Source organism: Rhizobium altiplani, from assembly GCF_001542405.1.
GTDB classification, from domain to species: Bacteria; Pseudomonadota; Alphaproteobacteria; order Rhizobiales; family Rhizobiaceae; genus Rhizobium; species Rhizobium altiplani.
This window is the reverse complement of record NZ_LNCD01000139.1, coordinates 1-57,671: the sequence shown is the minus strand read 5'-3', so window position 1 is coordinate 57,671 and position 57,671 is coordinate 1. Positions and strand designations below refer to the sequence as shown.

53 protein-coding genes and 1 pseudogene (1 of these 54 running past the window's edge) are annotated in these 57,671 nt (G+C 59.8%); 11 read left to right on the top strand and 43 right to left on the bottom strand.

The genetic code is table 11. From position 1 onward, the window contains the following. The 3 genes in view from AS026_RS34830 to cysG are tightly spaced (at most 8 nt apart) and all read right to left on the bottom strand, a layout consistent with a single transcriptional unit that may run on beyond the window. Positions 1–1,345: the 5' portion of a nitrite/sulfite reductase gene (locus AS026_RS34830; protein WP_025659006.1), read on the bottom strand. 326 nt of this gene lie to the left of the window's left edge; only the first 1,345 of its 1,671 coding nucleotides appear in the window; it begins with the start codon at positions 1,343–1,345; its stop codon lies off the left edge, out of view. Between the two features lie 8 nt (positions 1,346–1,353). After that, complete coding sequence (locus tag AS026_RS34825) at positions 1,354–1,668, bottom strand: DUF2849 domain-containing protein (RefSeq protein WP_062375424.1); 315 nt, start codon at positions 1,666–1,668, stop codon at positions 1,354–1,356. A gap of 2 nt (positions 1,669–1,670) precedes the next feature. Then, positions 1,671–3,107, bottom strand: coding sequence for a siroheme synthase CysG (gene cysG, locus AS026_RS34820; protein ID WP_062375492.1), 1,437 nt, complete (start codon positions 3,105–3,107; stop codon positions 1,671–1,673). Positions 3,108–3,369: 262 nt separating this feature from the next. On the opposite strand from cysG, the gene AS026_RS34815 reads away from it, so the two are divergent. Together AS026_RS34815 and mazG are read left to right on the top strand one after the other, a co-directional pair. Continuing rightward, on the top strand, positions 3,370–3,957 hold the full coding sequence (locus tag AS026_RS34815; RefSeq protein WP_025659008.1) for a nucleoside deaminase: 588 nt from the start codon (positions 3,370–3,372) through the stop codon (positions 3,955–3,957). 6 nt (positions 3,958–3,963) lie between these two features. Next, positions 3,964–4,797: a nucleoside triphosphate pyrophosphohydrolase gene (gene mazG / locus AS026_RS34810; protein ID WP_062375421.1), complete on the top strand. Its 834-nt coding sequence runs from the start codon at positions 3,964–3,966 to the stop codon at positions 4,795–4,797. Between the two features lie 64 nt (positions 4,798–4,861). Here the strand turns inward: mazG and hflX are convergent, their stop codons facing one another. The 8 genes from hflX to dusB form a co-directional block, all read right to left on the bottom strand. Beyond that, positions 4,862–6,196: a GTPase HflX gene (gene hflX / locus AS026_RS34805; protein ID WP_025659010.1), complete on the bottom strand. Its 1,335-nt coding sequence runs from the start codon at positions 6,194–6,196 to the stop codon at positions 4,862–4,864. Between the two features lie 77 nt (positions 6,197–6,273). Further along, positions 6,274–6,516 (bottom strand): RNA chaperone Hfq, encoded by a 243-nt coding sequence (gene hfq, locus AS026_RS34800; RefSeq protein ID WP_003539403.1) that lies wholly within the window; start codon positions 6,514–6,516, stop codon positions 6,274–6,276. A 110-nt stretch (positions 6,517–6,626) separates the two neighbouring features. Further along, positions 6,627–7,490: a D-amino-acid transaminase gene (locus tag AS026_RS34795; protein WP_062375419.1), complete on the bottom strand. Its 864-nt coding sequence runs from the start codon at positions 7,488–7,490 to the stop codon at positions 6,627–6,629. Positions 7,491–7,553: 63 nt separating this feature from the next. Beyond that, positions 7,554–8,918: a nitrogen assimilation response regulator NtrX gene (ntrX, locus tag AS026_RS34790; protein ID WP_062375417.1), complete on the bottom strand. Its 1,365-nt coding sequence runs from the start codon at positions 8,916–8,918 to the stop codon at positions 7,554–7,556. Then, on the bottom strand, positions 8,908–11,178 hold the full coding sequence (locus AS026_RS34785; protein ID WP_062375415.1) for a sensor histidine kinase NtrY-like: 2,271 nt from the start codon (positions 11,176–11,178) through the stop codon (positions 8,908–8,910). Before AS026_RS34785 ends, ntrX begins: the two co-directional genes overlap by 11 nt. A gap of 190 nt (positions 11,179–11,368) precedes the next feature. Continuing rightward, positions 11,369–12,820, bottom strand: coding sequence for a nitrogen regulation protein NR(I) (gene ntrC / locus AS026_RS34780; protein ID WP_025659013.1), 1,452 nt, complete (start codon positions 12,818–12,820; stop codon positions 11,369–11,371). Beyond that, positions 12,817–13,971: a two-component system sensor histidine kinase NtrB gene (locus AS026_RS34775; RefSeq protein WP_062375412.1), complete on the bottom strand. Its 1,155-nt coding sequence runs from the start codon at positions 13,969–13,971 to the stop codon at positions 12,817–12,819. The genes ntrC and AS026_RS34775 overlap by 4 nt, the downstream gene beginning before the upstream one ends. Continuing rightward, positions 13,968–14,894, bottom strand: coding sequence for a tRNA dihydrouridine synthase DusB (dusB, locus tag AS026_RS34770; protein WP_245307737.1), 927 nt, complete (start codon positions 14,892–14,894; stop codon positions 13,968–13,970). Before dusB ends, AS026_RS34775 begins: the two co-directional genes overlap by 4 nt. 235 nt (positions 14,895–15,129) lie before the next feature. Between dusB and AS026_RS34765 the strand changes: the two genes are divergently transcribed. After that, positions 15,130–16,341, top strand: a complete 1,212-nt coding sequence (locus AS026_RS34765) for a bifunctional 2-C-methyl-D-erythritol 4-phosphate cytidylyltransferase/2-C-methyl-D-erythritol 2,4-cyclodiphosphate synthase (RefSeq protein ID WP_062375407.1) — start codon at positions 15,130–15,132, stop codon at positions 16,339–16,341. A 1-nt stretch (position 16,342) separates the two neighbouring features. Continuing rightward, positions 16,343–16,843 (top strand): CinA family protein, encoded by a 501-nt coding sequence (locus tag AS026_RS34760; RefSeq protein WP_025659016.1) that lies wholly within the window; start codon positions 16,343–16,345, stop codon positions 16,841–16,843. Here the strand turns inward: AS026_RS34760 and AS026_RS34755 are convergent. From AS026_RS34755 to eno, 12 genes are all read right to left on the bottom strand, one after another. Continuing rightward, complete coding sequence (locus tag AS026_RS34755; RefSeq protein ID WP_025659017.1) at positions 16,834–17,277, bottom strand: type II toxin-antitoxin system RatA family toxin; 444 nt, start codon at positions 17,275–17,277, stop codon at positions 16,834–16,836. The two genes, AS026_RS34760 and AS026_RS34755, sit on opposite strands and share 10 nt — an antisense overlap. 9 nt (positions 17,278–17,286) lie before the next feature. Further along, a complete protein-coding gene (locus AS026_RS34750; protein WP_062375405.1) occupies positions 17,287–17,859 on the bottom strand; it encodes a P-loop NTPase family protein in 573 nt (190 codons plus the stop codon). A 72-nt stretch (positions 17,860–17,931) separates the two neighbouring features. After that, the gene (lipA, locus tag AS026_RS34745; protein WP_025659019.1) at positions 17,932–18,903 is read right to left on the bottom strand and encodes a lipoyl synthase; all 972 of its coding nucleotides are present in this window, start codon (positions 18,901–18,903) and stop codon (positions 17,932–17,934) included. 42 nt (positions 18,904–18,945) lie between these two features. After that, positions 18,946–19,194: a GlsB/YeaQ/YmgE family stress response membrane protein gene (locus AS026_RS34740; protein WP_025659020.1), complete on the bottom strand. Its 249-nt coding sequence runs from the start codon at positions 19,192–19,194 to the stop codon at positions 18,946–18,948. 121 nt (positions 19,195–19,315) lie between these two features. Continuing rightward, the gene (gene lpdA, locus AS026_RS34735; RefSeq protein ID WP_062375402.1) at positions 19,316–20,761 is read right to left on the bottom strand and encodes a dihydrolipoyl dehydrogenase; all 1,446 of its coding nucleotides are present in this window, start codon (positions 20,759–20,761) and stop codon (positions 19,316–19,318) included. Between the two features lie 15 nt (positions 20,762–20,776). Beyond that, positions 20,777–21,358: a GNAT family N-acetyltransferase gene (locus AS026_RS34730; RefSeq protein ID WP_018858803.1), complete on the bottom strand. Its 582-nt coding sequence runs from the start codon at positions 21,356–21,358 to the stop codon at positions 20,777–20,779. 2 nt (positions 21,359–21,360) lie between these two features. Next, entirely contained in the window at positions 21,361–22,002 is a 642-nt protein-coding gene (locus AS026_RS34725; protein ID WP_025659022.1) for an SGNH/GDSL hydrolase family protein, read from the bottom strand. Positions 22,003–22,021: 19 nt separating this feature from the next. Beyond that, a complete protein-coding gene (locus AS026_RS34720; protein WP_025659023.1) occupies positions 22,022–23,350 on the bottom strand; it encodes a pyruvate dehydrogenase complex dihydrolipoamide acetyltransferase in 1,329 nt (442 codons plus the stop codon). Positions 23,351–23,368: 18 nt separating this feature from the next. Beyond that, on the bottom strand, positions 23,369–24,751 hold the full coding sequence (locus AS026_RS34715; RefSeq protein ID WP_062375400.1) for a pyruvate dehydrogenase complex E1 component subunit beta: 1,383 nt from the start codon (positions 24,749–24,751) through the stop codon (positions 23,369–23,371). A 17-nt stretch (positions 24,752–24,768) separates the two neighbouring features. After that, on the bottom strand, positions 24,769–25,815 hold the full coding sequence (gene pdhA / locus AS026_RS34710; RefSeq protein ID WP_018858807.1) for a pyruvate dehydrogenase (acetyl-transferring) E1 component subunit alpha: 1,047 nt from the start codon (positions 25,813–25,815) through the stop codon (positions 24,769–24,771). Between the two features lie 146 nt (positions 25,816–25,961). Continuing rightward, the gene (locus AS026_RS34705; RefSeq protein ID WP_007532419.1) at positions 25,962–26,282 is read right to left on the bottom strand and encodes an FtsB family cell division protein; all 321 of its coding nucleotides are present in this window, start codon (positions 26,280–26,282) and stop codon (positions 25,962–25,964) included. Positions 26,283–26,423: 141 nt separating this feature from the next. After that, the gene (gene eno / locus AS026_RS34700; RefSeq protein WP_025659026.1) at positions 26,424–27,698 is read right to left on the bottom strand and encodes a phosphopyruvate hydratase; all 1,275 of its coding nucleotides are present in this window, start codon (positions 27,696–27,698) and stop codon (positions 26,424–26,426) included. Positions 27,699–28,113: 415 nt separating this feature from the next. Between eno and AS026_RS34695 the strand changes: the two genes are divergently transcribed. Next, a complete protein-coding gene (locus AS026_RS34695; RefSeq protein ID WP_062375398.1) occupies positions 28,114–29,958 on the top strand; it encodes a methyl-accepting chemotaxis protein in 1,845 nt (614 codons plus the stop codon). A 20-nt stretch (positions 29,959–29,978) separates the two neighbouring features. On the opposite strand, the gene kdsA is transcribed toward AS026_RS34695, so the two are convergent. After that, positions 29,979–30,824, bottom strand: a complete 846-nt coding sequence (gene kdsA, locus AS026_RS34690) for a 3-deoxy-8-phosphooctulonate synthase (RefSeq protein WP_062375396.1) — start codon at positions 30,822–30,824, stop codon at positions 29,979–29,981. Continuing rightward, positions 30,821–31,705 (bottom strand): VOC family protein, encoded by an 885-nt coding sequence (locus tag AS026_RS34685; protein ID WP_025659029.1) that lies wholly within the window; start codon positions 31,703–31,705, stop codon positions 30,821–30,823. The genes kdsA and AS026_RS34685 overlap by 4 nt, the downstream gene beginning before the upstream one ends. 199 nt (positions 31,706–31,904) lie before the next feature. Between AS026_RS34685 and lexA the strand changes: the two genes are divergently transcribed. Next, on the top strand, positions 31,905–32,621 hold the full coding sequence (gene lexA / locus AS026_RS34680; protein WP_025659030.1) for a transcriptional repressor LexA: 717 nt from the start codon (positions 31,905–31,907) through the stop codon (positions 32,619–32,621). Here lexA and AS026_RS34675 read toward each other — a convergent pair. Beyond that, positions 32,602–35,045, bottom strand: a pseudogene (locus tag AS026_RS34675) (ComEC/Rec2 family competence protein). The gene lexA and the pseudogene AS026_RS34675 sit on opposite strands and share 20 nt — an antisense overlap. 292 nt (positions 35,046–35,337) lie before the next feature. Here AS026_RS34675 and gltA point away from each other — a divergent pair. Continuing rightward, positions 35,338–36,627, top strand: a complete 1,290-nt coding sequence (gltA, locus tag AS026_RS34670; protein WP_062375394.1) for a citrate synthase — start codon at positions 35,338–35,340, stop codon at positions 36,625–36,627. A gap of 29 nt (positions 36,628–36,656) precedes the next feature. On the opposite strand, the gene lpxB is transcribed toward gltA, so the two are convergent. The 15 genes from lpxB to AS026_RS34595 form a co-directional block, all read right to left on the bottom strand. Continuing rightward, a complete protein-coding gene (lpxB, locus tag AS026_RS34665) occupies positions 36,657–37,838 on the bottom strand; it encodes a lipid-A-disaccharide synthase (protein WP_062375393.1) in 1,182 nt (393 codons plus the stop codon). Beyond that, a complete protein-coding gene (locus tag AS026_RS34660; protein ID WP_062375391.1) occupies positions 37,835–38,716 on the bottom strand; it encodes an LpxI family protein in 882 nt (293 codons plus the stop codon). The genes lpxB and AS026_RS34660 overlap by 4 nt, the downstream gene beginning before the upstream one ends. Positions 38,717–38,719: 3 nt before the next feature. After that, the gene (gene lpxA, locus AS026_RS34655) at positions 38,720–39,538 is read right to left on the bottom strand and encodes an acyl-ACP--UDP-N-acetylglucosamine O-acyltransferase (RefSeq protein ID WP_025659033.1); all 819 of its coding nucleotides are present in this window, start codon (positions 39,536–39,538) and stop codon (positions 38,720–38,722) included. Continuing rightward, complete coding sequence (gene fabZ, locus AS026_RS34650) at positions 39,535–40,002, bottom strand: 3-hydroxyacyl-ACP dehydratase FabZ (RefSeq protein WP_018858817.1); 468 nt, start codon at positions 40,000–40,002, stop codon at positions 39,535–39,537. Before fabZ ends, lpxA begins: the two co-directional genes overlap by 4 nt. After that, positions 39,995–41,056: a UDP-3-O-(3-hydroxymyristoyl)glucosamine N-acyltransferase gene (lpxD, locus tag AS026_RS34645; protein WP_062375388.1), complete on the bottom strand. Its 1,062-nt coding sequence runs from the start codon at positions 41,054–41,056 to the stop codon at positions 39,995–39,997. The genes fabZ and lpxD overlap by 8 nt, the downstream gene beginning before the upstream one ends. A 50-nt stretch (positions 41,057–41,106) precedes the next feature. Continuing rightward, a complete protein-coding gene (gene bamA, locus AS026_RS34640) occupies positions 41,107–43,443 on the bottom strand; it encodes an outer membrane protein assembly factor BamA (protein ID WP_025659035.1) in 2,337 nt (778 codons plus the stop codon). 194 nt (positions 43,444–43,637) lie between these two features. Beyond that, positions 43,638–44,771: an RIP metalloprotease RseP gene (gene rseP / locus AS026_RS34635; protein ID WP_062375382.1), complete on the bottom strand. Its 1,134-nt coding sequence runs from the start codon at positions 44,769–44,771 to the stop codon at positions 43,638–43,640. A gap of 28 nt (positions 44,772–44,799) precedes the next feature. Further along, positions 44,800–45,633: a phosphatidate cytidylyltransferase gene (locus AS026_RS34630; protein ID WP_062375380.1), complete on the bottom strand. Its 834-nt coding sequence runs from the start codon at positions 45,631–45,633 to the stop codon at positions 44,800–44,802. Continuing rightward, a complete protein-coding gene (locus tag AS026_RS34625; RefSeq protein WP_026372003.1) occupies positions 45,633–46,379 on the bottom strand; it encodes an isoprenyl transferase in 747 nt (248 codons plus the stop codon). Before AS026_RS34625 ends, AS026_RS34630 begins: the two co-directional genes overlap by 1 nt. Positions 46,380–46,422: 43 nt before the next feature. Then, positions 46,423–46,983 (bottom strand): ribosome recycling factor, encoded by a 561-nt coding sequence (frr, locus tag AS026_RS34620; protein ID WP_018858823.1) that lies wholly within the window; start codon positions 46,981–46,983, stop codon positions 46,423–46,425. 52 nt (positions 46,984–47,035) lie between these two features. Beyond that, the gene (pyrH, locus tag AS026_RS34615; RefSeq protein WP_018858824.1) at positions 47,036–47,758 is read right to left on the bottom strand and encodes a UMP kinase; all 723 of its coding nucleotides are present in this window, start codon (positions 47,756–47,758) and stop codon (positions 47,036–47,038) included. 93 nt (positions 47,759–47,851) lie between these two features. Further along, positions 47,852–48,778 carry a translation elongation factor Ts gene (gene tsf, locus AS026_RS34610; protein ID WP_025659039.1) on the bottom strand — a complete coding sequence of 309 codons (927 nt, stop codon included), beginning with the start codon at positions 48,776–48,778 and terminating at the stop codon, positions 47,852–47,854. A gap of 242 nt (positions 48,779–49,020) precedes the next feature. Beyond that, positions 49,021–49,788 carry a 30S ribosomal protein S2 gene (rpsB, locus tag AS026_RS34605; RefSeq protein ID WP_016553822.1) on the bottom strand — a complete coding sequence of 256 codons (768 nt, stop codon included), beginning with the start codon at positions 49,786–49,788 and terminating at the stop codon, positions 49,021–49,023. A gap of 251 nt (positions 49,789–50,039) precedes the next feature. Continuing rightward, a complete protein-coding gene (locus tag AS026_RS34600; RefSeq protein WP_198021134.1) occupies positions 50,040–50,750 on the bottom strand; it encodes a pentapeptide repeat-containing protein in 711 nt (236 codons plus the stop codon). Between the two features lie 701 nt (positions 50,751–51,451). Further along, the gene (locus AS026_RS34595; protein ID WP_025659042.1) at positions 51,452–52,288 is read right to left on the bottom strand and encodes a cell envelope integrity EipB family protein; all 837 of its coding nucleotides are present in this window, start codon (positions 52,286–52,288) and stop codon (positions 51,452–51,454) included. 137 nt (positions 52,289–52,425) lie between these two features. Between AS026_RS34595 and AS026_RS34590 the strand changes: the two genes are divergently transcribed. The 4 genes from AS026_RS34590 (at position 52,426) to AS026_RS34575 (ending at position 55,360) form a co-directional block, all read left to right on the top strand. Then, entirely contained in the window at positions 52,426–52,893 is a 468-nt protein-coding gene (locus AS026_RS34590) for a RidA family protein (RefSeq protein WP_062375377.1), read from the top strand. Further along, positions 52,893–53,612: a glycerophosphodiester phosphodiesterase gene (locus AS026_RS34585; RefSeq protein WP_018858829.1), complete on the top strand. Its 720-nt coding sequence runs from the start codon at positions 52,893–52,895 to the stop codon at positions 53,610–53,612. The genes AS026_RS34590 and AS026_RS34585 overlap by 1 nt, the downstream gene beginning before the upstream one ends. A gap of 78 nt (positions 53,613–53,690) precedes the next feature. Beyond that, the gene (locus AS026_RS34580; protein WP_062375375.1) at positions 53,691–54,881 is read left to right on the top strand and encodes a GNAT family N-acetyltransferase; all 1,191 of its coding nucleotides are present in this window, start codon (positions 53,691–53,693) and stop codon (positions 54,879–54,881) included. A 53-nt stretch (positions 54,882–54,934) separates the two neighbouring features. Beyond that, positions 54,935–55,360 (top strand): HIT family protein, encoded by a 426-nt coding sequence (locus AS026_RS34575; RefSeq protein ID WP_062375372.1) that lies wholly within the window; start codon positions 54,935–54,937, stop codon positions 55,358–55,360. On the opposite strand, the gene AS026_RS34570 is transcribed toward AS026_RS34575, so the two are convergent. Further along, positions 55,357–56,289 carry a phosphatase PAP2 family protein gene (locus tag AS026_RS34570; protein ID WP_062375370.1) on the bottom strand — a complete coding sequence of 311 codons (933 nt, stop codon included), beginning with the start codon at positions 56,287–56,289 and terminating at the stop codon, positions 55,357–55,359. The genes AS026_RS34575 and AS026_RS34570 overlap by 4 nt on opposite strands. A gap of 203 nt (positions 56,290–56,492) precedes the next feature. Further along, positions 56,493–57,671, bottom strand: a 1,179-nt coding sequence (locus tag AS026_RS34565) for an IS1182 family transposase (protein ID WP_062371485.1), incomplete at its 5' end; no start/stop codon positions are given.

The window sequence follows — 57,671 nt, the reverse complement described above, 5'->3', positions numbered from 1 at the left end:
CGATCTCAGCCTGCCGATCCGGATCGCCGAAGCGCCGGGAAATTTCCTGCGCAACAGGAATGGAGCGCGCATTGGCGAGCGCGCAGTAGTCCAGCCCCGGACAGGCAATGATATCGGTGATCAGACCGGCATTGGCCTCGGCGAGGCCGATGGCGACGAGACCGCGATAGACCGCTTCGAGATCGGCGAGCGCCACATGCGGCAGGATCAGGTTCTGCTCGTGGCTGACGCGGATTTCGTCGAAGGCATATTCCTCAGCGATATCGGCAATGGCATCCATCTGGCTATCCGAAGCATCGCCCGGAATGCCGCCGATCGGCTTCAGGGAGATCGTCACCATGCCGTAGTCGGGATGCTTGTGCGGCTGCACGTTCTGCTGCACCCAGCGAGAGAAGGCCGGATCGGCCTTCTTCCAGCGAGCGAGATTTTCCCAGCCTTCGGCACGATCTGGCAGGGCCGGCGGCGCAAAATAGGCGGCGATGGCTTCGACATCAGCTTCCGGCAACTTCAGCTCGGAGTCCTTGAGTTCCGCGAACTCTGCCTCGACCTGACGCGCCAACTCTTCCGCGCCTGTTTCGTGCACGAGGATCTTGATGCGAGCCTTGTACTTGTTGTCGCGACGGCCATGCAGGTTGTAAACGCGCACGATGGCTGTCGTATAGGACAGCAGGTCCTCCTCCGGAAGGAAATCGCGGATCAGCTTGGCGATCATCGGCGTGCGGCCCTGGCCCCCACCGACATAAACGGCAAAGCCGATTTCACCCTTCTCGTTCTTCTTCAGATGCAGGCCGATGTCGTGGACCTGGATCGCGGCGCGGTCACGTTCGGCACCGGTGACGGCAATCTTGAACTTGCGCGGCAGGAACGAGAATTCCGGATGCACCGAGGACCACTGGCGCAGGATCTCGGCGTAGGGACGCGGATCCGCGATTTCGTCTGCGGCTGCACCTGCAAAATGGTCAGCAGTGACATTGCGAATGCAATTTCCCGACGTCTGCAGAGCGTGCATCTCAACGGATGCCAGCTCGGACAGCGCATCCGGGATTTCGGAGAGCTTCGGCCAGTTGAACTGCAGGTTCTGGCGGGTCGTGAAGTGGCCGTAGCCGCGGTCGTACTTGCGCGCGATATGAGCGAGCATCCGCACCTGGCGCGAGCTCAGCGTCCCGTAAGGAATGGCGATACGCAGCATGTAGGCGTGAAGCTGCAGATAGACGCCGTTCATCAGGCGCAGCGGCTTGAACGCGTCTTCGGCAAGCTCACCGGAAAGGCGGCGCTGCACCTGGTCGCGGAACTGCTCGACGCGCTCGGCGACAAAAGCGTGGTCAAATTCGTCGTAACGATACATCTGCTTCCTCAGACTGCGATGAATGCGGGGTCGGCGGGCTTGTAGCCCGGCGCGTATTCCATGGTTGGGCCCTGGGCACGAATGCGTTCGCGCAAGCGCAGCGGCCACAGCACGCCATTGCTCTCCTGAACCTCGACGACGGCTACGTCCACGACCTGATTGTCGGCATAGGACTTCTTGCCAATTGCTTCCAGCGTATCGACGGCTTCTGTATGGCGAGCAACAAGGGCTTCCTGCAGCGAGGTCACCCATTGGCCGTTGGCGTTCAGCCAGACGGCGATGCCATCCGTCAGTCGGTTGGCAGTCAGGACCTTGTCCACCATGTTCAGCTCCTTGCAAATTCCTCGGACCGGGCGCGTTCGCGCACGAGCGGTTCCGACAGTTCGAAATTGGCGCCTGCTACAGCATCGCCGATAATGACCATAACCGGGCCGGTCAACTCGTCACGGTGCTGCAGATCAGGAAGATCCCGCAGAATCCCATGCAACAGCCGGCGATTGGGACGGCTGGCATTCTCGATGACGGCGACAGTGGTTTCTGCCGGAAGGCCAGCCTGCATCAGGCGCTCGGCGACGGAAGCGGCGACGGTGCGCCCCATATATACGGCGATCGTTGCGCCTGAGACGGCGAGGCTTGCCCAATCCGGCAGGACATCACCCGTCAGATCGTGGCCGGTCGTAAAGACCAGCGAAGATGCCACGCCACGCAACGTCAGCGGTAACTCGAAATCGGCGGCGGCGGCGAAGGCCGAGGTGATGCCGGGGACCACTTCATAGGAAATGCCCGTAGCCCGCAGCGCCGCCATTTCCTCACCTGCCCGGCCGTAGACCAGCGGATCGCCGGACTTCAGGCGAACCACGCGCTTGCCTTCGCGACCGAGATATACGAGCAGATCGTTGATCTCTTCCTGCGACTTCGAATGGCATCCCTTGCGCTTGCCGACCGACAGGCGCTCGGCGTCGCGGCGGCCCATGTCGACGATTTCCTGCGGCACGAGGGCATCATAGACGATGACATCGGCCTCCATCATCACGCGCTGGGCGCGCAGCGTCAGCAGGTCCGCAGCACCCGGCCCGGCGCCGACGAGCCAGATGTGCCCCTCGACCTTCTCAGCGGACTGCAACAGGCTGTTGGCTGCACGACGCGCCTGCGGCAGGTTCTCGCTGGCGACAGCATCGGCGACCGCGCCGGAGAAGAAACGCCGCCAGAACAGGCGACGCGCAGCGCCCTTCGGCACGAGATGCTCGACAGTCTTTCGATAGCCGATGGCAAGGTCGGCCAGCCGGCCCAGCGTCGGTGCAAGAATTTGATCGACCTGTGCACGGATCATCTGTGCGAGCACGGGCCCGGCACCTTCGGTGCCGATAGCGACAGCGACCGGCGCGCGATTGACAAGAGCAGGCGTGAAGAAATCGCAGTAGTCAGGCTGATCGACGGCGTTGGCGGGCACCTTTTCGGCGCGCGCGGCCTCAACGATGGCGCGATCCTGCACCGCGTCTCCGGTCGCAGCAAAGACGAGTGTTGCCCCACGGACTTGCTCGTCCACAAAAACTGCGCGCACCGTCTCAATCCGATTGGCGATCAGATAGGCGTGGTAATCGGCCTCAGGATGATCGGTATAGGCAACAACCCGTGCCTGCGTGTTCAGCAGCAAACGAACCTTGGCGAAAGCCTCGTCGCCATTGCCGAAGACGGCCGCGATCCTGCCCTCGACGCGAAAGAAGGCAGGAAATACCGACAGTTGTTCAGTCTTGGGAGACATCATCAATCCATTTCGAAGTTGCCGGAATATGCACTCTCTGCCCAGGCAAATGAAGAAACAGAAATTCCAATGCCCGCGCGCACACGTATTCTTTTACTCGCTCTCTCAATGATTTGAGTAAAAGTCACCGGTGCGGCGCAGCGGACACACCTGCGTCTGCCGCAGCGCAGCAGAAAGGCTGTGACAAATCCCGCTCCCCGTCGAAATCGGCATTTGCCTCGCCTGCCGCTACCGGTAGAGTGCGGCTACCAAGGAGAAAGCCATGTCCGACCAGACCATCGCCGCCCGCCTGCTCAACGTCATGGAACAGGACATCCTGCCGATGACCGAACGCGGCGTCGCTGCCGGCAACAAGGTCTTCGGCGCTGCGATCCTGCGCAAGTCCGACCTCTCGCTCGTCATCGCCGAGACCAACAACGAGCTTGAAAATCCGCTGTGGCATGGCGAGGTGCACACGCTGAAGCGCTTGTACGAACTGGGCGAGAAGCAAGCCACCAAGGATCTCATCTTTCTGTCGACGCACGAACCCTGCACCATGTGCATGTCGGCGATCACCTGGGCCGGGTTCGACAATTTCTACTATTTCTTCAGCCACGAGGACTCGCGCGACGCCTTCGCCATTCCTCACGACCTGAAGATCCTGAAGGAGGTTTTCGGTCTGGAACCGGGTGGCTACAGGCGCAGCAATGCATTCTGGAACAGCTTTGCCATTGCCGATCTCGTCGAGACCGAAGAAGAGCATTTGAAGGCCGAACTGAAAACACAGACTGCGCGCATCAAGGCGCGGTACGATGCGCTCTCGGAAAGCTACCAGGCGTCGAAGAGCGACAACGACATTCCACTGAACTGAGTGACCATGGAAGCCTCAAAAGACATTTCGCGCCTGATCGAGATCATGGCCGCGCTGCGCAATCCGGCAACCGGCTGCCCCTGGGACATCGTCCAAACGTTCGAGACGATAAAGCCCTACACGATCGAGGAGGCCTATGAAGTCTCCGACGCAATCGAGCGCAATGACATGGACGACCTCTGCGAGGAGTTGGGCGACCTGCTGCTGCAGGTCGTGTTCCATGCGCGCATGGCCGAGGAAGCGGGAGAATTCTCCTTTGGCGACGTCGTTGAGGCAATCACCCGCAAGATGATCCGCCGCCATCCGCATGTCTTCGCCCGTTCTGATGCCGACACGCCCGATGCGGTGAGGAAGCAGTGGGACGACATCAAGCAGGCAGAAAAGCGCGAGCGCGCCGAACGGCGAGCCAAGCGCGGCGTCAGCGAGGATTTCAAGACGGGATTCCTCGGATCGGTCCAGCGGAGCTTCCCTGCCCTGACAGAGGCGCTGAAGCTGCAGGAACGCGCTGCAAAGGTGGGCTTCGATTGGTCAGCGCCCGAACCGATCCTCGACAAAATCGAGGAGGAAATCGGCGAGTTGCGTGTCGCCTTAGCGGAAGGCGATCAAGCAAAGGTCAGTGATGAGCTCGGCGACCTCATCTTCGCCGTGGTCAATATCGGCAGGCATGTAAAGGCTGACCCGGAAGATTCCTTGCGCGGAACGAATACAAAATTTCGTAGACGTTTCAGTCATATCGAAGCCGTTCTTGACGCGGAAGGCGAAACTTTGGAAGCGGCGAGCCTGGAGCGGATGGAAGAAATCTGGCAGGCGGCAAAGGCTATCGAGCGGCAACTGGGCTGAGCCGACATCCTTACCTTGCGTGACGCCCAATCCGGGCGTAAGGCGAAGCCCGCTGCAGGAAGCTCTAGCGTTCCCAATCCTCTTTCGCGGCTTTCGGCCCGTTGCCCAGGCGGCGCTCCAGTTCGACCGCTTCGGTTTCCGAGAGACGTACATCGAGCGTGATCGACCCGTCCTCGTTGTCCTCGCGGTTATCGACGATCGCATGATCGTAGAGCCAAGGCAGCAGCGCCAACTTGTCGACAGGCAAGCGCACAGTCGCTTCGGTCAGCACGCCTGACAGTCTGCGGCTGATCTCTCCCATCAGGGTATCGATACCCTCGCCGCTGATTGCGGATAGGGCGACGACGTTCTCGGCACCGCTCGCCTTCTGGACGATGGCATCGTGCGCTTCCGGCTCAAGGCGATCGATCTTGTTCCAGACTTCGATGATGCGCTTGTCGCCCTCTTCCTCGTCGATGCCGAGGTCCTTCAGGATGCGGAGCACGTCGGCACTCTGCGCCTGATTGTCGACGTCGAACATGTCGCGGACATGAAGGATCAGGTCGGCTTCCAGCACCTCTTCCAGCGTAGCGCGGAAAGCGGCGACGAGGTGGGTCGGAAGGTCCGAGATGAAACCGACGGTGTCTGAGAGGATCACCGTGCGGCCATGTGGCAACTTCATTCGGCGCAGCGTCGGATCGAGCGTTGCGAACAGCATATCTTCGGCCAGCACGCCTGCCCCGGTGATCCGGTTGAACAGTGTCGACTTGCCGGCGTTGGTATAGCCGACAAGCGCCACGATCGGATGCGGCACCTTCTTGCGCTTGGCGCGATGCAGCTGGCGGGTGCGAACCACCTGTTCCAGCTCACGCTCGAGCTTGACGATGCGGTCCTGCAGCAAGCGACGGTCGGCTTCGATCTGGGTTTCACCGGGACCACCCATGAAGCCGCCACCGCCGCGCTGACGCTCAAGGTGGGTCCAGCTGCGAACCAGACGGCCCTTCTGATAGTTCAGATGAGCTAGATCGACCTGCAGCGTGCCTTCCTTGGTGGAAGCACGACGGCCGAAGATCTCGAGGATGAGGCCGGTGCGGTCGATGACCTTGGCGTTCCATTCCTTCTCGAGATTGCGCTGCTGTACCGGTGTCAGCGGATGGTCGACGATCACGAGACCGGAATCATTCGCATCCAACGTCGCCTTGATCTCTTCGATCTTGCCCGTGCCCATCAATGTTGCGGGTCGCGGATCGCTGACGGTGACGATCGTGCCATTCACCACATCGAGGTCGATCGCCTGCGCAAGACCGGTCGCCTCTTCCAGGCGGCTCTCGGGCGTGCGGGTGACCACAGGCGCAGCATCGCCCGCACTGCGTCCGGCGCGCCCCTGCTTGAGCACGGGCACGACGACGGTCGCGCGCATATCATCCCGGTGCTTGGCTGCTTCCGGGATGATCGAATCGTTTTTGGTATCGCGTGTCGAGATAATTGCAGGTCCCGTTAGGAAGCAGCTTCTTCGCTTTCGAACATCTGCATCGGCTGGCCGGGCATGATGGTCGAGATTGCGTGTTTATACACGAGTTGCGAATGGCCGTCACGGCGAAGCAGAACGCAAAAATTGTCGAACGAGGTGACAACTCCGGTCAGCTTCACGCCATTGATCAAGAAGATTGTCAGTGAAATCTTTTGTTTGCGTACAGTATTGAGAAATAAGTCCTGCAGATTCTGAGAACGTTCCGCCATCGCGCCGCTTCTTTCTTTATTGCCGGCTTCATTCCGCCGGTGAAATACTAATCAACCTCGCCTGCAGGCAGCCGACAACCCTCATCCCATCTGCCCAGAAAGTCTTGGTATCAAATCGCAATCTTTTCCGCAACGTCGAAAAAGGCCTCCCTAATTTTCTGGGAGACGCTGCCTGGATGGCCATTTGTGATCGGCTGGCCATCGATCGACACAACCGGAAAGCAGATGCTCGTGGCCGCCGTGATGAACACCTCACGCGCCGCAAGCATCTCCGCGACCGAGAATTTCCGCTCCTCGATCTTCAGGCCCAGCTTGGCGCCGACATCGATCAGCGTCGTGCGGGTAATGCCGCGCAGAATGCCATGTTCAGCCGGACGCGTAACGAGAGTGCCGTCGCGATCGACGATCCAGACATTGGTCGCAGCTCCCTCTTTCACCATGCCATCGGCGTCCACAAAGATCGCCTCCTGCGCACCGGCTTCCTTCGCGTGCTGGCGCGCCATGGCGTTCGGCAAGAGACCGACGGACTTGATATCGACACGGTCCCAGCGATTGTCGGGCACGGTGATCGCCTTGATGCCTGTCGCGTTCTTCCTCGCGATGATCGAAGGATCGGTGCTCTTGGCGGTGATGACCAGCGACGGCATCGTTCCTTCTGCGGGAAACACATGATCGCGCCGTGCAACCCCACGGGTGATCTGCAGGTAAAAGAGACCGTTGCGGACGCGATTGCGCCGCAGCGTTTCGCGAATGACACGGGTCAGCGCGTTGCGGCTCATTGGCCAGGCAATACGCAACTCACCAAGCGATCGGTCCAGCCTGTTCAGATGGCGTGTAAGATCAACGATATAGCCATGCCTGATTTCACAGACTTCATAGACGCCATCCGCGAACTGATAGCCTCTATCCTCGATATGGACCATGGCATTCGAGTGCGTGACATAGCGGCCGTTCACATAGGCTATTCTGGGCATGGTGAACCTGTGCGGGAGTTATAGCAGAGAGAATTAGGACGGCGCCGCAGCGCCGCCCGTGTCTCAGACGCCGAGCGACTTCAACTTGCGGTGAAGCGCCGAGCGCTCCATGCCGACAAACTCCGCGGTGCGCGAGATATTGCCGCCAAAGCGATTGATTTGCGCGATCAGGTAGTCCTTCTCGAACATCTCTCGTGCCTCGCGAAGCGGCAGCGTCATGATGTGATAGTCGTTCTTGGCCGAAACCTTTGGCAACATGTCGCCAAGGTCAGTCGGCAGCATCTCTGCAGTGATCGGCGCATCCGGACCGTCGGAACGGGCAAGGATCATCAGCCGCTCGATGTTGTTGCGCAGTTGGCGGATATTGCCCGGCCAATCATGGGCCTGTAGCACGGCCATCGCGTCGTCGCCAATGCGGCGGGGACGGATGCCGGCCTGTTCGGAAATCTGCCGCATCAGCTGATCGACCAGGAACGGAATGTCTTCGCGCCGTTCGGCGAGTGCCGGTACGCGCACGGGCACCACGGCAAGGCGATGATAGAGATCTTCGCGGAACCAACCCTCGGCGATGCGGGTCTCGAGATTGTAGGCCGTCGACGAGATGATGCGCACATCGACCTTCACCCGCTTGGAGCCCCCCACGCGCTCGAACTGCTGATCGACAAGAACGCGGAGGATCTTGTTCTGCGTCTCGCGCGGCATTTCGCCGACTTCGTCGAGGTAGAGAATGCCACGGTGTGCCTCTTCCAGCGCGCCGATCTTGCGCGCCTGGCCAGGCGACCCTTCCGTACCGAACAGCGCAATCTCCATGCGATCAGGCGTGATATTGGCGGCATTCAGTGCCACGAAGGGACCATTCGCGCGCGTCGACTTCTTGTGGATCATACGGGCCACAAGCTCCTTGCCGGAACCCGACGAGCCAAAGATCATGATGCGGCTGTTGGTCGGCGATACCTTCTCGATCGTCTGGCGGAGCTGCGAGACGGCAACGGAGGTACCGATAAGTTCGACCGGATCGCCAGCCTTGCGCTTGAGTTCGGATACTTCGCGCTTCAGCTTCGAATTCTCTAGCGCGCGCTCCGCGATCAGGATCAGTCGATCGGCCTTGAATGGCTTTTCGATGAAGTCGAACGCGCCCCGCTTGATGGCGGAAACAGCCGTCTCGATGTTGCCGTGACCCGAGATCATGACGACAGGGATGTCTGGGTGGCGCGTCTTGATCTCGTCCAGAAGCGACAGACCGTCGAGCTTGCTGCCCTGCATCCAGATGTCGAGGAAGATCAGCCGCGGCGCACGATCGGAGATCGCAGCCAGCGCACTGTCGCTGTCATGTGCCGTACGGGTCTCATGTCCTTCGTCAGACAGGATACCGGAGACGATCTCGCGGATGTCGTGCTCGTCGTCGACGACCAGAATATCAGAGGCCATAAACACTTTCCTTGTCACTTGCGGCCGGAGCAGAAGGCGCAGTTTCCAGACGTGGCAGATGCACGCGGATCATGGCCCCTCTTCCCTGGTCGAAATCAGCGGGCGCATCATGCAATTCGAGCTGCCCACCATGTTCCTCAATAATCTTCTTTACGATCGCCAGGCCAAGTCCGGTGCCCTTCTCGCGCATCGTCGTATAGGGTTCCAGAATGCTGTGGCGGTTCTCGACCGGCAGGCCGCGACCGTTGTCGATCACATCGGCGGTGAAGCGATCCCGCGCCGGATCGAGCGAGGCACGAACGAGGATCTTGCGCTCGTCGCGCTCTCCGCTCGGCACGGCTTCAATCGCCTCCACGGAATTCTTGATCAGATTGCCGAATGCCTGACCGAGCATGCGGCTGTCGAACAGCCCTTCCAGCGGCTGGTCGCCCAGTTCCTGCTGGAAGCTCACGTGGCTGTTGCCCATCTCGCGCAGGAACACCGCATCATGCAGGATCTTGCGGAGATCGCTCGGCTCCTTGATCGGCTTCGGCATCCGGGCAAACGACGAGAACTCATCCACCATGCGGCCAATGTCACCCACTTGCCGGATGATGGTCTCGGTGCACTGGTCGAAGACGCTGCGGTCATCTTGGTTGATCTGTTTGCCGTAGCGGCGCTGAATGCGTTCTGCAGACAACTGAATCGGCGTCAACGGATTCTTAATTTCATGAGCGATGCGTCGGGCGACGTCGCCCCATGCCGTCGAGCGCTGTGCGATAACGAGGTCGGTGATGTCGTCGAGCGTGATGACATAGGATTCGCTCATGTCGCGTACTTCCTCGCGCGTCACCTGGACGCTCAGCGTCCGCACGGTGCCAGCTCGCACGAGGGCAATCTGCTTGCGGAAATCGCCACGATAGCGGGAGGCGGCTTCCGTCAGGACCTGGTCGACTTCGGGCGCGATCTCGGAGAGTTGCTTGCCAAGCATGTCCGACGCCGGCAATGCCATAAGCGCTTCTGCGGAACTGTTGACGATGGTGACCCTGCGGTCGTGCTCGACACCGATGACCGCGGCGGTCACGCCGGATAGAACCGCTTCGATGAAACGACGGCGGTCGTCCACCTCATCCTTGGCCTCCAGGATCTCGTCGCGCTGTGTACGAATTTCCGAGATCATCTTGTTGAAGGTCCGCGAGAGGTTGGCAACGTCGCCGTCCACGGAATGGACAGGCACGACAATGTCCATGTTGCCGGAGGCCACGCTGTCCGCCGCCGTAATCAGCAGACGGATCGGACGCACGATACGGTCAGCCACGGCAATTGCCGTCCAGATGGCGGCAAGCAAAACGATAAGGGCAAAGCCGATGTAGAGAACCGCGAAGGCGATCTGCAGCGAGAAACGCCCTGCCTCCATGGATTTGTATTCTGTGGCGTTCTCCTCCATGAGACGCATTGCGCCCATGACCTTGGGATCGACCGCGCGGACCGTGTAGAGGAACGCGCCGTCAATCGCATCGAGCTTGATGATGGCGCCCACCAGGTTGGTTATGCCCGGCGGAATCAAGGTCGGCTGGCCGGCCGCGGCCTTGTTCAACGCATCCTGGGGAATTGCCGGCAACGGCTTCTCGGTCTTGATATCAGCCTGGGTGATCACCGAGCCGTCAGACTGGACAAGGAAAGCACCGAGCAGCCCGCGGCCCCGCGCCTGCCGCGTCATCAAATCGGAAAAGCCGGTGCGATCGAGATTGAACAGAGCCCTGTTGCGCTCGAGGTCATTCGCCATCGAGACAGTCTGGCCCTGCAGGTAGCTCGCATTCTCCATCATGTAGGCCTGCCCGATGTTTCGGGAGGAACTGACGATCGATTGCGTGCGGAGCGCAAACCACCGGTCGAGGCCGGCATTCAGCGTAATACTGGCGAAAATCGCAACAAGGATCGCCGGGGTGATCGCGACGATTGAGAAGAGCACAACGATGCGGATATGAAGGCGCGCCGCCGCTCGCCCGCGTTTCCGCGCCTTGAGCAGGCGGGAGACCTCGCGTGCGATGAGGGCCATCAGACCCAACACGAAAAACGAGTTCACGACAACCGAGGTGACAACGACATGGTAAGTCGGCGCGATCGGGGTCAGCCCGAGCAGAACGAAGAGCGTCAGCGTGGCACAGAGAAGCGCACCACCGGCAAGGATCAGGCCCGGCAGCGCAAACAGGGCACGGCGATCGGTCACGGCCGTGACAGCTTCGCCTTCCGCCGCAGGCGGCATTGCATCCTGTTCCATTCGCTTATTTCTCCTGGCGGCAGGCAATCGCCTCCGCCGCTCCCGCGGACCAGGGCGGAAGCCGCCAGCCTGCCTCCGCAACGCAACGGCAAGTGCCGCTGCTCTCTTAGACAGCTCCGAAAACCCGAACCCCATGCGTGACTTCTAAGCAACGCATTGTGGCGAAAATGCAACGTCGCCAGTCACATTGTCAAGCAGTGCGGGAGCTTCTGTACACCGATACGCCAAGCTCTCTGATCTTCTTGCGCAGCGTATTGCGGTTCAACCCCAAAAGGTCAGCCGCCTTGATCTGGTTGCCGCGCGTCGCCGTCAGTGCGGCTAGAATCAGCGGATACTCCATTTCCGTCAATACACGATCGTAAAGCCCGGGTGGCGGCAGGCCGTCGCCGAAACCGGCGAAGTATGTGCGCATATTTTCTTCGACAGCCTGGGCGATAGTCATGTTGCCGTTACGCATCGGCCCCTTGTCGATCGGGCTATCCGGCACATCGGACCGAAGCTCGGCTTCGATGATTTCGCGGGTGATCACATCCTGTGGATAAAGCGCCATCAGCCGGCGAATGAGGTTCTCGAGCTCGCGCACGTTGCCCGGCCAGGCGTAGGCTTTCATCAGATCGAGCGCCTCCTGATCGAAGCGCTTGGAGCCAAGGCCTTCCTTTTCCGCCTGCTGGACGAAGTGGCGCACAAGATCCGGGATATCCTCCGCACGATCACGCAACGGCGGCAGACGCAGCGGAACGACGTTTAGGCGATAGTAGAGATCCTCGCGGAAAAGTCCCTGATTAATCGCCTGCTTCAGATCCTTGTTGGTCGCCGCGACGATCCGAACGTCGGTGCGGATCGGTGTGCGGCCACCGACAGTGGTGTACTCGCCTTGCTGCAAGACGCGCAGGAGGCGCGTCTGGGCATCCATCGGCATATCACCAATTTCGTCGAGGAAAAGCGTGCCGCCTTCGGCCTGCTCGAAGCGACCGGTCGAACGCGTCTGGGCGCCGGTGAACGCACCCTTCTCGTGGCCGAAGAGCTCGGATTCGATCAGATCGCGCGGGATCGCCGCCATGTTGATCGCGACAAACGGCCCGTTGCGGCGCTTGCCGTAGTCATGGAGCGCCCTCGCCACCAGTTCCTTGCCGGTACCGGACTCGCCGGTGATCATCAGCGTCAGATCGGTCTGCATCAGGCGCGCAAGGACGCGATAGATTTCCTGCATCGCGGCCGAACGGCCGACAAGCGGCATTCCGTCCTGCATGTCCTCGTCAAGCTTGGCTGGCCTGCGCTTCGGCTCGGCCAGCGCACGGCCGATGATGCCGATCAGTTCCGTCAAATCGAATGGTTTTGGCAGGTAATCGTAGGCGCCCTTTTCGGAAGCCTTGATCGCCGTCATGAAGGTGTTCTGGGCGCTCATGACAAGCACGGGGAGATCCGGGCGGGCCTTCTTGATGCGCGGCAGGAGATCGAACGCATTTTCATCCGGCATCACGACATCGGTTACGACAAGATCGCCCTCGCCTGCCGACACCCAACGCCAGAGCGTGGCGGCGTTGGAGGTAATTCGCACGTCATAGCCGGCGCGGCTCAGAGCCTGATTAAGCACGGTACGAATTGCCGCATCATCATCCGCGACGAGGATCGTTGCTGTCATCGAGTAGGTCCTGTGGGAGTTATGGTCGTTGCGTCGTCCACCGATGCGTCCTTGGAGGCCGGCATCAAGACGCGGAATGTCGTGCGGTTGGTCTGGCTGTCGCATTCAATAATGCCGCCGTGGTCCCCAATAATCTTAGCGACGAGCGCGAGGCCAAGGCCGCTGCCGTTCGTCTTGGTCGTAATGAACGGATCAAACAGATGCGGCAGAAGGTCCGCCGGCACGCCCGGACCGTTGTCCTGAACACAAAACTCCAGCGGCAGCGAAATCTTTTCACGCGTGCCGGCGACCGACAGACGAATGCCGGAGCGGTAAGCCGTCGTCAAAACGATCTCGCCATCCGAGCGATCGCCGACGGCCTCGGCGGCATTCTTCACGAGATTGAGGAACACCTGAACAAGCTGATCGCGGTTCGCGTAGACCGACGGCAACGACGGGTCGTAGTTCTCGGTGATCCGGAGGTGCCGCGCAAATCCCGCCTTCGCCACGGCCTTCACGTGATCGAGAACGGAGTGGATATTGACCGGCATCCGATCAACGGGGCGTTCGTCCGAGAAGACTTCCATGCGGTCCACGAGCGAGACGATGCGGTCCGTTTCGTCGCAGATCAGCCGCGTCAATGCGCGGTCGTCGTCGACGACCGATTGCTCTAGCAGCTGCGCTGCACCGCGAATACCGGAAAGCGGATTCTTGATCTCATGCGCCAGCATGGAGGCAAGCCCCGTGACCGAGCGGGCCGCCGCACGATGCGTCAGCTGCCGGTCGATCTTGTCCGCCATCGACCGCTCTTGGAACACGATCACGACGGAGCCTGGATCGCTGACGACAGGGGCAACATACAAGTCGACAAGCTTGTCCTGTCCGAGGCGCGGCGAGCTCAAGTCGACGCGATACTCGTTGATCGGTGCTCGCCGTTCGCGAACCTGGTCGATCAAGGCCAGCAGCGGACTGCCAAATGGGATAAAGGTCGAGATCTTGTACCGCGCGAGGTGGGCGGCGCTGGCACCGAAGAAGGCTTCCGCTTCCCAATTTGCGAAGGCGACGAGGCCAGCCTCGTTGACCATCACGACCGGATTCTGGATCGCGTTGAGCACAGCGATCGCAACTGCGCTACCGCCGTTGTCGATCGACGATGGCACGTCATTCGTCATGCAGCCTCCCGGGTCTGCGTGTTCGATGCCGCAGCCATTAATGCATTATAAAACCTTGCAGCTACGTCGTCGGGCTCCCGCGCCGTCATGATCGCGGCCTTTTCCTGCGCTGCAAGACCAGGCGCAAAACGGTCGAGATACCAGCCAAGGTGCTTCCTTGCATGGCGAACGGCGACTGCCTCACCGTAAAATTCGAGCATCATTCTGTAGTGCTCGGTCGCAATGTCGGGGACTTCCCACACTTCGGGCGCCGGTTGCCCAGCCAATACGCCGGCGTGCCACGGCCTGCCCTGGCAGCCCCTACCGATCATGACGGCATCGGCTCCCGAGCGACGCAGAATCTCATGTGCATCCTCGACGGTTTCGACATCGCCGTTTGCAACCAAGGGCACGGTAATGGCATCGCGAACCGCGCGGATCGCATCCCAGTCTGCCCGACCCTCGTAAAACTGCATGCGCGTGCGGCCATGGATCGTAACGAGCTGAACGCCAGCCTCTTCGGCGCGGCGCGCAATCTCAGGCGCGTTGATCGAATTCTCGTCCCAACCGAGCCGCATCTTCAGGGTCACGGGAACGCTGACGGCCTTGACTGTCGCCTCGATGAGGCCGAGGGCGTGATCGGGATCGCGCATCAAGGCGGAGCCGGAGTAACCGCCAATCACTTTCTTGGCGGGGCATCCCATGTTGATATCGATGATGTCGGCGCCATGGTCGGCAGCGATCTTCGCGGCCTCCGCCATCCAATGGGCTTCACGGCCAGCGAGCTGAACCATGTGGGGCTCAAACCCCGCGCTTTCGAGGCGTGCCCATGATTCGGCAGTGCTGTTGACCAGTTCGCGGCTTGCTACCATTTCGGTGACCACAAGCCCTGCGCCATGACGCCACGCCAGTTGCCGGAACGGCATGTCCGTCACGCCAGACATAGGCGCCAGCACAACACGGTTCCTGACTCCCACAGGTCCAATCCGCAAAGGTGATGCGAGGTCGAAGCTCAACAATTGATTATCTTTCAGGCACGCAAAATGCGTGCACTATTTTTAGACAGGTTTGAATGGCTTGCCAAGAGGGCAGTGCGCGAATTGACATTTTTCGAGCAAATGCTGGAATTCGATGCGCCAAGCCGCTAAGCACCGGTAAAAAATCGCGCTTTGAGGATTTATGCCGCAAATGCATCAAAAGCAACCAGCAATAGGTATCGTCGTCGTCGCGGCCGGCCGCGGCGAACGCGCGGGCGCCTCCGAAGAGGGACCGAAGCAGTATCGGGCGATTGGCGGCAGGCCTGTCATCACTCACACACTGGAGAAGTTCGCCAGCTGGGAGCTTGCCCGCCACATCGTCGTGGTCATTCACCCCGACGACGAGGCGCTGTTTGCTAAGGCTGCCGGGCAGGTCCAGTCCGGCACGCCGATCGATGCGGTTCACGGCGGCGCTACGCGCCAACAATCCGTCTTAGCGGGACTGCGCCATTTGCGCGGCAAGAATATCTCGCATGTTCTGATCCACGACGCAGTGCGGCCCTTCTTCGATCATGCGCTTCTCGATCGCATCGCTGGCCTGCTCTCGGAGGGCGTGCCGGCAATTCTCCCCGCCATGCCCGTCGCCGACACGCTGAAGCGAGCAGATCATGATGGAACTGTCCTCGACACCGTTTCCCGCGATCATCTCTACGCAGCGCAAACGCCGCAGTCTTTCGCCTTCGAGCCCATCCTTGCCGCCCACGAAAAGGCGGCCGTGGCAAATCTCACCGATTTCACCGACGACGCCGCCATTGCCGAATGGGCCGGTATTCCGGTGCGGATCGCCGAGGGTCTGGCGGACAATGTAAAACTGACGGTCAAACGGGACATCGCAATGGCAGACAGCAGACTTTCAGTACAGGCGCTCCCCGATGTGCGCACCGGCAACGGCTACGACGTCCATCAGCTCGAGCCGGGCGACGGCGTAACACTCTGCGGCGTCTTCATACCGCATGACCAGAAGCTCAAGGGTCACTCCGACGCGGACGTAGCGCTCCACGCGTTGACTGACGCACTGCTTGCGACCTGTGGAGCGGGCGACATCGGCGATCATTTTCCGCCATCTGATCCGCAGTGGAAGGGCGCGCCGTCGCGCATCTTCATCGAACATGCGGCAAAGATCGTGCGCGAGCGTGGCGGCGCCATCATGAACGCCGACGTGTCGCTGATCGCCGAAGCACCGAAAGTCGGGCCGCATCGCGACGAGATGCGCGCCAAGCTGTCCGAGTTCCTGGGCATCTCGATCGACCGCTGCTCAGTCAAGGCGACGACCAACGAGAAGATCGGCTTTGTCGGCCGGCGTGAGGGCATCGCCGCGATCGCCACGGCAACCGTCGCCTATCGGAGCACATGAGATGAGCACCTTCCCGAACGACATCATCGTGCAAGCAGAAGCGATCATTCGCGATTTCACGTCGGCGGGGCTGATGGTTTCGACGGCAGAATCCTGCACCGGCGGACTGATCGCTGGCGCGCTCACGGAAATCTCAGGATCGTCTTCTGTCGTGGACAGAGGCTTCGTCACTTATACCAATACCGCCAAGATGGAGATGCTTGGCGTGCAGGAAGAAACGCTGATCCGCTTCGGCGCGGTCTCGGAGGAGACGGCGCGGCAAATGGTGCACGGCGCCCTCTTCCGCTCCCGCGCGGCCATTGCCGTCGCCGTAACGGGCGTTGCCGGGCCAAGCGGTGGATCGGTGGAGAAACCGGTCGGTCTCGTCCACCTCGCGGCCAAGTCGCGCTCTGGCGGGCTTATTCATCGGAAGATGCTCTACGGCGACATCGGTCGCGGTGAGGTGCGGCTTGCGACGGTCAGGACCGCGCTTGGCATGATCCAGGAACTGGCTCAGCCGTAAATCTTCGTCGCCCGCGTTTCGAAGGCTTCCGAGAACATGCGGAAGGCGCGATCGAACATCGACCCCATGACTGCCCCCAGGATGCGGCTCTTGAACTCGTAGTCGATGAAGAAGTGAATGTTGGAGCCTGTTGCCGTCTCCTCGAAACGCCAGCGGTTGTCGAGATAGCGGAATGGTCCATCGATATACTTGACCTCGATGAGGCGCTCGGCCCGGTTCAACAGCACCTGCGTCGTGAAGGTTTCGCGGATCGCCTTGTAACCGACGGTCATATCGGCGATCAGCAGAACCTTGCCGTCACGTTCCTTGCGGCTGCGAATGCTTAGCGCCTCGCAGAGCGGAAGAAACTGGGGATAATGCTCGATGTCGGCGACGAGATCGAACATCTGATCGGCGGAATGCGGGACGGAGTGATGCGTTTCGAACTGAGGCATGATCGGCAGTTAAGTAGGAGCGCCGAGAAGATCAAGAAGGTGGTTCACCTCCCGCCGGCTTTTCAGCTGAAAAACCGGAACATTCGGGCCATGCTTGTCGAGAGCAGCAATCACCAGGGGCGCGAACCGCTTCTCGAACATCCAGATGTAAGTGAGAAACTCCCGGTCCGGCACTCGCTCCAGGCATCCGGGCGCCATGTCTGGCCGCGTCCTTCCGAGATGGAGGAACGCGCGTTTGCAGATTCCCCACAGACAAAGCCAGCGCGGCATGCGTACCCAGACGACCAGCTCCGTGCGGGGGACACGAATATCGAAGGTGGATGGGCCGGTTCCGTCCATGAGCCAACGTTCGCCGGCGACGACGTTACCGATCAGATGGCGCTCTTCCCCTTTCGGGCGCTTGACCCAGCCCGGCAGCCAGAAGAACTCTTTATCCATGGAAAAATAAGGAAGATCGAGCTTGCGGCTGAGTTTTCGCGACAAGGTGCTCTTGCCGCCGCCGGAGCAGCCGATGACCATGATGCGCTCGGACTGGCGCAGCAGTCCGGCAACCTTTCGCATATCGTCGATATAAGCCGGCATTCTCGTCGCCTCTGCAAACAAAAAGCCGCGGGAAGATCGCCGCGGCTTTTGAAAAATGCAAGCGCTCGTTGATTATTCCGCTGCGATCAGCAGCTTTTTCTCGCGTGCGGCCTTCAGGCGTGCGAAGTCGTCGCCGGCATGGTGCGACGAACGCGTCAGCGGGCTCGAAGCCACCATCAGGAAGCCCTTGGTATAGGCGACCGTCTCGTAGGACTTGAATTCGTCAGGCGTAACGAAGCTCATCACCGCGTGGTGCTTGCGGGTTGGCTGCAGGTACTGGCCGATGGTCAGGAAGTCGACGTCTGCGGTCCGCAAGTCGTCCATCAGCTGCAGCACTTCGTTTCGTTCCTCGCCGAGACCGACCATGATGCCCGATTTGGTAAACATGGTGGGGTCCAGTTCCTTCACACGCTGCAGCAGGCGGATGGAGTGGAAGTAACGAGCTCCCGGACGAACCGTCAGGTAGTTGCCGGCAACCGTTTCCATGTTGTGATTGAAGACGTCGGGCTTTGCGGCAACGACGCGCTCCAGGGCACCGGGCTTCTTCAGGAAGTCGGGCGTCAGGATTTCGATGGTCGTCGTCGGCGAGGCAGCACGGATCGCCCAGATCACCTTCTCGAAATGCTCGGCGCCGCCGTCTTCCAGATCATCGCGGTCGACCGAAGTGATGACGACGTGGGAGAGCCCCATCTCCTTTACCGCCTTGGCGACATTCTCCGGCTCGGCCATGTCGAGCGCGTTCGGCTTGCCGGTCGAGACGTTGCAGAAGGCGCAGGCGCGGGTACAGATCTCGCCCATGATCATGAAGGTCGCGTGCTTCTTGTCCCAGCACTCGCCGATATTGGGGCAACCAGCCTCTTCGCAAACGGTGACGAGCTTATGCTCCTTCACGATCGAGCGCGTCTCCGCGTACCCCTTGGAGGTTGGCGCCTTGACGCGGATCCAATCCGGCTTGCGCAGGACCTCCTGGTCAGGCCGATGGGCCTTTTCGGGATGCCGCACACGCTTGGTGTCAGGATTGATCGTATCGAGAATGGTTACCATGGCAGTTCAAATCTCCGCCGCTCCATGCGGCAAAAGCCCTATCTATCGGCGGACTAGCCGCGCGACGAATATCAGCAAGCAGGCACCAAGAAAACCCGTGATGAAGTAGCCGAGCCTGCCGCCGGCCACCTCTATATGAAATTGCGCCAGAATCGCAGTTGCGACCACCGAGCCGACGATGCCGAGCACGATATTGAGCAATACTCCGTAGCGGACCTCCATCAGCTTGCCCGCGAGCCAACCCGCAAAGCCGCCGATGATGATCGCTGCGATCCACCCTACGCCTTCCATCCTGCCCTCGCCCCTTTACGATATCGCCCTTGCGATCAGAACCACGATGATGGCGCCGACACACCATAAACATGATGATCGGCTTTTGCTTTTTCCACCTTCGACAATAGGGAGGAAACGATCAAGCGTTCAGGACACGACCATAAGCATCCAGAACCGCTTCCTTCATCGTTTCGGAAACCGTCGGATGCGGGAAGATCGTGTGCATCAGTTCCTCTTCCGTGGTCTCTAGGTTCATTGCGACGACAAAGCCCTGGATGAGCTCGGTGACCTCAGCGCCAACCATGTGGGCGCCGAGCAGCTCGCCGGTCTTCCTGTCGAAGATGACCTTGCAGAGACCCTGATCTTCGCCAAGCGCGATCGCCTTGCCGTTGGCGGCAAAGGAGAAGCGACCGACACGGATGTCGCGGCCCAATTCCTTGGTCTTGGCTTCCGTGAGACCGACGGAGGCAACCTGCGGGTTGCAGTAGGTGCAGCCCGGGACCTTGCCCTTGTCGGTCGCATGAACGTTCGGCAGGCCGGCGATCTTCTCGACGCAGACGACGCCTTCGTGCTCCGCCTTGTGAGCGAGCATCGGCGGGCCGGCGACGTCACCGATCGCGTAAATGCCAGGAACGTTGGTCTTGCCGTAGCCGTCGATGACGACGCAGCCGCGATCCGTCTTGACGCCGACACCCTCAAGGCCGAGGTTTTCGATGTTGCCCTGCACGCCGACAGCCGAAATCATGCGATCCGCCGTGATCTGCTGTATCTTTCCATCCGACGTCTCGACATGCGCGGTGATGCTGTTGGCGGATTTTTCGACCTTCGCGACCTTGGCGCTCGTGAAGATCTTCATGCCGCGCTTTTCCATCTGCTTGCGGGCGATCGCAGTAACTTCCGCATCCTCGACCGGCATGATGGTAGGCAAGACTTCGACCACCGTCACGTCCACGCCCATCGACAGATAGAAGCTTGCGAATTCGATGCCGATCGCGCCCGAGCCCATGACGATCAACGACTTCGGCAGTACATCCGGCTTCAGCGCTTCGAAATAGGTCCAGATCAGCTTACCGTCCGGCTCGATGCCCGGCAGGGCGCGGGGACGCGCACCCGTTGCAACGATGATGTGCTTGGCGGTGTAAGTGCCCTCGCCCTTGACGCCCTTCGGCACGGGATGCTGTGGCTCGACGACCGGCTTCGAGGACTTGCCGACGACGATCTCACCCGGCTTGGTGATCTTGGCCTCGCCCCAGATCACGTCGACCTTGTTCTTCTTCATCAGGAAGCCGACGCCTCCGTTGAGGCGTGCGGAGACGGCGCGCGAGCGGGCAACGACCGCCTTCACGTCGGCGCTAACCTTGCCTTCCAGCACGAGACCGTAGTCCTTCAGGTGGTTGGAATGGTCGAGAATTTCGGCCGAGCGGAGCAGAGCCTTGGTTGGAATGCAGCCCCAGTTCAGGCAAATGCCGCCCAGATGCTCGCGTTCGACGATCGCGGTCTTGAGACCGAGCTGGCTGGCGCGCACAGCGGCGACATAGCCCCCTGGTCCGGAGCCGATGATGATGACGTCGTAGTTCTCAGCCATGTTTCCCTGCCTTTGCTATCGGGCGTCGCGGGTGAGAAGCACCCACTCGTGTTTCCTGCCGTTTTCGAAGAAGGCCACGGCATTCGTTCGCGCCGCCTCCGAAAATCCATTCTTCTTGTAAAGCGACAGAGCCGCCTCGTTGTAACCTGCGGTAATCAGGCTGACCGGCGCATTTTCCGCACGCTCAATCTGATCCATGAGAAGCCGTCGACCGATCCCGATGCCACGCAGATGGCTGTAGACACCGAGCGTTCCGACAAACCAGCTTCCCACCACCATTTTCTGCAGATCGATGACCGGCTTCAGCGCCGGGCGATCCGCCTCGATATTCCGTATGCCTTCGCCGAGACCGTAGCCGATCGCGGCTCCCGCGATCTCGCCATGGGCTTCTGCAATCACGGCGTCGCTCCAGTTGCCTTGCCCCTGGTCGCCACGCAGCTTCTGCCGTCCACGCTCCATCGGCGTATCGCCGCCACCGTTTCCAAGCTCCACCAGCCAGAGCCAGGAGGCGAAACCATGGGAAGCGATGTCCGTGAGTAAAGCCAGCTCCGTCGCATCCTCCCGCGTCGCGGGACGAAGCGAAGCGAAGGATCCCATGCTCAAAGCCCCAGCATCATCCGCACAGTCGATTCCATGCCGCGCCCGAGAGCGCGGGTATTTTCAGCGTCGAGGTGAATACCGTCGAGAGGTGTCGTCTTCGCCACTGAATTGCCGTCGAAGAAGCCGCAGCCGAGCTCGTCCGCGAGATCACGATAAAGGGTCGGAAGCTTTGCCGACTCCTCGATAGCGCCGACGAACGATGCCGCAAATGGCACGTTTGCCGTCTCACGCACCTTCGGCGGCGCGACAATCAGGATGTCCGGACCGTCGAATTCGAAGGGCCAGGCATGGTTGCGGATCAACCGCACCAGCCGGGCGATGCCCTGGCAGGCGGCAAAGGCCGAACCCGCCACGACAGGCTTCATGTCGTTGGTGCCGAGCAGCAAAATGACGAGATCAATCGGCGCATGGCTCTGCAGAATCGTCGGAAGGATGCGTGCGCCATTCCGGTCGCAGTCGGCGAGATGGTCGTCGAAGGCGGTGGTTCGCCCATTCAATCCTTCAGCGATGATCCGCACTTCGTTGCCGAGTGCCGCCTGAAGCGCACTTGGCCAACGATCCTTGTAGGCATGACGTCCGATCGTGTCGGCGTCATAGCCCCAAGTCAGCGAGTCACCATAGCAAAGAACGGTCTTCGTCATTTCCGCCTCCGCTCCGGTCTCAGACGAGCATACCCATCGGATTTTCGATGTAGCCCTTGAACGCCTGCAGCAGTTCCGCACCAAGCGCGCCGTCGACGCAGCGATGGTCGGTCGACAGCGTGACCGTCATCACGGTTGCGACAGCCAGCTGGCCGTTCTTGACGACGGGGCGCTGCTCGCCCGCGCCGACTGCGAGGATCGTTGCATGCGGCGGGTTGATGACGGCTGCGAACTGCTTGACGCCCATCATGCCCATGTTGGAGACCGAGCTGGTTCCGCCTTGGTATTCTTCGGGCTTCAGCTTGCGATCCTTGGCGCGCTTGCCGAGATCACGCATCTCGTTGGAGATGGCCGACAGGGTCTTCTCCTCGGCCTTGCGGATGATCGGGGTGATCAGGCCGCCAGGGATCGAGACGGCAACGCCGACATCGGCGTGCTTGTGCTTGACCATGTTGGCTTCGGTCCAGGAGACGTTCGCATCCGGAACATCGCGCAGAGCCAGCGCCATAGCCTTGATGACCATATCGTTGACCGACAGCTTGTAGGACGGCGCACCATCCTTGCGGGGAGCGGCATCGTTCAGCTGGGCACGCAGAGACATCAGTGCATCGAGCTCGCAATCCACGGTGACGTAGAAGTGCGGCACAGTCTGCTTGGACTCGACGAGGCGCTTGGCGATGACCTTGCGCATGCCATCATGCGGCACGAGCTCGTAAGAGCCCGGTTCGAACAGCTTGAGAACGCTCTCGTCCGATGCGCCCTTCGGGGCTGCAGCAGGAGCCGGTGCGGCAGCCTGCGGAGCAGCAGCAGCCGGAGCAGCCTTTGCACCACCACCTGACACGGCCGCTTCGACATCGCTCTTGACAACGCGGCCGTGAGGGCCGGAGCCTGATATGGCCGAGAGATCGATACCGGATTCCTTGGCGAGTCGACGCGCAAGCGGCGAGGAGAAGGTGCGATTTCCGCCTGCGGGAGCCGCTGCAGGAACCGGTGCGGCAGCAGCCGGAGCCGGTGCTGCCGGCGCTGCTTCCGTCTTCGGGGCTTCAGCAGCCTTCGGCGCCGGTGCGGCAGAGCCTGCACCGCTTGCAGCAGCGGATACATCTTCGCCATCGGCAGCAAGCACGGCGATCAAGGCATTGACCTTGACGCCTTCCGTGCCGGCAGGAACGACGATCTTGGCAACCGTCCCCTCATCGACGGCTTCGACTTCCATCGTTGCCTTGTCGGTTTCGATTTCCGCAATGATGTCGCCCGACTTGACCGTGTCGCCTTCCTTGACGAGCCACTTGGCCAGATTGCCTTCTTCCATCGTCGGAGAGAGGGCAGGCATCGTGATGTTGATAGGCATCGAAATACCCTCCCCTTGTTACTTGTAGCAAACGGCCTTTACGGCATCGACGACCTCGGCGACGCTCGGCAGTGCGAGCTTCTCGAGATTGGCGGCGTAGGGCATCGGAACGTCCTTGCCGGCGATCGTGAGAACCGGCGCATCGAGGTAGTCAAAGGCCTGCTGCATGACGCGAGTAGCGATTTCGGTGCCGACCGAGTTCTGCGGATAGCCTTCCTCGACGGTGACCAGACGGCCGGTCTTCTTGACCGATTCAATCACGGTCGGAAGGTCCATCGGGCGCAGCGTGCGCAGATCGATCAGCTCGGCATCGATGCCGATCTTTTCGAGTTCGGCGACGGCCTTGGTGGCATAGGTCATGCCGATGCCGAAGGAGACGATCGTGACGTCCTTGCCCGGACGATGGATGCGAGCCTTGCCGATCGGGAGAACGAAATTATCGAGCTTCGGCACATCGAAATGCTGACCGTAGAGGATTTCGTTCTCGAGGAAGACAACAGGGTTCGGATCGCGGATGGCAGCCTTGAGCAGACCCTTTGCGTCGGATGCCGTGTAGGGCATGACGACCTTGAGGCCCGGGATCTGGCTGTACCATGCCGAGTAGTCCTGGCTGTGCTGGGCACCGACGCGGGCAGCTGCACCGTTCGGGCCGCGGAAGACGATCGGAGCACCCATCTGGCCACCGGACATGTAGAGCGTCTTGGCGGCGGAGTTGATGATCTGGTCGATCGCCTGCATGGCGAAGTTGAAGGTCATGAACTCGACGATCGGCTTCAGACCGGACATGGCAGCACCGACGCCGACGCCGGCAAAGCCGTGCTCGGTGATCGGGGTGTCGATGACGCGGCGGGCGCCGAATTCCTGCAGAAGACCCTGGGTGACCTTGTAGGCGCCCTGGTATTCGGCAACTTCTTCGCCCATGACGAAGACGCTGTCGTCGGCGCGCATTTCTTCGGCCATGGCATCGCGAAGCGCTTCGCGAACAGTCATGGAGACCATTTCCGTACCAGCCGGAATTTCCGGATCGTTCGGCACGGCAGCCTTCGGCTCGGCCGGAACCGGAGCAGCAGCGGCAGCAGGCTTTTCTTCCGCCTGCGAAGCGGCAGCGGCAGGTGCGCGCTGCGCCGCAGGTGCGGCAGAGATGTCGGACGCCGATTCGCCGTCCTGAAGCAGGACCGCGATCTTGGCATTGACCTTCACGTTTTCTGTGCCGGCCGGAACCAGGAGCTTGCCGATGACGCCTTCATCGACGGCTTCGACTTCCATCGTTGCCTTGTCGGTTTCGATTTCGGCGATCACGTCACCAGACTTGACGGTGTCGCCTTCCTGCTTGAGCCACTTGGAAAGCGTGCCTTCTTCCATCGTCGGAGAGAGGGCGGGCATGAGAATATCGATTGGCATGGGTCGTCCCTCCCCGATTAGAGCAGAATGTCAGTGTAGAGCTCGGATGCATCCGGCTCCGGATCGGACTGGGCGAAGTCGGCGCTGTCGGCAACGACATCGCGGACATCCTTGTCGATCGCCTTCAGATCGTCTTCCGAGGCCCAACCCTTCTCAAGGAGGCGCGCACGCACCTGCTCGATCGGATCCTGCTCGGAGCGCATCTTCTGCACTTCTTCCTTCGTGCGGTACTTCGCCGGGTCGGACATCGAGTGACCGCGATAGCGGTAGGTCAGCATCTCGAGGATGATCGGACCCTTGCCGGAGCGGCAATGCTCGAGGGCTTCGTCGGCTGCGGCCTTTACGGCGCGGACATCCATGCCATCGACCTGGATGCCGGGGATGCCGAAGCCGGAGCCACGCAGGGAGTAGTTCGACTGCGCGGTCGCGCGGGCAGTCGAGGTGCCCATGGCGTAACGGTTGTTTTCGACGATGTAGATGATCGGGAGCTTCCAGAGAGCAGCCATGTTGAAGCTCTCGTAGACCTGGCCCTGGTTCGCAGCACCGTCACCGAAGTAAGCGACGGAAACGCTGTCATTGCCGCGGTAGCGATTGGCGAAAGCGAGACCCGTTCCGAGCGAAACCTGGGCGCCGACGATGCCGTGACCGCCGTAAAAATGTTTCTCTTTCGAGAACATGTGCATCGAGCCGCCCTTGCCACGCGAATAACCGCTACGGCGGCCGGTCAGTTCGGCCATGACGCCACGCGCGCTCATGCCGGTCGCCAACATATGGCCGTGATCGCGATAGGCGGTGATAACCTGATCGCCTTCTTTCTGCGCCATCTGCATGCCGACGACGACGGCTTCCTGACCGATGTAGAGGTGACAGAAGCCGCCAATGAAGCCCATGCCGTAGAGCTGCCCGGCCTTCTCTTCGAAGCGGCGGATCAGCAGCATTTCGCGGTAGGCCTTGAGCTCCTCGTCGCGCGTGAAATCAGCGACAGGACCACCATTCGAGGCCTTGTTTGCCGGCTTTGCGCTAGTTTTACGGCTGGAAACGGTCGCGGTTTTTCGCGGCGCCATTCAACCCTCCCTATGGGTTTGTCGGTTCTTTGGTGGCGCACACCATAGGGAAGAAATTTAGCCACAGCAATGCCATAAATGCATGGCTCGTATTCATCAGTAAATCACTGATAAATAACGCTTTATATCGATTAACTGAATTTCGGTTAATTCGAATAGTGATTGAATATGACGATCTCATCGGCGCGAGAAACATTAAGCTGAAGACGCGCTTTCTCGTCCAGCATGTCCTTGTCCATCGAACCGTCGCTCAGCAGCGCGACCTGCTTTTCAAGATGCTCGCGCTTGCCTTTCAGAACCGCCAACTCCCTTTCGCGCGCTATCCGCTGGCGCTCGAACCCCTCGGTTGCCCGCAGACCGTAATCACCATGAATGCAATGATAGCCGAAGTAGGAGAGAAACGCGACCGTCATCGCGGGAACCACGAAACGACCGATCTTTTTCTTCTTGTGATGCTTTGTCCACATAAACGCACGCTCGAACGCATTACCTCGATGCGCTCAAGACTACCGGGCAGAGATTAACTGTCCGTTGACTATGAAAAATCGGGCAAGAAAAAACCCGCGCCTTCCGAAGGCGCGGGTCGAAGTGGTTGAAATCAGGCGCAATTAGCCGCGGATGATCGAGCGACCGGCATAGCGGGCCTGCGGGCCAAGACCTTCTTCGATGCGGATCAGCTGGTTGTACTTGGCGAGGCGGTCCGAGCGCGACAGCGAGCCGGTCTTAATCTGACCGCAGTTGGTGGCAACCGCCAGATCGGCAATCGTCGAATCTTCGGTTTCGCCCGAACGGTGCGACATGACGGCGGTGTAGGCTGCCTTGTGCGCGGTGTTGACGGCATCGAGCGTTTCCGTCAGCGAGCCGATCTGGTTAACCTTGATGAGGATCGAGTTGGCGACGCCCATCTTGATGCCGTCGCGCAGGCGAGCCGAGTTGGTGACGAAGAGATCATCGCCGACCAGTTGAACCTTCTTGCCAGCGAGATCGGTCAGCGCCTTCCAGCCGTCCCAATCGTCCTCGGCCATGCCGTCTTCGATCGAGACGATCGGATACTGGCCCGCGAGCTGCGCGAGGTATTCTGCCATGGCGCCCGGCTCCAGCGTGCGGCCTTCGCCTTCGAGAACGTACTTGCCATCCTTGAAGAATTCCGTCGAGGCGCAATCGAGGCCAAGGCAGATATCGTCTCCAGGCTTGTAGCCGGCTTTCTCGATCGACTTCATGATGAAGTCGAGGGCTTCAGGGGCGCTCTTCAGGCCCGGTGCGAAGCCGCCTTCGTCGCCGACGTTGGTGTTGTGGCCCTGAGCCGACAGTTCCTTCTTGAGGACGTGGAAAACTTCCGAACCCATGCGAACGGCTTCGCGAATGGAATCGGCGCCGACCGGCAGGATCATGAACTCCTGGAAGTCGATCGGGTTATCGGCATGCGCGCCACCGTTGATGATGTTCATCATCGGGACCGGCAGCAGGTGGGCGCTGGCGCCACCGACATAACGGTAGAGCGGCAGGCCGGCAGCCTGGGCAGCAGCCTTGGCAACCGCGAGCGATACGCCGAGGATGGCGTTGGCGCCGAGGCGCGACTTGTTCGGCGTGCCGTCCAGTTCGATCATGATGTTGTCGATCTGGATCTGGTTTTCGGCATCAATGCCGCCGATCGCGTCAAAGATTTCGGTGTTGGCGGCTTCGACAGCCTTTTCAACACCCTTGCCGAGATAGCGATTGCCACCATCGCGAACTTCAACAGCTTCGTGAGCACCGGTGGAAGCGCCCGACGGCACCGCCGCACGGCCCATGCTGCCGTCTTCGAGATAGACATCGACTTCGACAGTCGGATTGCCACGGCTGTCGAGAATCTCGCGGGCGATAATGTCGGTAATTGCAGTCATCGGTTCTTCCTGCTCGGTGGGTGATAACGTTGGAAGCCTGTTTAATCGAAGGCACACAAATTACAATGCCACACTGACGACAGATGGCATGCCACGGCCCTAACGGGTGAATATGTCAGGCTTTTGAAGCCACGCCCCGGCCGTTGGTTCGAGACAACGCTTATCAACTTTCAAAACCTGAAGTTTTGGAAATATAAATTTTGATCTTCAAGCTGGTTGCAAATTTATCGACCAGTAACCAATCACATTTATAGTTAATGGCCGAAAGGAAATAACAACTTCTTCGGCAGGCGTTATTGCATGATGCGCTTCCTTATGCGGCCAAGCCGCCTGCCACGATCCGTAGCTGCTGCTCGAAAATTTCCAATGGTTTCAGAAACGACGTCGTTCACTATTACAATTTACGGGGCATAGGATGAAACTCAATATTGCACGAGGCCTTGCCATCTTCGCGGTGGTCGTCGCCGCCGGGCTCATTGCTTCGATCGGCATACAAAACTACGCCTTCAATAAGCTACGCGTGAACGGCGAGATGTACCGGCAAATCGTCTACGGCAAGGATCTCGTTGCCGATATTCTGCCGCCGCCCCTCTATGTCGTTGAATCCTACATGCTTGCACTCGAGGCGGTGCAGCGCCCGGAGGTCGCCGGAAAGAACATCGACCGCATTCAGAATGTCCTGAAGCCCGCCTATGAGGATCGCCGCAAGTATTGGCAGGCAACCGCGCTCAGCACAGACCTCAAGGAAAAGCTTCTGAACGACGTCCTCATCAAAGGCGATACGTTCTGGAAGGTGATGCAGGACGAACTCGCGCCCGCCATCCTTAACCACGACTCTGCGGTCATCCCGACAGCCTTCGAGAAGCTTGCGACAAATTTTCATATCCACGAAACGGCGGTCAACCAGCTCGTTGATATGGCGAACGCTTTCCTGGCAAAGGCTGAAAAAGACGCGGCCGAACAGACAAGCATTCTCTCGGCGATCACGATTGCATCTGCGGCGGTCTCGCTTTGCCTGCTTCTTGGGGGCCTCTACGCCTTCCGCCGGCGCGCCATCGTGCCACTTTCGGCGATGCGCGACTACATGGCGATCCTGGCGGGCGGCGACTATTCCAAGGAAGTCCCCTTCAGCCACCGTGTCGATGAAATTGGCGAAATGGCACGCGCCGTCACGGTGTTCCGCGAATCGGCGCAAGAACGGAACAAAATCCGCGAACACCAGGATGCGGAGCGCCTGGCCCAAGCCCAGCGCGATGCAGCGCTGGCCGCCTCCAAGGCTGATGAGGATGCCGGCCGCGAACGCATCATCGTGAGCCTAAGCCGCGGCCTGGACCGTCTTTCCCGCGGCGACCTCACCGTCCAGCTCAACGAAGCATTCGCGCCAGATTACGAGAGGCTACGCGAGCAGTTCAATTCGAGCGTCCGCACGCTTTCCGGCACAATGAGGGATATAGCGACAGCAACCACTACGGTCAGGACTGGCACCAGCGAAATCGCAACAAGCACGGACGATCTGGCCCGGCGAACGGAACATCAGGCCGCGTCGCTGGAGCAGGCAGCCTCGGCGCTAGATCAGATCACGGTTACGGTCAAAAACTCGTCGGAACGCGCCCATGAAGCAAACGCGATGATGACGGTGACGAAGGAAAGCGCCAGCTATTCGGCAACTGTCGTACACGAGGCCGTAGCTGCGATGGAGAAGATCGAAGCATCATCCGTGCATATCGGCGAAATCATCAACGTCATCGACGAGATCGCCTTCCAGACCAACTTGCTCGCGCTCAATGCTGGTGTTGAGGCCGCTCGTGCAGGCGAGGCCGGAAAGGGTTTTGCCGTCGTGGCGCAAGAAGTGCGCGACCTCGCCGGCCGCTCTGCCAAGCTGGCGAAGGAAATCAAGCAGTTGGTCGAGACTTCGTCCAGTCAGGTGTCAACCGGCGTTGCCTTGGTGAACCGCACCGGCGAAGCCTTGAACAGTATCGATCAGCAGGTGCTGAAGGTGACGACGCTGATCGAGGCGATCGTGCGCTCTTCCTCTGAACAGACGACCGCGCTCGTCGAGGTCAATGCCGCCGTCAACACCATGGACAGCGTCACCCAACAAAACGCCGCGATGGCGGAGGAAACCAGCGCAGCCTGCCGCGAGCTTGGCAACGAGGCGCTACACCTCAATCACCTGCTCTCCCGCTTCGCTCTCGAAGGCACGGAGAGGACGGCAGGATCGGCATATTCCACAACGACGAGGTTGGCGCTCGCCGGTTGACGGCGAGCACGTCCATCCATTTATCCCGCCTTGGCAATCGCATCGAAGGCCAGCAGCTTTTCGAGAAGCCGCGGCATATCCCGCAGATAGACCATGTTGGGACCATCCGAAGGCGCATTGTCAGGATCTTCGTGGGTTTCCACGAATACGCCAGCGACGCCGACGGCGACCGCCGCACGCGCGAGCGTCTCCACGAACTCGCGCTGCCCTCCGCTCGAACCGCCCTGCCCGCCCGGCTGCTGGACCGAATGCGTGGCGTCGAAGACCACGGGGGCGCCCATCGCCACCATGATAGGCAGCGATCGCATGTCGGAGACCAGCGTATTGTAGCCGAAGGAAGCACCGCGTTCGCAAAGCAAGATGTTCGGATTTCCGCTCGAATTCAGCTTGTTGAGGACGTTCTTCATGTCCCAGGGCGCGAGGAACTGCCCCTTCTTGACGTTGATGACGCGGCCGGTCTTGGCGGCGGCAACGAGCAGGTCGGTCTGACGGCTGAGGAAAGCTGGGATCTGCAGGATGTCGACGACAGTGGCCACCTCGGCACACTGCTCTTCGGTATGAATGTCGGTCAGGACAGGAAAGCCGTATTCCTTCTTGAGATCGGTGAACACTTCAAGCGCCGTTTCGAGGCCGATACCGCGCTGCGCTGACAGCGACGTCCGGTTCGCCTTGTCAAAGGAGGACTTGTAGACGAGGCCGAGACCAAGCTTGTCGCAGAGTTCCTTCAGCACACCGGCGACCATGAAGGCATGCTCGCGGCTCTCCATCTGACAAGGCCCGGCAATCAGCGACAGCTTGCCGGAATTCGAAAAGGTGACGCGGCCGGCGCCTTCGCCGACCACGACTTCGGAATTTGTCTGGCTCATCGTTTCTCCTCGAAGGCGAAGAGAGCGCCCTGTCCGGGCGCGGCCTTCACCAGAATTCGATTGTTCTTGCGCGTATAGGTCATCCCGTTAGCAGCCAATTGCGCTTCTGTCACGGCGAGATCGCCGACTTTGAAAACGATGGCAACACCACGCAGACCGCGATCGTCGGAAGGCGCAGGGATGTCGAAGTAGGCGTCCAGTCCATCCGGGGAGAGAACACTCACTCTGGCATTCGGAGTTGTCACACTCACACCGAAGGCCTCATTGGTCGTTCCCAAGCTGTGGGCGGCGGCGCGCAGGAATGGTCCAAACGCCTTGGGGTCGGGTGCCCCAAGCACGATCTCTGCGATCCCAACCACCCCATTTGGATGCACTTGCAGGGCTTTCCGGTCGGCTGGCAGCGGGTTGACACGTTGGCATGTGAAGAAAAAGAAATCGGGAGCGCGCAGGTCAACTGCAAAGGCGAGCTTGAATGCGGCCGTCACCTCCGAGCCACCGGGCATCTTCATCGGCCGCTCGAACTGCAGCATCTCGCCGCCATTGATCTTTTCGGACAGAAATCGGGCATGGTCGCGATCGGCATCCGCCGTCGCAAAGACCACGGCAGACAGGCCATCGTCTCCACATCGGAATCGAAAGGCACGGTCCCGCGCGGTGAAGACATTGCCTTTCTGCGCCGAAGCTTCATGCAGTTCGGCATTAGCGACCCCGAGAGGCTCCAGATAAGTTTCGTCGGCGAAGAATATGCAGGCATTCTCGGTCCCAAACGGGTGCCGGGCGTCGGGCGCGACGGTGAATCCCAGCTTTCCGAGACGCTCGCGTGAGAGCCTGATATTTGGAACCGGCAGCACGATGTGGTCCAGCGGATGTGCTTCGCTCATGACAACTTCTCCGGAATTTGCGAAGATGTGCGCCGGGCAACAGGACAATGCAACCCCCTTCTACGCTTTCGGTCAAATGAGACGCAAAAACTCACCAAGTTGCAGGCAAGTTTTACGAAAATTTAGGTACTTGCGGAACACATATGGAACATATAGTGTCTGTTCTGGCTTTGTTTCACGACTCTGGGGTTCAACTTCGATGCTGACGCGCAAGCAACAGGAGCTTCTTCTCTTCATTCACGAGCGAATGAAGGAGTCCGGTGTCCCCCCTTCTTTTGATGAAATGAAGGATGCCTTGGACCTCGCGTCGAAGTCAGGCATCCACCGCCTGATTACCGCGCTGGAGGAACGGGGCTTCATTCGCCGACTGCCGAATCGAGCCCGCGCTCTGGAAGTCATCAAACTGCCCGAGGCATATAACCCGAGCCTGCAGCCCCGCCGCGGTTTTTCGCCGAGCGTTATCGAAGGCAGCCTCGGCAAACCACAGCCAGTTGTGGCACCGAAGCCAGCGCCGCAGGGTGACAACGGCGGTTCTGCCTCTGTACCGGTCATGGGACGGATTGCTGCCGGCGTACCGATTTCGGCAATTCAGAACAATACCCATGACATCACGGTTCCCGCGGACATGCTTGGCCCAGGCGAGCACTATGCGCTTGAGGTCAAGGGCGACTCGATGATCGAGGCCGGCATCTTTGATGGCGACACGGTAATCATCCGCAACGGCAGCACCGCCAATGCCGGCGACATCGTTGTTGCGCTTGTCGATGATGAGGAAGCGACGCTCAAGCGCTTCCGCCGGAAAGGCGCCTCCATTGCACTTGAGGCGGCGAACCCGGCTTACGAGACGCGCATTTTCGGGCCTGACCGTGTCAAGGTCCAGGGCAAGCTTGTCGGCCTCATTCGCCGCTATCATTGAAGGCAAGCGGCTCGCCGTCAAAGGTGCCGCTTCGCCAATTATACGCCCGATGGCGGATCCAAGGGCGGTCGAGCTTCGTATAGGCCGCCGTGACGACGGGCTACCTTGATCGTCGATCCTTACCTCAGCGGCACCAAAGCGACGCAAGGTTTCGCCGGTGAACAAAAGTGCGCCTGACCGGCACCCCGTCGTGCGGAGGCGAGCGGGTGTCACGACGATATCGGCCGTATCGCCGGCAGCGCCGAAGTAATCGGGATTTTCGACGATCGTCACGACGTAGCCGTTATCGTGCGTGGCTGTGCACCAGGCGCCTTTCAGGCATACAAATCGGTTCTCAGCGCTCGTCGCAGCCTGACGTAACGCATCGCGGGCATTGCGCAATTCCACGGCAGATAACCTTTCCGATCTGCCTTGACTGTCCCGCCGCCTGATAGCGTTGACACCCTCCAACAATTGCGGTGGTTGATCTAGCTCCGCGGCGAGCGCCCTTCGCCATTGGTCGAAAATGAAGTCAGGCGGATGCGGCCGGTTCGGTGCAAGGACTTGTCCTCTCACAATCGCGACGAGATTGCCGTCTTCGGCAATGACGATGTCGGGCGGCAGTTCGCTCGGCGCAACCGCAACAAGCACTGTTGCCAGCGCCGCAATGCCAGCGCCGAGGTAGCGGATCTTGGTGCGCAGAATGGCAAGTAAGAGGAACCCTGCAACCGCCACAGGAAAATACCAACCCGGCAATCTGCCGATATCGATATTGCCGCCCCAGGCCGAGACCATCTGGGCAATGGCGATCACGATGCCGAGCCCGAAACCGGCAATTTTCCACGGAATGACGTCGAGGCCAAAAGGTGTCAGCAGCATAGCGAACATGCCCATCGGCATCACCACGAAAGAGATCACCGGCATGGCCATGAGATTTGCCGGCAGACCATAAGCGCTGAGCCGGTGGAAGTGCTCGACGGCGAAAAGCGCGGTCGAGAAGCCGCCGATCATCGAGGTCAGCAGGATGCCACCAAAGAAGCGTATGATGAAAACGACGGGCTTTACTGCGGCGACCTGCAGCAAGGGATGTTCGCGCGGCGGCCTTCTTGACCAGATCGCGTAACCCGGGACGAGGGCAAGCGTCGCCGCAAACGACATCTGGAAGCTCGGGCCCAGGGCCTCGGATGGTGACAGGAGTAGGATCACCCACGCGGACAAGGCAATGTCGCGCAAGCTTATCGACGGGCGATCGAAGAACACCGCGGCGAGCATGATCGCCATCATGATGAATGCACGCTCCGCCGATACCGCGAAGCCCGAGATCATGTAGTAGGTCGTCAGCGCCACGAGCGCTCCGGCAGCGGCAATCTTCTTGGTCGGGTATGCCTGCACGATGGAAACAGGCTCAGCAACTGGCGCAGGCCGACGAAGAAGATGCCGGCAGACAGCGCCATGTTGAGGCCGGAGATTGCCACGATATGAGCCAGCCCCGCCTGCCGCAGAGCCTCGGTCGATTCCTGCGAGATTGCACGTCGCTCATCGGTGACAAGAGGAGCGGCGAAGGCGCCGGTGTCGCCCTGCAGGATTTCGCGGATACGGTCCCCTATTCCGCTTCGAAGCACGTCCAACCAGTTCACAGCGCTGTCCCAAACGGACCGCTGATCGGTGGTTACAGGCGATGAAGCGCTTGGCGCGCCATAGAAGAAGCCATTCGGGCCGATGCCATCGAAATAGGCGCTGAAGGCAAAATCATTGAGCCCGGGCAGTGCTGGCCCAGCCGGCGGCGTCAATCGCGCCCGGCCCGTCACCCACTCACCGATGGCGAAAGGTTCCGCCTGCCCTCGCGCGACCATGGAAACGCGCTCAGGTGGCCGCTTTATCTCGGGCGATTGCGTCGATGAGACGGAGACGATGTAACGCCACCGGCCACGGCCATCTCCTTCCCGGCGCTCGACACGGCCGATGATCGTCGTCGTCACCGCTGTCCAATATGATGGTCGCCTTGCTCCACGTCTCGAACTGGGCCGCGAACATCCCCGTTACGCAGAGCAAGCCCGCCAATGCGAGATTTCGAATGAGCCTGCGCCCCGGGCCCGCCATCAGCGCGACAACGGCGAATGCCGCGAACCACGCCACCATCCGGAGCTCGGCCTGGGCACTTCCAAGCACGAACCAGAGGATCGCGCCCGCCCCAGCGAAGACGGGCGAAACCAGGAAGAACCCCCCATGCTCTATCTCCGTTGCCACGGCGAGCCGAAGCCACACGGTACAACGATCCGACGCAGTCCTTATCCGTGTCGGCCACGGCACGAAGGATTGCGTCCGGAAAGTTAGCGGTGGTTCCGCAGGAACTCGTGGCACGAGGAAAGAAGGCTGTGCCGCGCGCCCAAACGCGTCCGCGCCGGGTGTTGCTTCCCTCACCTCCAATGGCCTCAACCCCGGCATGCATTGCGCCCAAAAACAGCCGCCCCTACAACCAGAATGAAAGCTCACGGGCTTCCACGCAAGAATAATCGATTGAAATCTGAAGGAAAATCGGAAGCCGGAAAAGCTAAGGATAATCATCAGCTTCTGCTATGCGCAGGGGTCATCGCAGAAGTGCCCAAAAGTTGATACTGCGATGCACAAAATGGCGTCACGGTAACTTGGCATTAGGCGCGCGATCATATAGCAATCATCGACGACGCTTAACCCTATGGCGCTTTTATGGCGCCAACCGCCAGTTTGGAGGATCATAATGACGGAACAAAGCGCAACACTGAAAATCGGTGACAAATCAGTCGATCTCGCCGTCAAGAGCGGCACGATCGGTCCTGACGTCATCGATATCGGCGCCCTGTACAAGAACACGGCTTCCTTCACGTACGATCCTGGTTTCACCTCGACCGCGTCCTGTGAATCGAAAATCACCTATATCGACGGTGACGCCGGCGTACTGCTGCATCGCGGCTATCCGATCGAGCAGCTCGCCGAGCACGGCGACTTCCTCGAAGTCTGCTATCTGCTTCTCTACGGAGAACTGCCGACCGCAGCCCAGAAGAAGGACTTCGACTATCGCGTGACGCATCACACGATGGTGCATGAGCAGATGAGCCGGTTCTTCACGGGCTTCCGCCGCGATGCACATCCGATGGCTGTCATGTGCGGTTGCGTCGGCGCGCTGTCGGCGTTCTACCACGACTCCACCGACATCACCGATCCGCATCAGCGCATGGTCGCAAGCCTGCGTATGATCGCCAAGATGCCAACGCTGGCCGCCATGGCCTACAAGTATCACATCGGCCAGCCCTTCGTTTACCCGAAGAACGATCTCGACTACGCGTCGAACTTCCTGCGCATGTGCTTTGCAGTTCCTTGCGAGGAATATGTGGTCAATCCGGTTCTGGCCCGCGCCATGGACCGCATCTTCATCCTGCACGCCGACCACGAGCAGAACGCGTCGACCTCGACCGTCCGCCTCGCCGGCTCGTCGGGTGCAAACCCGTTTGCCTGCATCGCAGCCGGCATTGCATGCCTCTGGGGCCCGGCACACGGCGGCGCCAACGAGGCAGCGCTGAACATGCTGACTGAGATCGGCACTGTTGACCGCATTCCGGAATACATCGCCCGCGCCAAGGACAAGCACGATCCGTTCCGCCTGATGGGCTTCGGTCACCGCGTCTACAAGAACTACGATCCGCGCGCAAAGATCATGCAGAAGACGACGCATGAGGTTCTCGGCGAACTCGGCGTCAAGGACGATCCGTTGCTCGAAGTTGCGATGGAACTCGAGCGCATCGCCCTGACCGATGAATACTTCATCGAGAAGAAGCTCTATCCGAACATCGACTTCTACTCCGGCATCACGCTGAAGGCCCTGGGCTTCCCCACGACCATGTTCACCGTGCTGTTTGCCCTGGCCCGTACGGTCGGCTGGATTGCCCAGTGGAACGAGATGATCGAAGATCCGGAGCAGCGTATCGGTCGCCCGCGCCAGCTTTATGTCGGCGAACCGGAGCGCGACTACGTGCCGGTTTCCAAGCGCTAATTGGCGATCACAGACAGCAAAAAGCCCGGTCAGAAATGACCGGGCTTTTTCTTTTGGAGAACGTCGAGAACAATCTCCGCCGCATGTTCTCCCGGCGGCTTCTCGGTCTGCATTCTCTGCCAGAGAACGTCGAAGCCCTGCATCATTGCCTGCCGTGGCAGGCTATCCGCTGAAAGCTTCTCCATCCAGCGAGCGAAGCTGCCGCCTCGGACCACGTCGTTGATATACTCGGGCACAACAGCGTAATCGGCGATCAAGTTCGGAAGCGCAGCACTCCACGTTTTGATCTTGCTGGTCATGAGCCTGATGATCCAGTCCGTCTTGTACGCCGAAACACAGGGAACGCCCGTCAAAGCCAGCTCAAGCACGACAGTGCCGGAGGCAGCCATGGCGGCATCGGCCTCCGTGAATGCTCGCCACTTCGCCTCGGCTCCCGTCACGATCTCCGGCTTGGCCGTCCAATCCTTGACGAGCTCACGGATCATGGCTTCACGGCGTGGCATCGTCGGCAAGATGAAACGCATCTCGCCGTTGCGCGCTACCAACTCGCTAATGGCATCGCCAAAGTGTGGCAGCAGCTTGGCGATCTCCGACGAGCGCGAACCCGGCAGAAGCATGACTGTCTTGCGGTCGGCCTGGTTTCGCGGCTTCGTCTGCGCGCGCTGGCGTCGTGCATCCAACAGGTTGGGATCGGCTGTCAAGCGGTGGCCGACATAAGTTGTCGGCGGCCCGCCCAGCTTGCGCATCACGTCCGGTTCGAATGGCAACACAGCGAGCACATGGTCGACATAGGCGAGCATGCGCTGCGCCCGGTATTCCTTCCACGCCCATACGCTGGGGCAAACGTAGTTGACGACAGGCAAGCTGGGCAGCGCCGTGCGAACACGCTTTGCGACTCTGTGCGTGAAGTCGGGACTGTCGACGATAATAAGCACATCAGGCTTTGCGGCGATGATGGCCGACGCCGTCTCACCGATACGCCGAACGAGCCGCGGCAGCTTCGAAAGCACCTGGGTGATGCCCATGACCTGAAGGTCGGCGAAATCGAAAAGCGAGCGCAGACCCTGCGCCTCCAGCCCCTCGCCGCCAACGCCGATGAGTTCCACGTCGCCAGGAAACTTTCGTTTCAGAGCGGCGATCAGGTCGGCACCCAGGAGGTCGCCCGAAACCTCTCCAACAACAATGGCAACTCTCAGTGAAGCTTCGCTCACGCCAGCCCCCAGGATGACAATCCCCTATCCAGTCCGCATACAAAGATACCGGCTTCATCGGCAGCCTTGATGACGGCGTCGCGCTCCAGGATGAGCGAGCGGCCTGCCTCCACAGCCACTCCGGCAAGTCCTGCTCTCTGCACGTTCTCGATCGTCGAAATGCCGATCGATGGCAGGTCCGCGCGGATATCCTGCTGCGGTTTGCACAGTTTCACCAGCACGCCGCGGCGGCGCTGAGAAATTCGCCCCGCCGACCGCAGCTCGGTGACACGCCCCAGCATGCTGTCCGTGCCTTCCACGCCTTCGAGCGCGACAATGCGACCGCCGACCGACACCGACCCTTGGCCGACGTCCAGCCTGCCGAGCGCATCCGCTGCTTCTGCGGCTCGCGCGATGTCCTTCGCATCATCGGGGCTTGGTCGCACAGCGCCCAGCGGACCGACCGATGCCAGCAGATCCGGTGCGATCTCGTGCGCGCCGACGACCCGGCGCCCATTCTCTTCGATCAGCGTGATGACCATCCGCAACACGGTATCGTCGCCACCAGCGAGCAGCGTCCGGATTGTCGACGGTAATTTCACGAGGGTCCTCAGCGTCGGCCGCACTTCGCGCCATTCCGGACGCCGGCGTACACCACCAGACATCACGACGCGGTCGATGCCGTTGCCTTCGAATATCCGACTGAGAGCGGCAAAATCTCCGATCCCGATAACCGCATGGTCAAAGCCTTCCCAAGAGCGATCGGCCTCGTCCTTCAGAGCGATAATAAAGGGATTTTCACCTGCTTGCCGCGCCGCGGTGGCGACATAGGACGGCAGAAGCCCGCTACCTGCGATGATGGCCAAGCGGCCTTTTGCCATGTCACCCGCGAGAGCCAAGCATCACCCTTTCTGTCCCCTGGTCGGAGAGGAAAGAGCGCGATCGCTATCGGCTGCGATGAAGTCGAGGATCTGAAGGACCTGCTCGCAATCGGCGTATTCATCCCGGATCGCGGCGGCGTTGGCACGGATCGAACCGGCGCCTTCGAAGATCGCCTTGTAGGCGCGCCGCACGGCATGAATCGTCGCCCGGTCAACACCGGCGCGAGTCATGCCAACGACGTTCAGTCCACTCAGAAGGCCCGGATTGCCGTTCAGCATGCCATAGGGAATGACGTCATAGCTGACCGCAGAGAGACCGCCGACGAACGCCTGGCGACCGACACGCGTGAATTGGTGCACGGCACAGCCACCACCAAGAATGACACGGTCCTCAATCGTCACATGGCCGGCGAGCATCACGTTGTTGGACATGATGACGTTGTTTCCTACCCGGCAGTCATGGGCGATATGCGAATTCGCCAGGAAAAGGTTGTTGTCGCCGACAATCGTCTGGCCACCAAAATCGGCGGTACCCGTGTTCACCGTGACGCCCTCGCGGAACGTGCAGTTGTCGCCGACCGTCAAGGTCGTTTCTTCGCCGCCGTGATGGACGCTCTGCGGATCGCCGCCGATCACGGCCATCGGGAAAACGCGGCACCCCTTACCGAGCGTCGTCCTGCCGGATACGACCGAATGCGCCAGCAACTCCACGTTATCACCCAGCACGACCTTCGACCCGACATGGCAGAAAGGGCCGATCTTCACGTTCTCGCCAATCACGGCGCCATCTTCGACGACCGCCATGGCGTGAATGCTGGCGCTGGCTGCTATCGTGCTCATGCCTGATCCTTGCGAACGATCATCGCCCCGATGTCGGCTTCGGCGACGAGCGCTCCATCAACCTTAGCATCGCAATGGAACTTCCAGATATTACCGCGCTGTTTCTGTTTCTTCACGTGGTATTCGACGCGATCGCCGGGAACGACCGGCTTGCGGAAACGCGCGTTATCGATCGTCATGAAGTAGACGAGATTGCCGGTTTCGCCCTGCTTCTTGGCGCAGATCGCGCCGGCCGTCTGCGCCATCCCCTCGATGAGCAGAACTCCCGGCATAATTGGCGATTCCGGAAAGTGACCGGTGAAATGCGGTTCGTTTGCAGTCACGTTCTTGATACCGACCGCGGATTCGTCGCCATCGATCTCGATAATCCGGTCTACGAGCAAGAACGGATACCGGTGTGGCAGCAGCTTCATGATCTCGATGATATCTGCCGAAGAGAGCGAAGTCTTTGCTTCCTCAGTCATTCTTTTCTCCCGTTTTCTTGCCGCCGGTTGATCGCGCCAAAATCGCGGCCGTCTCCCGTAGAAAATCGTTGATGGGGCGGGCCGGCACACCGCCGTAGCGCTCACCAGCGGGGATGTCTCCGATCACGCCGCTCTTTGCAGCGATCTGCACCCCGTCGCCAATCTTGATATGTCCGTTCAGTCCTGCCTGACCGCCGATCTGCACGCCGTCGCCAAGCACCGTGCTGCCGGCAATGCCGACCTGCGAAACGATGGCACAGTGACGCCCGATGCGGACGTTGTGGCCGATCTGGACCTGATTGTCGATCTTCGTGCCCTCGCCGACGACCGTATCATCCATCGTACCACGATCAATCGTTGTATTCGCGCCAATCTCGACATGATCCTGGATGATCACCCGGCCGATCTGAACGATCTTGATCATCCCGCGTGGACCCGGAGCGTAGCCGAAACCATCCTGGCCGATCCGTGCACCATTGTGAATGATGACGCTGTTGCCAATGAGGGCGCAGAGCACGCTTGCGCCAGCCGCGATCGTGCAATTGCGGCCGATCTTGACGTTGGGCCCAATGATAGCGCCGGCGCCAATATGTGTACCCTCGCCGATTTCAGCGTGCGCACCGACCACCGCCATCGGCTCGATCGAAACCTTCCCTTCGAGACGGGCCGTAGGATCAACAACCGCGCGATCCGAAATACCAGGGGCTTCGGAAAAAAGGGCTTCTGGCCGCAGCGCCTTCGGGTAGAGGAATCCACCCGCCATCGCAAAGGCCGCATGGGCATTCTTCGAAATCAGAACAGGCAGATGATCCGGCACCAGCGAGCGCAGCCCCGCGCTGCAAAGCACTGCAGACGCTGCGCATGTCGCAAGCTCGTCCTTGCTCCGCTTCGAGATGATGTAACAGAGATCGCCCGCCTTCGCCCGACTTACGGGGGAAACGGAACGGATCACGACATCTGCATTTTTGGGGTCAGCAAGCTCTGCCCCAAGATACTGCGCCAACTCCGAGAGTTTCACGCCATCATGGGGCAGAAAAAAGCTATTTTGCTCCATCGGCAAATCTCCAGAACGGAATTCGGTTTTACGGTTCCGGACTGCCGATATCAGAATTGGTTGTTTATGCCAAACTTGAAGTGCTGCGTCTTGTCGAAGTCTTCCTTGGCGACCGGAATAGCGTAGTCGACGCGCAGCGTACCGAATGGCGACGCCCACATAAGACCAACGCCGACGGACGCACGGAGTGACGCATCTTCGCCGTTCACAGTATCACCGAGCGGGTCGACATCATTGCCGAACAGCGTGCCAGCGTCGGCGAACAAGGCGCCACGCAGGCCAAAGTCGCGCGGAACCAACGGGAGCGGGAACGTCGCTTCAGCCGAGACCGTGAAATAGGTCGTACCGCCGAGCGGATCGTCGTTTGCCCCGGCAATGCGCGGGCCGATGCCCTTGTTTTCGAAGCCTCTGATATCGCCGTTGGTCAGCGTGAACTGGTCAAAGACGTTCAGGCTCTTATCAAAGCCTACAACATAACCCGCCGAACCCGTAACCGAGCCGATAATGTCAGCATCATCGGCCAGCAGATGGAAATACCGCGCCTTGCCGTAGATCTTATAGAACTGCGAGTCACCGCCGATACCAGCAATTTCCTGCGTAACGCTTGCGTAGATGCCTTCGCGCGGCAGCGTCATGTCGTCAAGCGTGTTGTAGGTCAGCGTCTGCGAAACAGACGACTTTACCCATGGGCTATTCTCAACAAGGTTCTGATACGGCGCAGACAGATCGCTCAGCGAACCCGAGGGATCGTACTTCATCTGCTTGTAGTTGTAGCGGAACGTCGTCGCCAGATCTTCCGTGATCGGCGCCGTGGCACGAAGAACACCGCTGTTTTCTTCGTAGTCGTAGTTATCGTTGCTCGACGTCTCGCTGTGATTGAGGTCGAAACCGACAGCCAAACGGTAACCGAGGAAGTAAGGCTCAGTGAAGTTCAGGCCATAGGTACGAGAACCTTCCTGACCACCACCAGCGCTGATCTTGATATACTGACCGCGACCCAGGAAGTTCTTTTCCTCGACCGAGGCTTCAAGCAGCAGGCCGTCGCCGCCGGCCGCATAGCCCGCGCCGATACCGAACGAACCCGTCGACTGGTCCTGCACATCGACCACAACGACAACGCGGTCCGGAGAGCTGCCCGGCTGCGTCGAGATGTTGACCGACGAGAAGTAGCCGAGAGCTTCGAGACGGCGCTTTGCCCTCGTAATCATCTGCTGATTGAAGGCGTCCCCTTCGCTCATGTCGAACTCGCGACGAATGACAAAGTCGCGCGTGCGGCTGTTGCCGCGGATTTCGATACGCTCGACATAGGCGCGCTCGCCCTGGTCAACGAGGTATTCGACGCCGATCGTGTTGTTCGCCAGGTCACGATTGCCGCGCGGCGTTACGCGCGCAAAAGGATATCCAGCGGAGGCGACCTGGTCAGAGATCGCTTCCATCGACTTCTGGACTTCCTTGGCGCTGTAGACCTGGCCCTCGCGAGTGCGGACGAGCCCCTGCAACTGCGTGGCATCCACTCCGGGAACCGTCGACTGCACGGTTACGGCGCCGAAATTGTAGCGCGGACCTTCTTCGATATTGAAGGTCAACGTGTACTTGTTGGTCGCCTCGTCGAAGGTCGCGTCCGACGAGATGATACGGAAGTCGGCAAAGCCGCGATTGTAATAGAACTGACGCAGCGCCTCTTCGTCAGCGCGAAGCTTGTCTTCGCTGTAGACGTCCTTGCGGGTCAGGAACGACAGGAAGTTGGAGCGCTTCGTGTTGATGACCGAAGCGAGACGGCCGGAGCTATAGGCATTGTTGCCAACGAAATTGATGGCGCCGATCTTGGTGCGATCACCTTCGTCAATGACGAAAGCCAGATTGACGCGACCTTCGCCGAGCGGCACGACCTGCGTGGTCACCTGGACCTCGCTGCGACCGGTTGCCGCATACGCGTCCTTGATCGACTGAATGTCCGCCTGGATCTGCGCGTCGTTAAAAGGTCCGGCCGCGTGCGTCTTCACGATCGCAGCAAGCTTGTCGTCCTTGATCTTCCGGTTGCCGTTGAAGACGACCTGGTTGATGAGCTGCGCTTCCTGGACCGTCACGACCAGCGTGCCGCCGGAAACGGAAATCTTGACGTCGGAGAAATAGCCCGTGTCGTAAAGCTGCTTCACCGAGTCATCGATGTCGGTGTTGGAGAAGCTCTGGCCAGGCTGGATTGTGAGGTTTGAGCGAACGGCCTCAGCGCCGACACGGCTGGCGCCGCGCACATCGATGCGCTGAATCACTGCAGCTTCTGCCGTCGTAGCGGAGACGAAAACCGCTGCACCTGCTCCCGAAGCAACAATACCTGCAGACAGCGCAACCGCCGATACTGCGTTCAAAAATCTTGAACCAGCCTTCATTTCACCAATTACCTTTTTTCTCGTCCCCGGCCCCAGGCGTCCCCCGATTCCGGTCACGTGTGTCGTTTTACCCGCTTTTGTCTTACAAGCAAGGGAGCAAGTTAATTTCTGTTTACTTCATTTCAAAGCGTGACGCATTCGCCACTACAGCTTTGAAACATCGTAAATAAATGGTAATTTCCCTCGTCGAGCAATCAACCAATCAAAGCGCTTATATCGTTCCAGGTGGCAAAAACCATCAAGCTCAAAACCATCGCCAAGCCAATGCGAAACGCAATGTCCTGCGCAGACGAACCCAACGGTTTTCCCCTCACCGCTTCAATCGCATAGAACATCAAATGTCCGCCATCAAGTACCGGAACCGGCATCAAGTTCAGTAATCCGATGGAAACAGACAAGACAGCGGCAAGCTGAAGCAAAGCTGCAACGCCCAACGTCGCCATCTGACCGGAAGCCTGAGCCACGCGGATCGGTCCGCCAAGCTGGTCTGGCTTCATATAACCGGAGATCAGGTTGCCAATATACTTGAAGGTGCCAGTTACGATGTGCCAGGTCTGGATCGCGCCTTCCTTGACCGCCTCCAGCGGCGAGTAGGTCTGTACCCGGAAGTGGCCGACCTCCTGGTTGGTGACGATGCCGATCAGGCCGATTTCGATCTTGTTGCCGAACTGGTCGGTCATATCGGTTCGCGCCGGCACCATCGGCACATCCAGCTTCTGGCCGTTGCGCTCGATCGTCACGACGATTTGCTGCTCGGGCCGAATGCTGACGTAGCGCCGGACGTCGTCAAAAGTCTCGACCCTCGTTCCATCGATGGCGATCAGAAGGTCGCCAGGCACGACGCCCGCTTCGGCTGCAACGCTGCCCGGCTTGACTTCCGCAACCACAGGATCAGCAACCGATCGACCGTAGATCGAGAAGAGAACCGCAAAAATCGCAATCGCCAGGATGAAATTCGCTATCGGGCCAGCAGCAACCGTTGCGGCACGCTTCCACAGCTTCGCGCCGGCGAAGGACCGCGCACGATCCTCTTCCGACATTGACGCGAGCTTGTCGTCATCGGGCTTGCTCGATACATCCTCGTCGCCGAAGAAGCGGACATAGCCGCCCAGCGGTATCAGTGAGAGCTTCCAGCGCGTTCCATGCTTGTCGGTGAAGCCGAGCAATTCCGGACCAAAGCCGATCGAGAACGCCAATATGCGGATGCCGCTCCATCGCCCCACCAGATAGTGGCCCATTTCATGCACGAAAACGAGCAATGACAGCACGAGGACAAAGGGCACGATATAGCCCGTCAGGAATGCCAATATACCGGTCAAGCCAAGCATCTGATTTTTCCGCCAGCCTTTGCAGACATTATACGCCGAACAGGGCTGCACCGAGCGACGTTATTTCGCCGCCCTTTATCAGCGAAAAAAGCCCAGCTAGCAAGAACGCCGCAAAGCAGGCGAAAATGAGCCCGTCGACACGGTCCATGACGCCGCCATGCCCTGGAATCAGGTGGCTCGAATCCTTGACGCCGAAGCGACGCTTGATGAAGGATTCGAAGAGATCGCCGCTCTGACTGCATACCGATAGGATGAACGCAACCGGAGCCGCGAGCACGAGGCTCTGCGGAAAGGCAAAATAGGCAACCAGGCTACCGGCGATCACAGCGGAAACGGCGCCGCCAATAGCGCCGGACCATGTCTTTCCGGGAGATATCTTAGGCGCCAGCTTCGGGCCACCGATGGCGCGCCCGACGAAATAAGCAAGAATGTCGGTCGACCACACGACTGCGAATACAAAGAGCATCGCGAAAAGGCCGACGCTATCGGAGCCGCGGATGCTCGAAAGGGCAATTCCCGTAAGACCCGCGTACACGATCCCCGTGGGAAACCAGCGCGATACGCCGGACACAAGCACGAAGCCGACAGCAATCAGGAAGAACAGCACCAGTAGTAACAGGGAATATCCGAGCGTCCCCGCAACGACGGCCACCGCGATTGCCGCCTGCCCTATCCAACCGATCGCATTGGCGACCGGCTGTTCCGTGTCAAGCTTCGTAATGGTCGACCATTCATAGTAGATCAGCAGTCCGATCGCTGCCGACAGCAGGCTGAAGGCAACGCCGCCGTACCAGGTGGCGAGCAGAACGATAACGGCAAGGATTACGCCCGAAATAATGCGTAGCTTCAGCTCCTGCTGCATCAGGTGCCCACTGCCGCAGCCGTCTGTGCCACCAGTCCGCCAAAGCGACGGTCGCGCGACGCGAAGGTTTCCAACGCCGAGTAGAAGATCTCCCGGCTGAAATCGGGCCAGTACTCGGGCACGAAAATGAACTCGGAGTAGGCCGCCTGCCAGAGCAGGAAGTTGGAAAGGCGTTCTTCACCGCTTGTGCGGATGATCAGGTCCGGATCCGGGATCCCGGCCGTGTCGAGCCGCGCATCGATCAGCGCCGGAGAAATATCCTGCGCCTTCAGCCGGCCTGCCTCGACATCCCGTGCAAGGCTCGCCATCGCACGCGCGATCTCGTCGCGCGAGCCATAGTTGAAGGCGATGATGAGCGTCAGCGCGGTATTCGTCTTTGTGGTCTCTTCCGCATCCACGAGAAGATCGAGGATGTCGCTCTTGAGGCTGTGCCGGTCGCCAATCACTTTCACGCGCACGTTCTGGCGATGCAGTTCCGCCAAGTCACGCCGAATGAAGGCTTTCAGCAATCCGAGGAGATCCGAGACCTCCGTTTCCGGACGCCGCCAGTTTTCCGACGAGAAGGCGAAGAGCGTGAGATATTTGATCCCGACGTCGCCCGCTGCGCGCACGGCCTCGCGCACAGCGTCAACGCCCTTTCGATGCCCCATCGTCCGCGGAAGCCCGCGCTGCTTTGCCCATCGGCCGTTGCCGTCCATGATGATGGCAACGTGTTCTGGCACAGTCAAAAATGTTCGTTCCGACATTTCCCGTCCGGTTCTTGCAGCCAAGGCGCAGCCGCAGCGCGCCTTAAACCTGCATGATTTCCTTTTCCTTCTCGCCAAGCAAGCGGTCGACCTCAGAAATCGTCTCGTCGGTCATCTTCTGCACACGATCTGATTGTGCCCGGCTTTCGTCCTGGCCAATCGCACCGTCTTTTTCGGCTTTCTTAAGGCCGTCCATGCCGTCACGACGTACATGGCGAATCGCAACCTTGCTCTTCTCGGCATAGTCGTGGGCGACCTTCACCAGCGATTTGCGGCGCTCCTCGTTGAGCTCCGGCAGCGGGATACGCAGGTTCTGGCCATCGATGATCGGATTGAGGCCGAGGTTGGCCTCGCGGATCGCGCGATCGACGGCGTTGACCATCGACTTGTCCCAGACGGAGATGCCAAGCATACGCGGCTCTGGAACGGTCACGTTTGCCACCTGGTTCAGCGGCACGCGCGAACCATAGGCCTCGACCATGACAGGGTCGAGAATGTTGGCCGAGGCGCGGCCGGTGCGCAGCGATGCGATATCGTGCTTGAACGCGGAAATCGCGCCATCCATGCGGCGCTTGAGTTCCTTGATGTCGATGCCTTCACTCATTTTATTGCTCCCGTCTTGGTAGAAGCTGCGGCAAAGCAGGCCGCCCACTCAATCAGTTATCAGAGACGATGGTCTTGAGGCCACCGCCCTTGAGGATTTCAGCAAAACCACCCTTCTCGTGGATCGAGAAGACGATGATCGGAATGGAATTCTCCCGTGCAAGCGCCACTGCCGCGACGTCCATGACGGCCAGTCCCTTGTCGAGGACTTCCTTGTGCGTCAGGTGGTCGAAGCGCGTCGCCTCGGGATCTTTTTTCGGATCAGCCGAATAAATACCATCGACTTGCGTTCCCTTGAAGATCGCTTCCGCTCCCATTTCGGCGGCGCGCAACGCGGCTGCCGAGTCCGTCGTGAAGAACGGGTTGCCGGTGCCGCCTGCGAAGATCACGACGCGGCCGAGCGACAGATGGTAGAGCGTCGCGCGCTGCGAGAAACTCTCGCAGATCTCCGGCATCGCAATCGCCGAGAGCACAACAGTGTCGATGTTCAGCTTGCGCAGCGACGTTGCCAGCGCCAGCGCGTTGATGACGGTCGCGAGCATGCCCATGTGGTCGCCGGTAACGCGATCGCCACCCTTGGAGGCAACTGCGACACCGCGGAAGATGTTGCCGCCGCCGACGACGACGCCGACTTCCACACCCATCTGCCGCGCTTCGGCTATGTCAGCCGCAATGCGGTCTGCGACCGCTACATCAATTCCAAATCCCTGGCTGCCCATGAGGGCTTCGCCGGAAGCCTTGAGTAGAACGCGTTTGTAGACAGGCTCTGACGACATCGTGGCTCCTCGTATATTACCGCTGTGTGCCGGATACACGAAGGGCACCGCGTTGTCACGCGATGCCCTTCGGTTTTCACATGTATAGGTCGATCAGCCCTTGGCGACAGCGGCCACTTCAGCAGCGAAGTCGCTCTCTTCCTTCTCGACGCCTTCGCCGAGGAGAAGGCGTGCCATGCCGACGACTTCGATCTTGGCGCCGGCTTCCTTTTCTGCTTCCTTGACAGCAGCGCCGACCGTCAGGTCGGGGTTGATGACGAAAGCCTGCGAGAGCAGAGCAACTTCTTCGAAGAACTTGCGCATACGGCCTTCGACCATCTTTTCGATGATGGCTTCCGGCTTGCCGGATTCGCGGGCCTGCTCGATGAAGACGTTGCGTTCGCGCTCGGCAACGGCAGCGTCGACTTCTTCGGCGCGGATGGCGAGCGGGTTGGTCGCAGCGATGTGCATGGCAACCTGGCGGCCGATCGAGGTCAGGACGGCCTTGTCACCTTCCGACTTCAGGGCGACGAGCACGCCGAGCTTGCCGATGCCGTCGCCAGCAGCGTTGTGGATGTAGGTCGCAACAACGCCGTGCTCGACTTCGAGCTTGGCAGCGCGACGGAGCGTCATGTTTTCGCCGATGGTCGCGATCGCGTCCTTGATGGTGTCGGCGACCGGCTTGCCGGATGCCGGGTATGTCGCGGCAGCAATGGCTTCAACCGTGCCATCGGTGGACAGGGCAACGTTGGCGATGCCGCGAACGAGATCCTGGAAGGCATCGTTGCGGGCAACGAAGTCCGTTTCCGAGTTCAGCTCGACGACAACAGCCTTGTGACCGGCGCCGGCAATGGCAATCAGGCCTTCAGCAGCAGCGCGGCCGGCCTTCTTGTCGGCCTTGGAGATGCCCTTGGCGCGCAGCCAGTCGATCGATGCTTCGATGTCGCCGTTGTTTTCGAGCAGCGCCTTCTTGCAGTCCATCATTCCTGCGCCGGACTTCTCGCGCAGTTCCTTCACCAGTGCAGCCGTAATCTCGGTCATAAGCTTCCTCTTGTCGGTTCAAACGGTGGCCCGCAAAGGCGGTACAACACCGGATTGAGGCACGAAATGTACCTGTATGTATGACAGCGTGATGAAAGACGCCTCATACGAAACTCAAATGGCGAGAGACTGATCGCCCTCGCCTGAAACGGTCAAGGCCGCCGAACTTTAGAAAGTCGCGAGCGGCCTTTTCCCAATCTCTGGAAAGCATGACGGGCCATCCAGCCCGACTGCTTCTTTTATCAGGCTTCGGCTTCGCCTTCGAGCGCCGGCTCAACCGGAGCTTCGATCGATGCGCCGAGATCGCGGCCCGACGAGCTCTGCTGGCGAGCGATACCGTCGATGGCAGCGCGTGCGATCAGGTCGCAGTAGAGAGCGATGGCGCGCGAGGCGTCGTCGTTGCCCGGGATCGGATAGTCGATCAGATCAGGATCGCAGTTCGAGTCGATGATTGCGACAACCGGGATGCCGAGGCGCTTGGCTTCGTCGATCGCGATCTTTTCCTTGTTGGTGTCGATGATGAACATCAGGTCCGGCGTGCCGCCCATGTCCTTGATACCACCGAGAGCCTTGTCGAGCTTTTCGCGCTCGCGCTCGAGGTTCAGGCGCTCTTTCTTGTTGTAGCCGGACTGTTCCGAAGACAGGATTTCGTCGAGCTTACGCAGGCGCTGGATCGAGTTGGAGATCGTCTTCCAGTTGGTCATCATGCCGCCGAGCCAACGCGAGTTGACATAGTACTGAGCGGAACGCTTGGCCGAGTCAGCGATCAGCTCGGAAGCCTGGCGCTTGGTGCCGACGAAGAGAACGCGGCCGCCACGAGCAACGGTGTCGGAGACAACCTGCAGGGCGCGCGACAGCATCGGAACGGTCTGAGCCAAGTCGATGATGTGGATGTTGTTACGATCGCCGAAAATGTACGGCTTCATCTTCGGGTTCCAGCGGTGCGTCTGGTGGCCGAAGTGGACGCCTGCTTCGAGGAGCTGGCGCATAGAAAAATCGGGCAATGCCATGCCTTGTTATCCTTTTCCGGTTGAACCTCCGCAAGGCTAACAGCACCCTCTTCGAGGATGCCACCGGGCGGAACAATCCGGATTTCTCCCGGACCATCCCATGCCTTACGTGTGGAATGCGGGTGGCCTTACCCTCCCTTCCGCAGAAAATCAAGGCTTCCTGCGAAAAAAGCGACATTCGGAGCCGGCAGCCGGCGTGGGGTGGAGAGGATGGACCGGCAGGCCCTTGGCGTCCACCACCGCGCCAAGCGTCAATCGGACTCGCAGGGCCAGCTTGTCGGCGCGGAGAGACCGGCGGGCAACTTGGTCTTGGCATCCCCGCAGGCAAGATCGACCTGAGCCTGCTCGAGACCAGTCGCGGCGGACAAATCAAGCCCTTCGATCCGCGTCAGAAACATGAAGGCGCGATCGAACGCCACCGGTCCTTCAAATGTTGCCTCGCTGAGGTCAGCGCGAGATAGATTGGCGAGCGAGAACCGTGCGCCCGTTAGAACGGCTCGGTCAAAACTTGCGCGGCCAAGTTCGGCCTTCTCAAAATTCGCACCACTGAGCTTTGCACCATTGAAATTGGAGCGTTGGAGTTCCGCGCCGGCGAACGACGCTCCTTCTGCGAAGACGTTCTCGAAGCCGGATCGATAGGCCTCGATTTTCGAGAAGTTCGCCTTGCCGGCCTGCGCTCCCGTAAACCATGCCCGCACTAGTGTTGCCTTCTCGAAATTCGCTCCGGTCAGGTTGGTGTGGCTGAGATTGGTCAGGCTGAGATCGGCATCTCCCAGGTTGGCACCCTGGAAGTCGCTCCCTTGCAACATGAGATTCCTCTTGGTGCATTCACTCCAATTAACTCCTGCCGCCGGCGTGCTGCCGCAATCTGCAGCGAGGGCCGGAGGGCTCACGAACAACGTCAGCGCAACCAGTCCCGTTGAAATACCATAGAGTCCGCCACTCAAAACACCATGCCGCATCGTCAAGATTCTCACTCCAATCCGACTCTAGCGCCCAAATCAGCGCGCCTTTCGAATTATTAGCATAGAGAGGGTTTACTTAGCGACAATCGTCGGCGTGCGCATTCGTGGCGGTTATTTGCGAAACTAGACAGCGAATGCCATAAAAAATTGCTGCTCAAAGCCGTGTCCAAGCGTTCGTCGAAGGTTCGGAGGCAATGCGATAGAGCGTTGTCGCGAACCGTGCGGATCTCCTATATGCTTAGCGGCGAGCGCCCTGTCATGCGCGATCTGAGAAGGGACGGAAAATGTCCACTCTAGCGCTGTTAATAGTGCAGGCAGATATTCCTAACGAAGCGGACCGAGCGCCTTTCGACGAATGGTATGATCGCCATATGCCAGACGCATTACGCGCTTTTGGGGCACTCCACGCGTGGCGCGCTTGGAGCCGAACAAATCCCTCGAAGCACACTGCCTTCTATGAATTCTCTAGTTTGGAGGCAGCGAACGCCGCGATGCGATCGCCGGGCCAAGAATTCGATGTCACATGGGGCTCACGCGCCACACGGACGCGTGACGTTCTAGAGGTTGTTCAAAGCGCGCCTGTTTCAGACTGAGCAGGCCCGTTCAAGCTGGGAAATCGAACCTTCAGCCCGCGACAAAGTCCATGAAGTGCGAGTTTAGGTAGGGATGTCCTGCTTGTTGCACTTGCTACATTCCGGTTATTTGCAGGCAGCCGATTTGCTGTCGAGCAGTTCGAGCTTCGCAAGCCTGCCGCTCAATACAAAATCGCCATAGTCCATCGTCAGATCACGCGTGATGCCATTTTCATAGAGCTTGAACGACATACGGTAGACCGGCAAAGCGTCCGTCTTCGTATTCTCGTTGAAATACGAGATCGTGACCGGCCAGAAGGCTGCCTTCGAGAAGGCGCCAGCATTGCCCGCATCGGCCTCGTCGGTTGCGGGCGCCACCTGCTTTCCGACCACCGTCGTCGTCACCAACGCCTTGTCTCCATCGTCCGAGCCGTCAAAGACGCGCGCCTCGAACAGGCGCTTGCCAGCCTTGGCGTTTTGGATCACGTCCAGCATATGTTCCGTCGGGAACCGGCTTGCCGCCAGCTGCAACTCCTTGCTGGTCGGCTGGGTTAAGGCAACTTTGACACCTTCAGCCTGGTCCTGCGCGGCACCGTTAACCTCCTTGTCGAGCTGGTCGTCGGTGAAGGATTTGGTGTCGAAGGTGAACCGGCGGTCCTTGAGGTTCTCGAAGGTCTTTGTCTGCTGGTCGCTGACGCGGACGGCATCGCCCGTATCGATCTGGGTCACGAAACGGAAGTTAGTGGTGAAGCCCGTGCAGTAATTGCCGTCGAACTCATAAACCATGCGGCCCGACATGCCCGAAATGCCGGAGCGCTCGGAGGCATCCTTCAATTCCAGATCGTAGACCGCCCGGTGAGCAACGAGGCCAGTCGCGATCGCCGCACTCGTTACCGGCGCGGCCGCATGGACGGTCGTCGAAACGCTCGCCAGAAGAAGTGCGGCAAGACTCGATCGGAACATTGACAATCTCCTGTTGGACTCGCCTGCAATGTTATAAGAACGCTTTCGGCCAAATCGAGGCTCGAAAATGTCACAAAGCAGATTCCAAGCCTTGATGCATAATTTTAGAACTATTGACAATAAAAGCGGAGAGGAAAATGCCCGATCAAATCGCTGCGCGCCTGAAAGAAATGGGGATATCCCTGCCTGAGGCTGCTGCACCGGCCGCCAACTACGTCCCCTACGTCATCAGCGGGAACCTTCTCTACATCTCCGGACAGCTGCCGCTCGAGGGCGGAGAGATTGCTGTTCTCGGTCACCTGGGCAAGAATGTAGACGTCGCAACCGGCCAGCGCGCCGCGGAACTCTGCGCCATCAACATCCTCGCCCAAGCAAGCGCTGCCCTCGGCGGCGATCTCGGTCGCATCAAGCGCGTCATCAAGCTCAACGGCTTCGTGGCCTCAACTCCTGATTTCGTCGAACAGCATCTCGTCATCAATGGCGCCTCCAACCTGATTGCAGGCGTGCTTGGCGAGACCGGAAAGCATGCGCGCGCCGCCGTCGGCATGGCCGCGTTGCCGATGAACGCCGCTGTCGAAATCGATGCGATCGTGGAAATTGCCTGATGACCTCAGCAGCATGGCTCAAGGAGCAACCGGTCGCCCATCGCGGCTATCATGACCTCAACAAGACGGTCTGGGAAAACACACTCTCCGCCTTCACGCGCGCAGTCGATGCAGGATTCGCGATCGAGTGCGATCTGCACTATGCGTCCGACGGCGTTCCTGTTGTCTTCCATGACGAGGATTTGGAGCGTCTGTGCAATCTGAAGGGAGACGTGCGCGAACGCACGTCCAAGGAGCTCGGTCTCATCTCCGTCGGCGGGACGACCGACAAGATCCCGACGCTGCGGCAGCTGCTCGATCTCGTGAAGGGTCAGGTTCCCTTGGTCATCGAGCTGAAAGGCCGCGAGGCCGATGACGAGGGCTTTGCCGAAGCAGTTCTCGAAGTGCTTGAAGGCTATGAAGGCAAGGTCGCCCTCATGAGCTTCGACCACTGGCTGCTTCGCGATCTGAAGGCGCTCAATGCCCCCTATCCTCTCGGGCTGACGGCAGGCGGCAACAAGCCGGAAGAATTCGAAGTGCATGAAAAGGCGATTAAACTCGGCCTTGACTTCATTTCCTATTTCGTCGCCGACCTGCCGAACCCGTTCATAACCGCCCAGCGCGAAAAGGGCATGGTTGTCATCACCTGGACCGTCCGCGACGAAAAGGGGCGAAAGCATACCTTCGAGAATGCCGATCAGATGACGTTCGAAGGATTCGATCCGCGCGTTTCGGTTTGACGCTCGCTTTTTGGACAAGATCATGCTCAGACTGTTGGTGAGCCCTATTCTCCTCCCAAACGGTCTCGCATTCGCTCCATGACAGACGAACTTTCAATCCGCATCGAGCGGTCTTTCACCGCGATTTCCCCGGAGAGCTGGTCTCAGCTTTCCGGGGCCTCCCGCAAAGGCAGCGTTCTCGCCTACAATCCGTTCGTGTCGCATGCTTTCCTGTCTTCGCTGGAGGAATCAGGTTCGGCGACCGCACAAACCGGCTGGATGGGTCATCATCTTCTATTGGAAACCGACAAAGGCGAACTCATCGGCGCCCTGCCCGGTTATCTCAAGAACCACAGCCAGGGAGAATATGTTTTCGACCACGGCTGGGCCGATGCTTTCGAACGAGCCGGCGGACGCTACTATCCGAAGCTGCAATGCTCCATCCCCTTTACCCCTGCGACCGGCCCGCGCCTGCTTGTCGCCGAAGGTCTGCTGCGCCTGCCGATCCAGCACGCCATTGCCGAGAGCCTCAAGGAGGTCGTGCGCCGGCTTGGCATCTCTTCCGCCCACATCACATTCGTGCCCGAAGACGAGATCGGCATCTTCGAAGATGAGGACTACCTGCACAGGACGGATCAGCAGTTCCACTTCATCAACGATGGCTACGCCAATCACGATGAGTTTCTGGAAACGCTCGCGTCGCGCAAGCGCAAAGCACTTCGCAAGGAACGCCGCACCGCACTCGAACAGGGCATTGAAATTGATTGGCTGACCGGTCGCGATCTGACAGAACGGATCTGGGATCAGTTCTTCGAATTCTATATGGACACGGGCGGCCGAAAATGGGGCCGGCCTTACCTGACGCGCAAGTTCTACTCGCTGATCGGCGAGCGCATGCCCGATGACATCCTGCTCGTCATGGCGAAGCGTGACGGTCGCTATATTGCCGGTGCGATCAACTTCATCGGCGGCGATACGCTTTATGGCCGTCATTGGGGCTGCATCGAGGACCATCCGTTCCTGCATTTCGAAGTCTGCTATCATCAGGCAGTCGACTTTGCATTGGCGAAAGGCCTCAAACGGGTGGAAGCCGGCGCCCAGGGCGAGCACAAGCTGGCACGAGGTTACCTGCCGGTGACAACTCACTCTGCGCATTATGTTGCTCATGCTGGGTTGCGGCGGGCGATAGCCGACTATCTCGAGCGCGAGCGTGACGACGTAGAGCACATGAACGAGATCCTGACGGAGCACAGCCCGTTTCGAAAGGGCGAGCGCCAGCAGGAGGATTGACGCTTTCGCCCCTGCCGCGCTACGCGATCACAGCAGCAACGAGGAGAGTTCGTATGACCAGCGCCGCCTACGACAGCAACAACATTTTCGCCAAGATCCTGCGTGGCGAAATTCCCTCGCACCGCATTTACGAAGACAGCGACACGATCGCCTTCATGGATGTGATGCCGCAGGCTCCGGGCCATGTGCTTGTCCTTCCCAAGGCGGCGTCACGCAACCTGCTCGATGCGGACCCGACCGTTCTCGCCAAGACCATCCCCGTCGTCCAGAAGATCGCCAATGCCGTCAAGGAAGCCTTCGACGCCGACGGCGTCTTCGTCTGCCAGTTCAACGAAGCAGCCGCCGGCCAGACCGTCTTTCACCTGCACTTCCACATAATCCCGCGTTATGAAGGTACGGCCCTGCGTCCGCATTCCGGGCAGATGGAAGACAATGCCGTACTCGCGGCGAACGCGGAGAAGATTAAGGCTGAGCTCTAGTCCGCCAGCCGTATTGTTGAATTTTGCGCATCCGCCGGCGTCGCCTTCTCAAGTAGAGATCGCGCCAGTGCATAGGCGATAGCAAAGGTCACACCACCGCCGACAAGATCGACCAGATGATGCCCTCCGTGTACGAGAATTGCGGGCATCATCAGCGCATTCAGGATGGCCGCTGGAACGAAGACGAACCGGATACGGGCAAGGAAGCAGACCGACATGCACGCCATGACCATGTGGAAGGAAGGGAATGCGATCAGGCCGAGCACATTGGCTGGCGTCAGATAAGTGCTTCCTTCGCGCAACACGCGGCCGAGTTCCGTTCCATAGGCGGGACTAACAGCCAGCGGCATTGCCTCGACGACCTGCCGAGGGAGCCGCTGGAATGCAGCGGGACCGATCGACGGCAAGAAAAACCAGAACATGATTGCCAGCAGCGCCCCGATAACTCCCGTCAGCAGAAAATGCTGCAGTCTCGTTGTTCTTCCAGAAAAACCAAGAACCAGGATCACGCCCAACAGCTGCATCAGCGAACTCGTGTAGACCGCGTACAACACGAGACCAACCAGCGGATGGCGCGCAGCCCATTCGACGATAGCGGGCCAGGAATACCCAAGCATGCCGTCGATCTGCGTTAGCGTGCCGTCAATCTGCGCGAAGTAGGAAGGCAACAACAGATAGTTGAAGATAGAACCGGCAATCGTGAAGAGCACGAAGAGACCCGCAGCGGTCGCCGCTGCCGCGATCCGGTCATTGTGGCGGACACGCCGATAAAATTGGCCAAGGGCAACCAGGAACGCGCCGCAAGCAATGAGGCTCGCATATCCTACAAAGTCTATGCCAACGCCCTTCAACAACAACAGGCAGGCATCAAGAAGTGCCAAGGTCGCGATGATGAAAACAATGAAACGTTCAGCCGGCAGAAACACCATCATAAGGCTCCTTGCTGGAGCCGATATAAAGCCGGTTCACTTAAGAATCGTCTAAGCAACCGCTAGTGGAAAAACAAAAGGCGGCCTTCGGCCGCCTCAGACCGCTGACAAACCCGTCGATATTTTCGGCGGGTTTGTTTTTTTGGACGTTGGTTGTTTTAAGTTGGGTTCTGCGGCGCGGCGAAGTTGGCGGTCTCTGGCCCTCATGCCATGGCTGGTCTGGGTGGCTTGGTGAGCGCCATTGCGATCTTCTTGATGTTTTGGGCGGCTGCGGCCAGCAGGCACTGGCATGCGACACGGGTGAGACTTCGGAAGCGGGCATAGCGATGGCCGTGAAGCTGCTTGGCATCGGCAAACGAGCGCTCGACCGTCTCCTTGCGGCGCTTATAGATTGCCTTGCCCCAAGGGGTCAGGCGGTTGGCGTCGGTGCGCTGGCGCGCATCGGCCCAGACATGGCGGGTGATGGTGCGCACCGCCTTGGTGTTTGATGTGCAGGAGGCGAGCAGCGGACAGGTTTGGCAGATCGCCGGGTCGGATGTGTAGTGGCGATAACCGTTGCGGTCGGTGGTGGCATAGGCGAGCAGTTGGCCTTCGGGGCAGCGATAACCGTCCGTCTCGGGCTCATAGTCGAACTTCGACTTGCGCATCATGCCATCTTTGGGTGGGGTCGGATTGCGATAGCCGGTGACGCCTAGGATCTGGCGGTCCTCCAGCCCCTTGGCGATGCCGGACGTGGCATAGCCGGCATCCAGGCCGACGGCGCCGACCTCGAAGCCGAACCGCTCCCGCTGCCGGTCGAGCCGCTCGAGATAGACGATACTGTCATGCACATTGGCCGGCGTCACATGGGTGTCGGTGATGATCGCAAGCTTGCCGTCGACCGTGCGGTGGTCGAGATAGAAGAAGCCCTTCGGCTTGCCGTCGCGCACCATGTAGCCGCTGTCGGGATCGGTGCGCGACACCTTGATTTCCTTCACCTGCGGCTCACGCTCTTTGTCCTTCAGCGGCTTTTGCCCGTGCAGCGTCCGCTCCGCCTCGATCGCCCGGTCGAGATCGGCCCAATAATCGGCCCGCGACTTTTCGATCATCGCAAGATCGTATTTGCCCTTGTTGGCATTCGCCTTCAGATGCGTTGAATCCGTGTAAAGCACCGTGCCATCGACCAGCTTGTGGGCGATCGCCTGGCTGACGATATGATCAAAGATGTCCTGGGCCACCGACGTGTCGTTGAAGCGCCGGCGGCGGTTCTGCGACAGGGTCGAGGCGTCGAACACGGGATCCGTCAGCTTCAGCCGCAAGAACCAGCGGTAGGCGACGTTGACCTCGATCTCGCGCACCAACTGACGCTCCGAGCGCACGCCGAACAGGTAACCGATGAACAG

Bases quoted from the DNA above. Each gene is read 5' to 3' on its own strand.
- AS026_RS34825 (WP_062375424.1), bottom strand. From the start codon at position 1,668: ATGGTGGACAAGGTCCTGACTGCCAACCGACTGACGGATGGCATCGCC.
- cysG (WP_062375492.1), bottom strand. From the start codon at position 3,107: ATGTCTCCCAAGACTGAACAACTGTCGGTATTTCCTGCCTTCTTTCGC.
- AS026_RS34815 (WP_025659008.1), top strand. From the start codon at position 3,370: ATGTCCGACCAGACCATCGCCGCCCGCCTGCTCAACGTCATGGAACAG.
- mazG (WP_062375421.1), top strand. From the start codon at position 3,964: ATGGAAGCCTCAAAAGACATTTCGCGCCTGATCGAGATCATGGCCGCG.
- hflX (WP_025659010.1), bottom strand. From the start codon at position 6,196: ATGCGCGCGACCGTCGTCGTGCCCGTGCTCAAGCAGGGGCGCGCCGGA.
- hfq (WP_003539403.1), bottom strand. From the start codon at position 6,516: ATGGCGGAACGTTCTCAGAATCTGCAGGACTTATTTCTCAATACTGTA.
- AS026_RS34795 (WP_062375419.1), bottom strand. From the start codon at position 7,490: ATGCCCAGAATAGCCTATGTGAACGGCCGCTATGTCACGCACTCGAAT.
- ntrX (WP_062375417.1), bottom strand. From the start codon at position 8,918: ATGGCCTCTGATATTCTGGTCGTCGACGACGAGCACGACATCCGCGAG.
- AS026_RS34785 (WP_062375415.1), bottom strand. From the start codon at position 11,178: ATGGAACAGGATGCAATGCCGCCTGCGGCGGAAGGCGAAGCTGTCACG.
- ntrC (WP_025659013.1), bottom strand. From the start codon at position 12,820: ATGACAGCAACGATCCTCGTCGCGGATGATGATGCGGCAATTCGTACC.
- AS026_RS34775 (WP_062375412.1), bottom strand. From the start codon at position 13,971: ATGACGAATGACGTGCCATCGTCGATCGACAACGGCGGTAGCGCAGTT.
- dusB (WP_245307737.1), bottom strand. From the start codon at position 14,894: ATGTCTGGCGTGACGGACATGCCGTTCCGGCAACTGGCGTGGCGTCAT.
- AS026_RS34765 (WP_062375407.1), top strand. From the start codon at position 15,130: ATGCCGCAAATGCATCAAAAGCAACCAGCAATAGGTATCGTCGTCGTC.
- AS026_RS34760 (WP_025659016.1), top strand. From the start codon at position 16,343: ATGAGCACCTTCCCGAACGACATCATCGTGCAAGCAGAAGCGATCATT.
- AS026_RS34755 (WP_025659017.1), bottom strand. From the start codon at position 17,277: ATGCCTCAGTTCGAAACGCATCACTCCGTCCCGCATTCCGCCGATCAG.
- AS026_RS34750 (WP_062375405.1), bottom strand. From the start codon at position 17,859: ATGCCGGCTTATATCGACGATATGCGAAAGGTTGCCGGACTGCTGCGC.
- lipA (WP_025659019.1), bottom strand. From the start codon at position 18,903: ATGGTAACCATTCTCGATACGATCAATCCTGACACCAAGCGTGTGCGG.
- AS026_RS34740 (WP_025659020.1), bottom strand. From the start codon at position 19,194: ATGGAAGGCGTAGGGTGGATCGCAGCGATCATCATCGGCGGCTTTGCG.
- lpdA (WP_062375402.1), bottom strand. From the start codon at position 20,761: ATGGCTGAGAACTACGACGTCATCATCATCGGCTCCGGACCAGGGGGC.
- AS026_RS34730 (WP_018858803.1), bottom strand. From the start codon at position 21,358: ATGGGATCCTTCGCTTCGCTTCGTCCCGCGACGCGGGAGGATGCGACG.
- AS026_RS34725 (WP_025659022.1), bottom strand. From the start codon at position 22,002: ATGACGAAGACCGTTCTTTGCTATGGTGACTCGCTGACTTGGGGCTAT.
- AS026_RS34720 (WP_025659023.1), bottom strand. From the start codon at position 23,350: ATGCCTATCAACATCACGATGCCTGCCCTCTCTCCGACGATGGAAGAA.
- AS026_RS34715 (WP_062375400.1), bottom strand. From the start codon at position 24,751: ATGCCAATCGATATTCTCATGCCCGCCCTCTCTCCGACGATGGAAGAA.
- pdhA (WP_018858807.1), bottom strand. From the start codon at position 25,815: ATGGCGCCGCGAAAAACCGCGACCGTTTCCAGCCGTAAAACTAGCGCA.
- AS026_RS34705 (WP_007532419.1), bottom strand. From the start codon at position 26,282: ATGTGGACAAAGCATCACAAGAAGAAAAAGATCGGTCGTTTCGTGGTT.
- eno (WP_025659026.1), bottom strand. From the start codon at position 27,698: ATGACTGCAATTACCGACATTATCGCCCGCGAGATTCTCGACAGCCGT.
- AS026_RS34695 (WP_062375398.1), top strand. From the start codon at position 28,114: ATGAAACTCAATATTGCACGAGGCCTTGCCATCTTCGCGGTGGTCGTC.
- kdsA (WP_062375396.1), bottom strand. From the start codon at position 30,824: ATGAGCCAGACAAATTCCGAAGTCGTGGTCGGCGAAGGCGCCGGCCGC.
- AS026_RS34685 (WP_025659029.1), bottom strand. From the start codon at position 31,705: ATGAGCGAAGCACATCCGCTGGACCACATCGTGCTGCCGGTTCCAAAT.
- lexA (WP_025659030.1), top strand. From the start codon at position 31,905: ATGCTGACGCGCAAGCAACAGGAGCTTCTTCTCTTCATTCACGAGCGA.
- gltA (WP_062375394.1), top strand. From the start codon at position 35,338: ATGACGGAACAAAGCGCAACACTGAAAATCGGTGACAAATCAGTCGAT.
- lpxA (WP_025659033.1), bottom strand. From the start codon at position 39,538: ATGAGCACGATAGCAGCCAGCGCCAGCATTCACGCCATGGCGGTCGTC.
- fabZ (WP_018858817.1), bottom strand. From the start codon at position 40,002: ATGACTGAGGAAGCAAAGACTTCGCTCTCTTCGGCAGATATCATCGAG.
- lpxD (WP_062375388.1), bottom strand. From the start codon at position 41,056: ATGGAGCAAAATAGCTTTTTTCTGCCCCATGATGGCGTGAAACTCTCG.
- bamA (WP_025659035.1), bottom strand. From the start codon at position 43,443: ATGAAGGCTGGTTCAAGATTTTTGAACGCAGTATCGGCGGTTGCGCTG.
- rseP (WP_062375382.1), bottom strand. From the start codon at position 44,771: ATGCTTGGCTTGACCGGTATATTGGCATTCCTGACGGGCTATATCGTG.
- AS026_RS34630 (WP_062375380.1), bottom strand. From the start codon at position 45,633: ATGCAGCAGGAGCTGAAGCTACGCATTATTTCGGGCGTAATCCTTGCC.
- AS026_RS34625 (WP_026372003.1), bottom strand. From the start codon at position 46,379: ATGTCGGAACGAACATTTTTGACTGTGCCAGAACACGTTGCCATCATC.
- frr (WP_018858823.1), bottom strand. From the start codon at position 46,983: ATGAGTGAAGGCATCGACATCAAGGAACTCAAGCGCCGCATGGATGGC.
- pyrH (WP_018858824.1), bottom strand. From the start codon at position 47,758: ATGTCGTCAGAGCCTGTCTACAAACGCGTTCTACTCAAGGCTTCCGGC.
- tsf (WP_025659039.1), bottom strand. From the start codon at position 48,778: ATGACCGAGATTACGGCTGCACTGGTGAAGGAACTGCGCGAGAAGTCC.
- rpsB (WP_016553822.1), bottom strand. From the start codon at position 49,788: ATGGCATTGCCCGATTTTTCTATGCGCCAGCTCCTCGAAGCAGGCGTC.
- AS026_RS34600 (WP_198021134.1), bottom strand. From the start codon at position 50,750: ATGCGGCATGGTGTTTTGAGTGGCGGACTCTATGGTATTTCAACGGGA.
- AS026_RS34595 (WP_025659042.1), bottom strand. From the start codon at position 52,288: ATGTTCCGATCGAGTCTTGCCGCACTTCTTCTGGCGAGCGTTTCGACG.
- AS026_RS34590 (WP_062375377.1), top strand. From the start codon at position 52,426: ATGCCCGATCAAATCGCTGCGCGCCTGAAAGAAATGGGGATATCCCTG.
- AS026_RS34585 (WP_018858829.1), top strand. From the start codon at position 52,893: ATGACCTCAGCAGCATGGCTCAAGGAGCAACCGGTCGCCCATCGCGGC.
- AS026_RS34580 (WP_062375375.1), top strand. From the start codon at position 53,691: ATGACAGACGAACTTTCAATCCGCATCGAGCGGTCTTTCACCGCGATT.
- AS026_RS34575 (WP_062375372.1), top strand. From the start codon at position 54,935: ATGACCAGCGCCGCCTACGACAGCAACAACATTTTCGCCAAGATCCTG.
- AS026_RS34570 (WP_062375370.1), bottom strand. From the start codon at position 56,289: ATGGTGTTTCTGCCGGCTGAACGTTTCATTGTTTTCATCATCGCGACC.